Source organism: Micromonospora sp. NPDC050187, assembly GCF_044459745.1.
Classification (GTDB): Bacteria; Actinomycetota; Actinomycetes; order Mycobacteriales; family Micromonosporaceae; genus Micromonospora.
On record NZ_JBITJH010000011.1, the window covers coordinates 1 to 55,863 of the forward strand.

Here is a 55,863-nt window from a genome sequence, read left to right on the forward strand (position 1 = left end):
CCCTGTGCGGGGGGGGGGCCCGCCCGCCGCACCTCCAACCACCCTCCGGGCCCACTGCCGGCGCGGCGGGTAGGTTCCCCACCTCAGCCGGCCCCGGGGGGGGGGGGCCCCCCCCCCCGGGGCCCCCCCGCCGCTCGTCGGCAGGAGATACGACCGGTCTTCCGAACCACCCCCAACACGGTCCGTGGGATGCCGATATCCGTACGCGGGTCAGTTCTGGCCGGGACTTGCCACCGGCAGTCCTGCCTCCTTGGCGCAGTCGAGCAGCCGTCGGTCGTACGTGACGAAGGCGGTGAGTGCCGTCCCGGACTCGTTGGTCAGAACCTGGGCGGTGGCCAGGTGGATGGCGTCGAGGCTGCGTAGCGTCGGCTCAGCGAACGCGGCTGCGGTGGCGCGGATCGTGCTGTCGATCTCCAGCCGGAAGAGCCGTCCGACGGCCGCCGGCACCCCGATCAAGGCTTGCGGAGCCGATCGGCGTAGCCCTCTGGGCACTTCCACCTCGACGAGAGCGGAGGAGACCAGCGGCACATCGTCGTGGCTGTTGAGCCAGGAGACGAGGTCAGCACTGTAAGCCTCCTGCCGGACCAGCTTGACGACGGCGGCGGAATCGAGGTAGATCACCAGCGCTCCTCGTCTCGCATCGCGGAGAGCGTGGCGGCCACGTCCACATCCTCGTCACCGAGCTTCGGCGGAAGCGGAACCGGACCGCCGCCGGTCGGGGCGACGGCCCGCCCCGCAGCTACCAGCTTGGTCAGCGTCGACCTGTCGTCACCTACTGGAACAAGTCGGGCGAAAGGAGACCGTGGACAACGTCCTGAAGGCGCTGATGACCCACGGTCATCGGGTGGCGGGTGGAGACCGGATCGGCAAGACGATCATCTTCGCCCGGAACCAGGACCACGCCGACTTCATCCAGAAGCGGTTCGACGACGCTTACCCGAACCACGCCGGCCACCGCGCCCGGGTCATCACCTACAAGACCGAGTACGCGCAGAGCCTCATCGACGACTTCTCACAGCAGGAGAAGACCCGCACATCGCGATCTCGGTGGACATGCTCGACACCGGCATCGACGTGCCCGAGGTCGTCAACCTGGTCTTCTGCAAGCCCGTACGGTCGAAGTCGAAGTTCCTCCAGATGATCGGCCGGGGCACCAGGCTCTGCCCGGACCTCTACGGCCCCGGCCAGCACAAGAAGGACTTCCTCGTCTTCGACTTCTGCCGGAACTTCGAGTTCTTCAACCAGAACCCGGAGCAGGCGGAGCGGAAGCTCAGCAAATCACTGACCGAGCGGCTGTTCAAGGCCCAGCTCGACCTGATCCACCGCCTCGACCAGCGGATCCCCGCCGACGTCGGGCCGGAGACGACCGCCGACGGGACGCAGAGCGAGGCGGGCCTGCGCTGGGACCTGGCCCGCGACCTGCACGCCCGGGTGGAGAGCATCCACCTCGACAACTTCGCCGTACGCCCCAAGCGGAAGCTGGTGGAGTACTACCTCGACTTCACCCGCTGGCACCGGCTCACCCCGGAAGCCGTGGACGAGATCGGCGGCAACCTCGCCGGCCTGCCCACCGAGCGGACCGACGAGGACGAGGCGGCCAAGCGGTTCGACCTGCTGGTGCTACGCCTTCAGCTCGGCCAGTTCGAGGCCATACCCGATTACGACAAGCTGCGCCAGCAGGTGCAGCTGATCGCCTCGACGCTGCTGGAGCAGACCAGCATCCCGGCCGTCCGCGAGCAGCAGGAACTCCTCCACGAGGTGGCCGGGGACGAGTGGTGGCAGGACGTGACCCTGCCGATGCTGGAGCTGATGCGCCGCCGCATGCGCGGGCTGGTGCGGCTGATCGAGCGGGCCAAGCGGGCCATCGTCTACACCGACTTCAGCGACGAGCTGGGGGAGATCTCGGTCGTGTCGCTGGACGACATCCGGGTCGGCACGAACTTCGAGCGGTTCGAGGCCAAGGCCCGGACGTACCTCCGCGAACACGAGGACCGCCTCGCGTTGCAGAAGCTGCGCCGCAACAAGCAGCTCTCCCCGACCGACCTGGAGGAGCTCGAACGCATGCTGGTGGCCAGCGGTGGCGGCCCGGAGGAGATCGAGCAGGCCCGCCGCTCGGCCAACGGGCTCGGACTCTTCATCCGCTCGCTGGTCGGGCTCGACCGGGAAGCCGCCAACGAGGCGTTCAGCGAGTTCCTGACCGGCCGCACCCTCACCGCGAACCAGATCAGCTTCATCGGCCTGATCATCGCCCACCTGACCCAGAACGGCGTCCTGGCGCCCGAGCGACTCTGGGAATCCCCGTTCAGCGACATCGCGCCCGACCCGGAGTCGATCTTCCCGTCCGCCGACGTGGACCGCCTGGTCGCGATCATCGACTCCGTCCGGGACACCGCCGCCCCGGAAGCCGTGCCGCCCAGGAACCTCCTACCGGGTCGGCCTTAGAGGACGCCCGAGCGAGATGCGGCATCTCGGGGTTTCCGAGCAGGAGAACGGCCCGAGATGCCGCAGCTTGAGTTGATCAAGCTGCCGGGGGGGCTTCAGGCGAGCGAGGCGTACACGTCGATCAGCCGCTTGGTGACCACGTCGGGGTGGAAGGTGCGCTCGTAGCGCAGCCGGGCCGGGGCCGACAGCGCGGCGGCGCCGGCTGCCGCCTGCGGCAGCGCGGCGGCCATGGCGGCCGGGTCGGCGGGCACCACCCAGCCGACGGCGCCGGCCGGGTCGTCCATCCCCACCAGGTACGGAATGCCGCCCAGGTCGGTGCCGAGCACCGGCCGGCCACTCGCCATCGCCTCGATCACCACGGTCGGCAGCACGTCGTGCCAGAGCGAGGCGGCGATCACCACCGCGCTCTGCGCCATCACCGCCCGGACGCCGTCCCGGTCCAGCGAGCCGAGGTAGGTGACGTCGGAGCGCTCGGCGGCGGCCTGCTCGGCCAGGTGGCGCAGTTCGCCGTCCCCGGCGATGCGCAGCGGGCCGAGCGCGCCGTCCGGGTGCCGCCGCCAGGCGTCGAGCAGCAGGCCGAGGCCCTTCTCCGGAGAGAGCCGCCCCAGGTAGAAGAAGCCCTTCCCGAGCGGGGCAGGCTGGCCCGGGTCGGGGATGCCGTTCGGCTTCACCACGATCCGGTCGGCGGGGATGCCGTACTCGCGTAGGTGCTCGGCGATCTGCGAGGTGAGGGCGATGAACCGGTCGACCGAGCGCCAGGTGGGTCGGTGCACGGCGAGGGTGGTCGCCATCAGGGCGCTCTGCACGGTCGAGCCCCGGTAGCAGCGGTTCCTGATCGCCGGCACGCCCAGCGTCCGGCCCTTGCAGTCCTGGCAGATCGCGCCGTCGCGGAAGTAGACCCCGGAGGAGCAGACCTGCCGGTAGTTGTGCACCGTCTGCACCACCGGCACCCCGTGCTTGTGCGCGGTCCGCACCACCCAGGGCGAGAGCAGCGGGTACGGGTTGTGCAGGTGCAACGCGTCCGGTTTGTGCTCGGTGAGCAGCCGGCTCAGCTCCTGCTGGGCGCGGGGAGCGTAGATCGGCGAGATCGGCAGCAGCGCCTTGGCCGTCTTCGGCATGGTGGGGATCTCGTCGGAGCTGCGGATGAACGGCAGCACCTCCACCCCCGCCGCGGTGAGCTGGGCGATCTCCGCGTCGACGATGGTGTTCTCACCAGAGGGCTGGGCCTGGCGGTACCGGTTGTGCGCCACCACGATTTTCACAGGGCCGACCCTTTGTTCGCGATTGCGGGACTCGCAAGCTCATTCCTCACGCTCACGGGCGCCAAGGCTACCTTTGAAGGATGCCGGAGCTACCCGAGGTGGAAGCGCTCGCCGATCACCTGCGCCGACGTGCGGTCGGGCACCGGGTGGAGCGGCTGGAGGTAGCCGCGATCAACGCCCTGAAGACGTACGATCCCGCGCCGGACGCGGTGGCAGGACGTCCGCTCCTCGACGCCGGCCGGCACGGCAAGTTCCTCGACGTCCGGTTCGACGGTGACCTGCACCTGGTGGTGCACCTGGCCCGCGCCGGCTGGCTGCACTACCGCGAGTCGTTCCCGTCCGCCGTCCCGCTGCGTCCCGGCAAGGGCCCGATCGCCCTGCGGGTACGCCTCGACGACGGCTCCGGCTTCGACCTGACCGAGGCGGGCACGCAGAAGAGCCTCGCGGTGTACCTGGTGACCGATCCGGGGCAGGTGCCCGGGGTGGCCCGGCTCGGCCCGGACGCCCTCGACGCCGACCTGGCCACCTTCACCGCACGGCTGCGCAGCCGGCGCGGCCAGGTGAAGGGGGTGCTGACCGACCAGCAGGTGCTGGCCGGGGTCGGCAACGCGTACTCCGACGAGATCCTGCACGCGGCGAAGCTCTCGCCGTTCGCGCTGACCGACCGGCTGACCGACACACAGCTCGCCACCCTGTACGAGGCGACCCGGCGGGTGCTCGGCGAGGCCGTGACCCGCTCGGTCGGGCAGCGGACGGCGGAGCTGAAGGCCGAGAAGCGCTCCGGGCTGGCGGTGCACGCCCGGACGGGCCTGCCCTGCCCGGTCTGCGGGGACACCGTCCGGGAGGTCTCCTTCGCCGACTCCAGCCTCCAGTACTGCCCGCGCTGCCAGACCGGCGGCAAACCACTCGCTGACCGACGGTTGTCCCGTCTCGTACGGTGAGTGACATCGAATCGGACAGCCGTACCAAGATCACCCACCCGGGTCACCACCGTCGGCTGCGTGGCTCTACCCCTGGCCCGATCCATCGGTATAGTGGCTCGGTCCCCGGCTCCCGCTGATCGGAGTCGGCCGGATCCCGGTCCCAGCACCGACGTCATGTCCCCAGGGTCGACGGCGGTGTCGGGACTCACGTGGGAGACTGGTAACGGTGGGCGACCGGGCCCCTCACAATGTGAGCGGCGCGTGTCATGCGGGAGGACACAGTTGAGGTGACGACAAGCCTCCAGCGCCCGGTGACCAACGAAGGCCGGAGCAAACTCGTGCGGCACGTCGACAGCTTCGAGATCCAGCCGCCGACACCGCCGTCGCACAACGGCGTACCCCGGTCGGCCTGGGCGCGGTCCAGCCGCCGGGTGTCCCGGTGGCATCGTCCCTACACCTTCCTCCTTCTGCTGCTCGACTTCGGTGCGGCGGCCCTGGCCAGTTGGATCGCCATCCAGCTCTTCGACCAGGCAGCCGCCGGGTTCACCGACACCGAGAAGGACCCGACCTGGTTCCACACGGTGTCGTACCTGCTGCTTCCGCTCGGCTGGCTGGTCATCCTCTGGAGCAACCGGGCCTACGACCGGCGCTACCTGGGCCTCGGCCCGGACGAGTTCAAGCGGGTCATCCGGGCGTCCGTGACGGTGGCCGCGAGTGTGTCGTTCCTGGCCTTCGCCACCAAGACGGACCTCTCCCGGTACACGGTGGGCACCGCGCTGCTCGGCGCGGCCATGCTGATCCTGTTCGGCCGGATGGTGGGCCGGTTCGCGCTGCACGGGGTCCGGCGGCGCGCCGGGCAGGCGGCGCACCGGATGGTGCTGGTGGGCACCCTGCCGGAGTGTCTGGAGGTGTACGCGGCGGTCACCCGCAACCCGGCTGCCGGCCTGGTGCCGGTCGCCATCCACATCACCGACGGATACGCGGCGGTCCGGGGGATCGAGACCCCGGTGCCGGTCTACGCCGGCCGGGACGTGCTCGCCCTGGTCCGCGAGGTCGGCGGGGACACCATCGCGGTCTGCGGCTCGGCCAGTTCCGAGCCCGGCGAGCTGCGCCGGCTGGCCTGGCAACTGGAGGGCTCCGGGGTCGATCTGGTGGTCGCGCCCCAGCTGACCGACATCGCCGGACCCCGGGTGCACATCCGCCCGATCGAGGGCCTGCCGCTGCTGCACGTCGAGGAGCCGACCCTCTCCGGTCCGGCGCTGCTGGTGAAGAACCTGATGGACCGGGTGGCGGCCGGGCTGGGGCTGCTGGTGCTCGCGCCGGTCTTCCTGGCCATCGCGGTCGCCATCCGGATCTCCGACCCGGGACCGGTCTTCTTCCGGCAGCCCCGGGTGGGGCACGAGGGGCGTACGTTCCGGGTCTGGAAGTTCCGCACCATGTACGTCGACGCCGAGGACCGGCTCGCGAGTCTGGTGGACCAGAACGAGAACGACGGCATGCTCTTCAAGATGAAGGAGGACCCCCGGGTCTTCCCGGTCGGTCGGTTCCTGCGCGCCTCCTCGATGGACGAGCTGCCCCAGTTGATCAACGTGCTCTGGGGCGAGATGTCGCTGGTCGGACCGCGTCCGCTCCCCGCCGACGACGGTGACTTCCTGGGCGACGTGCGGCGCCGGCTGCTGGTCCGGCCCGGAATGACCGGTCTGTGGCAGGTCTCCGGTCGCTCCGACCTCTCCTGGGACGAGGCGGTCCGGCTCGACCTGTACTACGTCGACAACTGGTCGCTCGCGTACGACCTGAGCATCCTCTGGCGGACCGTCGGGGTCGTGCTCGCCCGCAAGGGCGCGTACTGACCGCTGTCGGCCGTAGGGGCTTGGCGGGTGGTGCCCCGACCGGACAGGATCGTCGGGTGAGCGGCAACGTCCCCGCAGTGCTCGCGGTCGTCGCACTGGTGACCGCGCTGGTGGCCGCCCTGCTCGCGGTGGGTCGGCTACGCGCCCGGCGGGGCATCGCCACCGCCAGCCAGCGGGCCACGTACGAGGTGCTGCACACCGCCGGGCTGGCCGCCGCGCCGCTGCGTACCGGGCTGGACGAGGCCAGCGCGGCCAAGGCCGTCCGTCATCTGCGGGCCCTGGTGGGCGCGGTCGGGCTGGCGCTGACCGACCGGGACGACCTGCTCGCCCTCGACGGGCGGGGCGGGCACCACGCGGCCCAGCTCCGCGCGGCGGCCCGGAAGGCGGTGGCCGCCGGCCGCTCGACCGTGCTCGGCGAGGTGGAACTGCGCTGCGACCGGGTCGACTGCCCGGTTCGCGGTGCGGTGGTCGCCCCGCTCAGCGGCCCGGACGGCCGGGTGGTCGGCGCGCTGGTGGCGGTCGCCGACGAGGCGCCCGCCCCGGGGCTGGTGCAGGCCACCCTGGAGACCGCCGACTGGGCCGGCGACCAGCTCGCCCTGGCCGAGCTGGACTCCTCCCGGGAACGGCTGGCCCGAGCCGAGGTCCGGGCGCTGCGGGCGCAGATCAGCCCGCACTTCATCTACAACGCGCTGACCGCCATCGCCTCGTTCGTCCGCACCGACCCGGAGCGGGCCCGGGAGCTGATCCTGGAGTTCGCCGAGTTCACCCGGTACTCCTTCCGGGCCCACGGCGAGTTCACCACGCTGGCCGAGGAGTTGCGCTCGATCGACCGCTACCTGACCATCGAACGGGCCCGGTTCGGCGACCGGCTCCAGGTGCGGCTCCAGATCGCCCCGGAGGTGCTGCCGGTGACGCTGCCCTTCCTCTGTCTGCAACCGCTGGTGGAGAACGCCGTCCGGCACGGGTTGTCCCGCAAGCCCGGCACGGGCATGGTGAGCATCGAGGCCCGGGACGCGGGCGCCGAGTGTCACATCACGGTGGAGGACGACGGCGTGGGAATGGACCCGGCCACCCTGACCGCCGGGATCGCCGAGCTGGCCGGCGAGTCGGACGGCGCGGGGCGTTCCGGCGGGACCGGGCATTCGATCGGGGCCGGTCATTCCGGCGGTCCGGGGGAGGACACCGGCCAGCACGTCGGGCTCTCCAACGTCGACGAGCGGCTCCGGTCGGCCTTCGGCGACCGGTTCGGCCTGGTCGTGGAGACCGGCCTCGGATCGGGTACGAAGGTGAGCATGCGGATCCCGAAGTTCCACCCCGGCGTCCGGGCCGGCTCGTGACCGGCGGATTCCTGCGGGTGCTGGCGGTCGACGACGAGCCTCCGGCGCTGGACGAGTTGGCGTACCACCTGCGCGCCGACCCCCGGGTGGCCCGGCTGCACACCGCGTCGGACGCCACCGAGGCACTGCGGGTGCTCCGCGACGACGACGTGGACGTGGTGTTCCTGGACATCCGGATGCCCGGCCTGGACGGCATGGAGCTGGCCCGGGTGTTGCGCCGCTTCGCCCGTCCGCCGTCGATCGTCTTCGTCACCGCGTACGACGACGGCGCCGCGGACGCCTTCGACCTGGGCGCGACCGACTACGTCCGCAAGCCGGTACGCGCGGAACGGCTGGCCGAGTCACTGCGCCGGGTGATCGGGGCACGGGTGGTGCCGAGCCACCCCGCCGCGCTGGCCCGGACCGAGGACGACCCGACCATCCCGGTCGAGCTGGCCGGGACGACCCGGATGCTGCCCCGCTCGGCGGTGCGCTGGGTGGAGGCACAGGGCGACTACGCGCGGCTGCACACCGCCGACGGGTCGCACCTGGTCCGGGTGTCGCTCTCCACCCTCGCCGACCGCTGGGCGGATGCCGGTTTCGTCCGGATCCACCGCTCGTACCTGGTGCAGTTGCGGCTGATCGCCGAGCTGCGGCTGGTCAACTCGGGCTACGTGGTGGTGATCGACTCCGCCGAGCTGCCGGTGAGCCGCCGGCACACCCGGGAGCTGAAGGACCGCCTGGTCCGCGCCGCCAAGCAGGACTGGACCCGCTGACCTCACCGGACGCCGCCCGCACTGGCCGCCCGGCCGAAAAGTGGAGTTCCCAAAAATAGCCGTTCGCCTATGCTCCCGGTGTCGATCCGGTACGGGGCGCGGGGTCGGTGCGGCGTCGTGCTGCTCGGACGCCCCACCACCCTCACGTTTGGACACACATGCGATTGTCTCTCGCGCGTCGCGCCGCCCTGGTGGGCGTCGCCGTCGCATCCCTCCTGCTGCCCGGGGCGCTCCCGGCCCAGGCGGCCACCGGTACGGTCAGCGGACGGCTGACCACCAGCAGCGGAACCGGGGCGGCCGACGTCACGGTCCATGTCTACGAGCCGAACAACTTCTTCGTCATCGGCCGGACCGACACCGACGCGGACGGCAACTGGTCGGTCACCGGGCTGGCCGCCGGCAGCTACGCCGTGGGCTTCCGCACCGCGAACGGGCCGGAGCAGTTCCATCGGCAGCAGACCACGCCGTGGGATGCCGACCGGATCACCGTCAGTGCGAACGAGACCACCACGGTCGACGAGCAGCTCTTCGCCACCGGCACCATCAGCGGCCAGATCCGGGACGCCGCCGGCAACCCGGTGGGAGACCTTCTGGTGGAGGCGACCAAGGTCGACACCTACGACGTGGTGTACGCCCGGACCGAGTCCGACGGGCGATACCAGATGTCGGCGTGGGTGGGCACCCACCGGATCTCGTTCCGCCCGATCGAGGGGCTGTGGCAGCGCCAGTACGTCCCGGGCAAGCTCGACGAGGAGGAGGCCGCTCAGTACACCGTCACCGCCGGTTCGGAGATCGTCGTCGACGAGACCGTGCTCCCCACCGGCAGCCTCTCCGGAACGCTGACCAGCGCCACGGGCGAGCCGGTCGCGGACGCCTACGTGGCGGCGAACACCGTGGACATGTACGGCGGGGTGGACACGCGCACCGGCGCCGACGGCACCTTCTCCGTCCCGGCGCTGCTCGCCGGGGCCTACAAGATCTCGTTCGACACGGGTGACCGGCAGCAGTTCTACGACGGCAAGCTCACCCACGAGGAGGCCGACGTGGTCACCGTGCAGGGCGGCCAGACCACCACGGTCACCGAGAGCATCCTCGGTACCGGCTCGGTGGAGATCTCCGCCGTCGACTCGGTGACCGGAGCCCCGATCGCCAACTTCTGCACCCACAACGGATGCAGCAACGGCACCGGAAAGGTCACCGTCACCGGGCTGCCCGAAGGCCGGCACGACCTCTACCTCTACACGAACACCGGTCAGTACTTCCCACGGGACCTGCTCGACGTCCGGGTACGGGCCGGCCAGACCACGCGGCTCTCCCCGAAGATGCGTCCAGGCGCGGTGATCACCACCACCGTCGTCGACGCACAGACCGGCGCGGCGCTGCGGGACGTCTGCCTCGCCGCCTTCCTGCCCAAGCGGGCGGCTCTACTGGACGGGTACGGCAACTGCTCCGACCGCCTCGGCCGGATCAACGTCGGTCCGCTCGCCACCGGCACGTACAAGCTCTTCGCCGACCCGATCAACGACACGTACGGCCGGCAGTGGGTCGGCACGGCCGGCGGGACCGGGGACGAGCGGCACGCCGCGACGGTCGGAGCGACCGCCGGCACGGTGGTGACCGGTCCGCAGGTCCGGATGGACCGGGCGGGCACGGTCAGCGGCGTGGTGACCGACACGGCGACCGGCGCTCCCCTGCGCGACGTCTCCGTCTCGGTGCTCACCGGTCACCCCGGCGCCGGGGTGAAGGACACGACCACCGACGAGGACGGCCGCTACACGCTCACGAAGCTCGGCCCGTACGCCTGGCCGGTGGTCTTCGGCTCCCGCCCGTACGGCTACCAGTGGTCAGGGAACGCGGTCAGCCGGTTCACCGCCACTCCGGTGACCGTGACCACCGGCGGCACCGCCACCCACGACATGGCGATGCGGGCCGCCAGCCGGGCCACCGGCGCGGTCACCACCCCGGACGGCACCCCGTTCACCGGTGGTTACGTGATCGCCCGCAGTGCCGACACCGGTGACGTCGCGGCGTCCGGCTGGGTCGAGAACGGTCGGTTCGACGTACCGGTACCTGGCCAGCAGCGGGTCTACTTCACCTACGAGTTGACGCTCGGGGAAGACTTCCACTCCGGCACCTACAAGCTTCCCGACGCCGACGGCGTGCTCCGGGTGGCCCGGTTCACCGTGCCGACCACCGGGACGCTCACCGTCGACCTGGTGGTATCCACAGGCTGACCGGGTTTTCCACAGGCTCCGGGCCGGTTGTCCACAGGTTGTGCACAGCCGGCCCGGCTGCTGCCCGGTCTTGACATTCGGGTGGGGGCGGTGAGACTGCGTCAGTGGCCGCCCCCACCAACCCCGTACCCGCACCCCGGCGACCGGAGCCTGCCCGGACGCGGATCGTGCTCGCCGAGGTGTCGCGGCGGGGTGCCGACCGGACCCGCAGCGAGCTGACCGAGCAGACCCGGGTGGGCGAGGCCCTGGTCCGGGGCCTCGTCCGGGCCCAGCTCGCGCTGGCGCTGCGGCTGGCCGTGGTGGTGCTGGTCGGGCTCGGCGGGCTCCCCTGGCTCTTCGCCATCGCGCCGACGGTCGGCCGGGTCACCGTCGCGGGGGTCAACCTACCGTGGCTGCTGCTCGGGGTCGCCGCCTTCCCGTTCCTGGTCGCGGTCGGCTGGGCGTACGTGCGGCTGGCCGAACGGAACGAGCAGGACTTCACCGACCTCGTCCAGCGGCCGGAGCGCTGAGATGGACAACGGGTACGTGGTCCCGGCGATCGTCGCGGTCACCCTGGCCACGTTCGGGATCGGCTTCTACGGGCTGCGGGTGGCCCGGACCACCTCCGACTTCCTGGTCGCCTCCCGCGCGGTCAGCCCGAACTGGAATGCCGCCGCGATCGGCGGGGAGTACCTCTCCGCCGCGTCCTTCCTGGGCATCGCCGGCCTGATCCTCAAGTACGGCGTCGACGTGCTCTGGTATCCGGTCGGCTTCGCCGCCGGCTACCTGGCGCTGCTGCTGTTCGTGGCCGCCCCGCTACGTCGCTCCGGGGCGTTCACCCTGCCGGACTTCTGCGAGCTGCGGCTGCACTCGCGCCGGCTGCGGGCGCTCGCCACGGTCTTCGTGATCTTCATCGGCTGGCTCTACCTGGTGCCGCAGCTCCAGGGGGCGGGGCTGACGCTGACCACGCTGACCGGCTCGCCGTACCCGGTCGGGGCGCTGGTCGTCGCGGTGGTGGTCATCGCGAACGTGGCGCTCGGCGGGATGCGGGCGATCACCTTCGTCCAGGCGTTCCAGTACTGGCTGAAGCTGACCGCGCTCGCCGTACCGGTGATCTTCCTGGTGTTGCAGTGGCAGGCCGACGGCCGGCCCGAGGTGACCCCGCCCGACGGACCGGCGTTCCGGACCGCGACCACCGTCGTGGTCGACCATCCGGCGACCCTCACGCTCGCCGACGGCACCACCCGCGAGGTACGCCCCGGCGACGAACTGGCCTTCGCGGCCGGCGACCCGGTGCCGGCGGTCTCCGGCGTGGTCACCGACGCCGCCGACTGGCTGCTGCCGAGCACCGGGGACGACGACCAGGGCCTCTTCGCCACCTACTCGCTGATCCTGGCCACCTTCCTCGGCACCATGGGGCTGCCGCACGTGCTGGTGCGCTTCTACACCAACCCGGACGGCGCGGCGGCCCGGCGGACGACCCTGGTGGTGCTGGCCATGGTCGGGGCCTTCTACCTGCTGCCCACCCTGTACGGGGTGCTCGGTCGGGTCTACACCCCGCAACTGCTGGTGACCGGGCAGACCGACGCGGTGGTGGTGCTCCTGCCCGGTGCCGCGCTCGGCGACGGGGTGACCGGACGGCTGCTCGCCGCGCTGGTCGCCGCCGGGGCGTTCGCGGCGTTCCTCTCCACCTCGTCCGGGCTGCTCACCAGCGTCGCCGGAGTGATCTCCACCGACGTCCTCGGGCGCGGATCGGTCCGCGGTTTCCGGCTGGCCACCGTGATCGCCGGGGCGGCACCGGCGCTGCTGGCGCTCAACGTCTCGGGGATGGACGTCTCCCAGGTGGTGGGGCTCGCCTTCGCGGTGGCCGCGTCCAGCTTCTGCCCGCTGCTGGTGCTCGGCATCTGGTGGCGGGGGCTGACCGACGTGGGGGCCGCCGCCGGCATCCTCACCGGTGGCGGGGCGGCGGTCACCGCCGTGCTGCTGACCGTGGTCGGCCCGCCCCTGACCGGCTGGCCGGCGACGCTCATCGCCCAGCCGGCCGCCTGGACGGTGCCGCTCGCGTTCACGGTCATGGTGGCGGTCTCGGTGGCCTCCCGCCGCCGTCTCCCCGTCGACGTCGCCACCACCATGCTGCGCCTGCACACCCCCGAGTCCCTGCACGTGTAGGAGCGTCAGGAGTCGGCCAGGCCGGCCTCGTAGCCGGCGATGACCAGTTGCGCCCGGTCCCGGGCCGCCAGCTTGGCGAGCAGGCTGCCGATGTGGGTCTTGAGGGTGCCTCGGCTGATGTGCAGGGTCGCCCCGATCTCGTCGTTGGACAGGCCCCGCGTGATCAGCGCGAGCACCTCGTGCTCGCGCGGGGTCACCCCGTCCAGCCGGCGCCGGGGCACACGCCGGGGCACGGAGCCGGCGATGAGCCGCCGGGTGACGCTCGGCGCGAGCAGCGACTCTCCGGCCGCCACCGTCTGGATCGCGTTAACCAGCCGGGGTGGGGTGATGTCCTTGAAGACGAAGCCGCTCGCCCCGGCCCGCAACGCCCGGTAGACGTGGTCGTCCAGGTCGAACGCGGTGAGCACCAGGACCCGTGGGGGGTCCGCCACGGCGGTGATCCGGGCGGTGGCCGCGATGCCGTCGAGATCGGGCATGCGCACGTCCATGACGACGACGTCGGGCCGGCGGGAGGCGGCGAGCGCGACCGCCGCCCGGCCGGTGCCGGCCTCGCCGACCACCGTCAGTCCCGGTGTCGCGTCGACCAGCCGGCTCACCGTGCCACGGAACGACGGTTCGTCGTCCGCCAGCAGCACCCGGATCGGATCGCCGGTCATGTCCGGAAGGGCAGGGTCGCACGGACGGCGAAGCCACCATCCGCCTCGGGTCCGGCGGACAGACTGCCGCGGTGCAGGGCGGCGCGTTCGCGCATCCCCAGCAACCCGTACCCGGACGGGTCGGTCCGGTGCGTTGTCGTGCCGTCGTCCACCACGGCGAGGCTGAGGCCGTCGTCGGTCACCGCGACGGTGACCCGGCAACGCGCAGCACGGGCGTGGCGGCGTACGTTCGTCAACGCCTCCTGCACGATCCGGTACGCCGACGTCCGTACCCCGGCCGGTACGCGCGACAGGTCCGCCCGGTCGACGGTGACCGCCACGCCGGCCGCCCGGGTCTCCTCGACCAGCCGGTCCAGGTCGGTCAGGCTCGGTGGGCCACCGTTCTCCCGGGCACCGCCCTGTTCGCGCAGCCCGCCGAGCACCGTCCGGACGTCGTCCAACGCGCTCCTGCCCGCTTGCTCGATCGTGCGCAACGCGGCCTCCCGCCCGGTGCCCAGGTGGTTCGCGACCGCCGCCTGCATCGTGATCAGGCTGAGAGTGTGTCCCACCACGTCGTGCACGTCCCGCGCGATGCGTAGCCGTTCCTCGGCGATCGCCCGCGCGACCCGCAGATCGGTGAGCTGGCCGGTGTGCCGCTGCCGGGTGCGGACCGCCCAGGCCAGGACCCATGAGGCGGCGATGACCGCCGTGCCGTAGCCGGTCACCGTCACCGGTGTGGTCGAGAAGGACTCCACGTTCTCCCGGGCCGGGACGATGGGCAGCCCGGCGACGAACGCGTCGACCAGGCCCGGCACCAGCACGCCGCCGAGCGCGGCGGCGAGGCCCCAGGCGGCGGCCCGGACCGACGACAGCGCCACGGGGTAGAGGGCCACCGCCACCACGTACACGACGATCTCGATGCCGATCCCCACGATCAGCGCGGCGGCCGTGGCCAGCAGCACCACGACGAGGACCGGCACCGGCCACCACCGGCGGACCGCCAGCGGCAGTCCGAGCAGCCCGGCCAGGCACCACACCCACCAGCCCGAGGCGGGTCTCATCAGCACCACCGCGGTCATCACGGCCGCCGCGGCCAGCGCGTCGACCGCGATCCAGGCCCACCGCCAGAGCCGGGGCGAAACGGGCGCGAGGGTCCTGGCCGATGGTGCCACGGGACCCACCGTAGCGACGTCGGTCCGGCATCGCTTCGGACCACGGTCCGATGCGGGACGACCCGACCACGCCCCAGGCTCGGACGGTGCTGATCCGTGCCCTCGCCGCTCTCGTCCTCGCCGTTCCGGCCGCCCCCGTCCACGCACCCGCTCCCCCGGTCGACGCCACCTCGATCGACGCCGTCGTCCGGGCGTACCGCGAAGCGACCGGCATCCCCGGGATGGCTGTCGCCGTGATCCGGGGCCGCGAGGTGGTGCGCACCGCCGGGTACGGGCACACCGCCACCGGGGCTCCCGTCACCGACCGCACACCCATGGCCGTCGCCTCGCTCAGCAAGTCGGTCACCGCGCTCGCCGTGATGCAACTGGTGGACGCCGGGCGGGTCCGGTTGAACGCGCCGGTCCGGGAGCACCTGCCGGAGTTCACCATGGCCGACGACCGCGCCGCCGCGATCACCGTGCGCCATCTGCTCGACCAGACCTCCGGCATGTCCGACACGACGTACCGGCCGTTCAGCGGGCCCACCCGGCTCACTCTCCGGGAGGTGGTCGCGTCGATGCGGACCGCCCGGCTGGCAGCGGACCCCGGCACCCGGTTCGAATACCACAACCCGAACTACCAGGTCGCCGCCCGGCTCGTCGAGGTGGTCAGCGGCCAGCCGTTCGACGACTACCTGCGCCAGCACGTGTTCCGGCCGCTCGGGATGGCCGACAGCCGCACCGGCGCCACCGCCGACGACCTGCCGCCCGGTGCGCGGGGCCATCGGATGGTCGCCGGGAAGGCCGTCGCCCTGCCGGAACCGCCGGCCTTCGGTGCCGGATCGGGCGGGGTGCTCAGCACCGCGCACGACATGGCCGCCTGGCTGATCGCCCAGAACGACCAGGGGCGCGGCCCGGACGGTACACCGGTGGTCTCGGCCGCCGCGCTGGCCGAGACGCACCGCCGGCCCGCGACGGGCTCGTACGGTCTGGGCTGGACCATCGGCGAGACACCGTCCGGCGCGCCGCTGGTCGACCACACGGGTGGCCTGATCACCATTACCGCGTACCAGGCCGTGCTCCCGGCCAGCGGATACGGCATCGTGGTCCTCGCGAACGCCGGAGGCCAGTACGGGGACGCCCCCGATCTCGGCGCGCGCCTCATCGACCTGGTCGAGGGCCGTACGGTGTCACCGGCACCCTCGTCCACCCCGCTGATCCTGATCGACGTCGGGTTGCTCCTGCTCACGATCGGCACCGGGTTCCTGGCCGTCCGGGGCGTCCGGCGGTCCCGGCGCTGGGCGGACCGGCGGCGATCCGGCCCGGCCACCCTCGTCCGGCTGCTGCCGTACCTGCTGCCGTTGCCACTCCTGGTCTGGCTGCACCGGGTGGTGAGTTACCTCTACCGGGGCATGGACATCTCCTGGCTCCAGGCCGTCTACCTGTATCCGATGGTCACGCTGGTGCTGGGCGTTGCGGCGCTGGGCGGCGTCGCGGTGCTCGTCGCACGGATGGTCCGGCTCCGTGCCCCGGCCTGATCACCTGCGGCTCGACGATCGCCGTCGATCATCAGGGTCAGCCGCCCGGATGAGGGTGGTCCCCTGAGGTGGAGGCCGAGATCGTCCCTGAGCAGGAGAGTCGGATGGCATCCGCCGGATAGTTTCGGGTCATGACTTCTGCGCACCCGGCCCTCCAGCTGCGTGGGCTGGCCAAACGGTTCGACAGCAAGGTCGCGGTGGCGGGCGTCGACCTCGACGTCCCGGCCGGGTCGTTCTACGGGCTGCTCGGCCCGAACGGCGCCGGAAAGACGACCACCCTGTCGATGGCCGTCGGCCTGCTTCGGCCGGACGCCGGTGGCGCCTGGGTGCTCGGCCAGGACGTCTGGGGTGACCCGGTCCGTGCCAAGCAACTGCTCGGGGTGATGCCCGACGGCGTACGCCTCTTCGACCGGCTCAGCGGCGCGGAGCTGTTGGCGTACCACGGCCTGCTGCGCGGCATGGACCCGGCGGTGGTCGACCAGCGCGCGGCGGAGCTGCTCGACGTGCTCGCCCTGGGTGACGCCGGCCGGACCATGGTGGTCGACTACTCGGCCGGGATGAAGAAGAAGATCGGGCTGGCCTGCGCGTTGCTGCACGGCCCCCGGCTGCTGGTGCTGGACGAGCCGTTCGAGGCGGTCGACCCGGTCTCGGCGGCGTTGATCCGCGACATCCTGCACCGGTACGTCGTCGGAGGCGGGACGGTGGTCTTCTCCAGCCACGTCATGGAGGTCGTGGAGCGGCTCTGCTCGCACGTGGCCATCCTCGCCGAGGGGACGATCAAGCGGGTCGGCACCCTCGACGAGGTGCGCGGGGAGCGCTCGCTGGAGCAGGTCTTCGTGGAGGTGGTCGGCGGACGTACCGCGACCGGCGAGGAGCTGTCGTGGCTGTCGCGGTGACGGAGCCCGCCGAGCGGGTCCGTCCCGTCTCGGCCCGCCACTTCGTCCGGCTCAAGCTGCGGGTGATGGGCAACAACTTCCGGGGGCAGGGCTGGCGCGTCGCCCTCTTCGTCGGCGGCGTGATCGCCGGTCTCTGGTTCGCCGGCACCGGGTTCTTCCTGCTCGCCGCCCCCGGGCTGGCCGACGAGTCCCGGTACGCGCTGATGGTCGCCGCGTTCGGCGGGGGCCTGCTGGTGCTCGGCTGGCTGCTGCTGCCGCTGGTCTTCTTCGGCGTGGACGAGACGCTCGACCCGGCCCGGTTCGCGCTGCTGCCGCTGTCCCGGCGCACCCTGGTCACCGGGCTGTTCGCCGCCGCCCTGGTCAGTGTGCCGGCGGTGGCGACACTGCTCGCCATGACCGGGCTGGTGGTCACCTCAGGGGCGCTCGGTGGTGCGGCGGCGGCCGTGGCCGCCGCCGTCGGGGTGGTCGCCGGGCTGTTACTCTGCGTGGCGGCCAGCCGGGCGATCACCAGCGCCTTCGCCACCATGCTGCGGTCCCGGCGGGTCCGCGACCTGGCGGCCGTGCTGCTCGCGGCGCTCGCCGCGCTGCTCGGTCCGTTGCAGCTGGTGGTGCTCGCCGCCGTGCAGGACGCCGACTGGGACCGGCTGGCCGGGGTGGCCCGGGTGGTCGGCTGGACCCCGTTCGGCGCTCCGTGGACGGTCGGCATCGACGTGGCCGAGGGGCGGGCGTGGGCGGTCCCGGTGAAGCTGCTGATCACCGTGGCGGCCATCGGCGCGCTGCTGGTGTGGTGGTCCCGGTCGTTGGAGTCGGCGATGGTCGGGGCGGCCAGCTCCGGTCCGGCCAAGACCCGCAGCGGTCCGGTCGGCGGGGCGGTCGCGCAGCTCTTCCCGCGTGCGGTGGGCTGGGCCCGACGGGACCGGTTCGGCGCGCTGGTGGCCCGGGAGTGCCGCTACTGGTGGCGGGACGCCCGACGGCGGGCGAACCTGATCACGATCGCGGTGGTCGGACTCTTCGTGCCCGTCATGGTCAACTTCGGCGGGGCGAGCTTCACCGCCGGGGACGGCGTGGAACTGGCCACCCCCGACTCCTCCCCGGTGACGGTCAGCGTCTCGATGGTCTTCGTCGGCCTGCTCGCCGCGGTCACGCTGGCCAACCAGTTCGGTTTCGACGGCAGCGCGTACGCGGCCAACGTGGTGGCCGGGGTCCCCGGTCGGCTGGAGCTGCAGGCCCGGATGGCCGCGTTCTCGGTGTACGTGCTGCCGATGCTCGCCGTCGTCGCGGTCGTCCTGACCGTGCTGCTGGGCCGGCCGGCTTGGCTGGGCGTGATGGTGGGCAGCCTGCTCGCCACGTACGGGGCGGGGCTGGCGATCAACTCGTTCGTCTCGGTGCTGGCGGCGTACTCGCTGCCGGAGACGAGCAACCCCTTCGCGCTGAACAGCGGGGCCGGGATCGCCAAGGGTCTGCTCACCCTGGTGTCGATGCTCGGCTCAGCGGCCGCGGCGGTGCCGATGGTGGTCGCGGCGGCGCTGCTCGGCGACGCCTGGCTCTGGCTGGCCGCGCCACTGGGGCTCGGGTACGGGCTGGGTGCGGCGCTGCTCGGCGCGTACCTCGCCGGTGACGTACTGGACAACCGGGCTCCGGAGCTGCTGACGGCGGTGACCCCGCGCCGTTGACCGGTCGCGTTCCTGCGCCGCCTCCGGTCAGCGGCGGCGCAGGAACGCGTAGAAGAGGTGGCCGCCGGTGCCGGGGGTGATGTTGACCAGCTCCCACCCGTACTGGCACAGGTACTCGACGGCCTCGAGCAACTGGGTGAGATTGCTGTTCATCAGTCGCGGACGGCCGATGACCGCGAGGTGGCGGTGCGGGTAGCCCCGGAAGTCCACCTCGTTGCGGAGCACGGCGTCGCTGGCGACGATCCGGGTTTGGGCGAGCTGCTGCGGCGTCACGGAGACCATGCCCGCACGATAGAGGCCCTCCGCACACCCCGCTGGGGTCGCGCGGCCCGTCGGCGGCGTGCCGCGTGTGCCACGGCGCGGCACAATGGGCCGATGCCCGTTGTCGAGGCGGTTGCCACCGTCCCCGTACCGCCTGAGCTGGCGTTCGCCGTGTCGCAGACCGTGGGGTCGGTGCGCTACCGGTGGGACCCGTTCGTCCGGGACCAGCACTTCGCCGACGGGGCGACCCGACCCGGCAAGGGGGTGCGCACGGTCACCCGCTCCCGACACGGCCTGCTCATGGTCAGCGAGTACGTCTCGTACGCGCCACCGAGTCACGTCGGGATGAAGATGGTCCGGGGTCCCTGGTTCTTCGAGGTGTTCGCCGGCGGCTGGCGGTTCGCCCCCGGGCCCGAGGCGGATACGACGGTCGCCACCTGGCGGTACAACTTCCGGTGCCGCCCGGCGCTCCTGCGTCCGGTGGCGGAGCGGATCGGGACGTGGCTGCTCGGCCGGGACATCCGCCGCCGGATCGCCGGCTTCGCGGCCGGCTGCGCCGACCCCGAGGTGGTGGCCGCCGCCCGGTCGGATGATGGGCGGTGAGGCCCGCCGGTCCGCTCGCCGGGTCACAATGTTTCACGTGAATCATCAACCGGGCGCGGAGATCCACCACGTCGACCCGTTCGCCACGCCGGCCGGGCAACGGTCACCGGCCCGACGGCTACGGGGGCGGTTGGCGTCCCCGGTGACCCTCTGGACCGCTCCCGGGCCGGCCGGGCTGACCGTATCGTCGACCCTGGTCGCCGAGGGGGAACCGGACCGGCTGCTCGGGCTGGTGGACCCGGAGGCGGACCTGTGGGCGGCGGTCGAGGAGACGGGTCGGTTCGCCGTCGCCGTACTCGGCCCCGCACATCGCCAGCTCGCCGACCGCTTCGCCGGGCTGTTCCCCTCTCCCGGCGGCCTCTTCGCGCTCGACGAGTGGCTCGAGTCCCCGTACGGGCCGGTGCCGGTCGACGCCGGGGGTTGGGTCGGCTGCCGCCTCGACGGCAGCCGCGAGTGCGGCTGGGGACTGCTGGTCGAGGGGATCGTCGAGACGGTCAGCCTGGCCGCCGAGGCCGAGCCGCTGCTGCACCACCGGGGCCGTTACCGCACGCTGACGGGCTGAGCCGGAACCCGGCCGCTTCCCACCCATCCCCTCGACGGCGACCGGCCGCGTCCCCATCGCCCAGGGCCGAAGGCATCCGGGTCCTGGACGTTGCCCGTGCGGGGCATCGGGCGGGCCGTGCTGCCCGGCCCATCCGGGGGTGACCGTGCGTTGCGCAACCCGACGCGAGCCGCAACATCTCCGGCAATCAGTAATTAACATTGATGCCGACGGCCACAGAAGCCGATAGGTAAACAACCATTCAACGTGCAGTTCAGCACGCCCACCCAAGATCACGGCGTAGTTATGTAACAATCATCTGCCATCGACCGGCGTCACTTACAGATGAAGCAATAGATAAAACGTTCGACGCGGTTGACAGCAGCCATCGATGCTGTTTGAATTACCCCCGCCACTGGGTTGTACGCTCTTGCCCACAATCGCCGAGCACGCGCCAATCAACCCGATCCGCCGCAATGCTTTTCCTCATTGGAGGATCGATGTCCACGCGCGCGGCCCGCGAGGCGACCACCGCATTCTTCACCACGGAACTGAGCGAGACCGACCCTCTGATGCGGGGCGCGATCGAGCGCGAGGAGCACCGCCAGCAACGCCAGCTGGAGCTGCTCGCACCCAAAAACTACACGAGTCGGGCAACTCGGGAGGCATTTCGCTCCATCGTTTCATTTACCACGATCGAGGGCTATCCGGGGAAGCGGTACCACGCCGGAATGGACAATCTCGACGTTATCGAGAACCTCGCCCGCGATCGGGCAAAAGAGCTGTTCAAGTGTCGGTACGCGAATGTCCAGCCGCATTCCGGAACCCAGGCGAACCAGGCCGTGTTCTTCGCGCTACTCCAACCGGGCGACACCGTCCTGAGCATGTCCCTCGACGCGGGTGGGCATCTCAGCCACGGTCTGCGCTCGAATTTCTCCGGCCGCTACTTCACCGTCGTGTCATACGGCATCGACCCGGAGACCGGACTGATCGACTACGACCAGCTCACCGACCTGGCCCGCCAGCACCGACCGAAGCTGGTGATCACCGGCGGCTCGTCGTACCCGAGGGCGGTCGACTTCGCGCGGCTCCGCGCGGTCTGCGACGAGATCGGGGCGTACCTGCTCGCCGATATCGCCCACTTCGCCGGACTGGTGGCGGCCGGGGTCCACCCTTCCCCCTTTCCCCACACCCACGTGGTGACCAGCACGACCAACAAGAACCTGCGCGGCCCGCGCGGCGGACTCATCCTCACCGACGATCCCGAGCTGGGCCGCAAACTCGACTCCGCGATCTTCCCGGGGGTGCAGGGCGGTCCGCTCCCCGAGTTCATCGCCGCACGGGCGGTCGCCTTCGGCGAGGCGCTCGAACCCGCCTTCACCGAGTACGCGCAGGCGGTGCTGGACAACGCCCGGCGGCTGGGCTCGGTGCTCCAGAAGCGCGGCTACGACATCGTCACCGGCGGAACGGACACCCCGATCGTGATGGTGGACCTGCGTCGACACGGCCTCACCGGCGACCTCGCCGAACGCAGCCTGGAGAACGCGGGAATCCCCTGCAACAAGAACCTCGTCCCCGGCGACCCGCAGAAGCCGTCGGTCACCTCCGGGCTCCGCTTCGGCACCTCCGCGGTGACCACCCGGGGACTGCGCGACCCGGAGCTGCGGATCCTGGCCGGACTCGTCGCCGACGTCCTTGACGGCCTGATCCACCAACCCAACCACGTCACGAAGATCGAGGCCGAGGTCCGGACCCAGGTCGAGGAACTCGCCAGCCGATTCCCCATCTACCAGCACTGACGTAACGCGGAAGGCGAATCGATGGCACACGTTCTCTTCGTCGACTCCAACGTGCCCGGAATGGATGCGATGCGGCGGGCCATGGCGGCCGGGCACCGGGTCACGTTGATCACCTCGACCACCTACCGGATGTACCCCGACAACGCCGACACCGCAGCCGTCCTCGCGGCCGTGCACCGGCTGCGTCCGATCGAGATGGCCAGTGACGTCGAGGCGCTGACCGCAGTGGTACGGGAGGTCCTGGCCGAGGAACCCGTCGACGCGGTGATCACGCAGAACGAGTTCTGCGTGGAGGCCACCGCGCTGATGGCCCGCCGGCTCGGTCTGCCCTTCACCGACACCGACGCGGTGGTCACCGCCCGGCACAAGGGCCGTACGCGCGAGCGGCTCGCCGCCGCCGGGCTGGCCTCGGCCCGGTACGCGGTGTCGGCCACCGTCGAGGAGGCGGTCCGGGCGGCCGACGCGATCGGCCTGCCGGTCATCGTCAAGCCGCCGAGCGGCGCGGACAGCATCCTCGCGTTCCGCGCCGACACCCCCGCCGAGGTCGAACAGGCCGCCCGCCGGGTACTCGACGAGGTCGCCCGCCTCCCCCGGCTCATGCACGACCAGTTCACCCGGGGTGTCCTGATCGAGCAGTACCTCCTCGGGGAGCTGGTCTCCGCCGAGTTGGGCGCCGGGAACGGTCGGTTCCACCGGTTCATGCTCTCCGGGCGGCCCCGGGCGATCAGCAACGAGTGCGTCGAGATGGGCGCGTTCATGCCCGCCGACGTGTCGCCGGAGACGGCGGGGCAGTGCTTCGCGTACGCCGAGGACGTCTGCCGGGCGCTCGGGCTGGACCTGGGCATCTTCCACATCGAGTTGATGGTCACGGCGGACGGGCCGGTCCTGGTGGAGGCGAACCCCCGGCTGATGGGCGGCGTCATGCCGAGCCTCTACCAGCACGTGACCGGCCTGAACATCCACGACAGCCTGATCCGGATCCACCTGGGGCAGGAGATCGAGGAACCGCTGCCGGCGGCACACTCCAGCGTGACCACCCGGAAACTCATGCCGCTGCGGGCGGGCCGGCTGGCCGACGAGATCGAGCTGGACTGGCTCGACCACTACCGCGACCGGGTGATCGCCTTCGACCCGTACCGGCTGACGCCGGGGGCGCAGGTCGGGGAGCTGGAGATTCTCGCCCGGTACCAGGTGTGGGCGGAGGGCCTGGCCGAAGCGAGCCGGGAGGCGGACGTGCTGCTGGACCTGTTCGAGAAGAGCATCGGCGTTCCGCTGATCCGGTGACGGACCGGCCGACCGAGGAAGGCGTCGCCATGGAAGCCGCCGGCAGCAGTCTCCGTACGCTGGCCCGGTCCCGGCCGTTCGTCGCGCTGTGGAGCAGCATGTTCGTCAGCACGGTCGGCACCGGCCTGCTGCTCGTCGCGCTCTCCGTGGCGTACTACCAGCGCAGCGGTCAGGCCCTCGCCGCCGGGCTGGTCTTTGCCGCGCAGTACCTGCCGCTCATCGTCCTGATGCCGATCGCCACCCGACTCTGTGACCGGCTACCCACCCGGCAACTCCTGGTCCGGCTCGACCTGGTCTCGGTAGTGGTGTCGATCGGCGTCGGGGTGGCCTTCGGGCACGCCTTCTGGGCGGTGTTCCTGCTGCTCGTGGCTCGGGGCTTCCTGGAGATGACGACGAAGTCGGCGCGCGGGGTCGCCATCAAGACGTACCTGCCGGCGGAGCTGGTGGAGCGGGGTAACACCCTGCTGAACAGCGCGTACTTTCTCGGCTCGGCGGCGGGTGGCCTGATCGGCGGTGTGGTGATCGGCCAGGTCCCGGTGGTGGTGGTGGCCGGGCTGGCCTCGGTCGGCTTCGCGGTCTCGGCGGCCTGCTGCCGGGCCCTGCCGCTCGCACCGGCTCCGGCCAGCGCCCCTGCCGAGGGCGCCACGACGACCGGCGTGTGGCGACGCTCGCTGACCGTGATCGGCCGGGACCCGGAGCTGGCCCGCGCGCTCAGCTACCTGGTCGCGACCGTGGTGCTGTTCCAGGGGGTGAACCAGATCGCCCGGGTCTGGTTGCCGTTGACCTGGCTGGGCATGCCGGCCAACGGGGCGGCCTGGCTGGAGGCGGTGAGCGTATCCGGGATCGTCGCCGGGATGGTCCTGGTGATGCTGGGGTTGCCGGGTCGCTGGCGGCTGCCGGTCCGGGTCCTGTTCGTGCTGACCGCAGGGCTGATGCTGGTGCCCTTCGCCACCCACTCGACGGTGCCGGCCTTCGCCAGCTACTTCGTCTACACGATGGTCTTCGAGATCGTCTATCTGATGTCCTTCGGGGTGGTGCTCAGCCGCACCGCCCAGCCCGATCTGCCCGCCGTCATGGTCCTCTTCTACGGCGTGGCGTTCTCCGGGATGACCGTCACCGTCCTCCTCGTGGGCGCGCTCACCGACCGGTACGGATTGCCCACCATGCTCCTGGTGGTGGCGGCGCTGGCCCTGGCCATGGTGGTGGCGACCGAGCGTCGTGCCCGTCGGCACGTCCCCGATCCGCATGTTTCCGCAGGCCAACTCCGCCCCACCGGGCGGAAGCCAGACCTGACGGCCGTGTCGGGTGCCGCCGTCCGTGTCGTGGCTCCGGCCTCCACGCGTTCCGGGGACACCGCCGTCCCGAGGACTCCCGCCTCTCCTGAACAGGTAGGACGTTGAACATCCGCTTCGTCAAGCTGCGCAGCGGCTCCACCGACCACGTCGTCGTCAACGCGGTCGACGTACCCGCCCGGCAGTGGCCCGGTCTGGCCCGCAGGCTGTGCCAGGCCGCGCAGGGTGCCGGCGCGGACGCCCTGATCGGGCTGGCCCACGCCGGCCGGGGCCGGTTCGATCTCACCTGCCTCGACGGCGACGGCACGGCGGTACCGGCGACGGTGTGGACGGCTGCGGCAGCCGCAGTGGCGGTCCGGCGTCGCTACGGATACCAGACGGTACGGCTCGCCGCCGACCACGGATTCTTCGAGGCCGCGGCCCAGGGGCAGCAGGTACGGATCCGGCTCGGTGGACACCAGTCCGCGCCGGACCACCCGGACGGCTGGCTGGTCACCGTCCGGTATGCGTTCGACGGGGAGATCGTCCACCACGCCTCGGCCAGCGGCCTCTTCGCCAACTGAACCGGAGTACGGCCACCTGACCGCTGGGCGAAGTGACCCAGGTCACTCGGCGCAGCCAACTGCCCGTTCAGCGCAGCCAGCGACCGGCACCGATCTGCGCCTTTCCCGGCAGCGAGCACCGTCCCTACCGTGCGCGGAACACCCCACGCCCGCGAAAGGTGGTGATCTACAGATGTCGACGGACACACCCACCCCCGCCCCGACGAACAGCGAGCGGTACCTCGCCGTACAGCGGTCGGACGAGTTCGCCGGTCTCCGCCGTGCGCTGCGCGGCTTCGTCTTCCCGATGACCGTGGCCTTCTTCCTGTGGTACGCGCTCTACGTGATCCTCTCCGCGTACGCGCGGGACTTCATGGGCACGAAGCTCTTCGGCAGCAACGTCAACGTGGCACTCGTGTTCGGGCTGCTCCAGTTCGTCTCGACGTTCCTGATCGCCTGGCTCTACGCCCGGTACGCCGACCGGAAGATCGATCCGGTCGCCGACCGGATCCGCGCCGAGATCGGGGAGGTGAACCATGAGGATGGTCCTCGCGGCTGAGGCGGGCGACACCACCGCCCGGAACCTGACCATCACCCTGTTCCTGGTCTTCGTGGCGGCCACCCTCGCCATCACCATCTGGGCCAGCCGGCAGACCAAGACGGCCACCGACTTCTACGCCGGCGGCCGGTCCTTCTCCGGTTTCCAGAACGGCATGGCGATCGGCGGCGACTACATGTCGGCGGCCTCGTTCCTGGGCATCGCCGGGATCATCGCCCTGTACGGCTACGACGGCTTCCTCTACTCGATCGGATTCCTGGTCGCCTGGCTGGTGGCCCTGCTGCTCGTCGCCGAACTGCTGCGCAACTCCGGCCGGTACACGATGGCCGACGTACTGGCCTTCCGGATGCGTCAGCGGCCGGTCCGGACCGCCGCCGCGGCCTCCACCATCACCGTGTCGATCTTCTACCTGCTGGCCCAGATGGTCGGCGCGGGCGCCCTGGTGGCGCTCCTGCTCGGCATCCGGCCGGGGACGACCTTCCTCGGCATGGACGCGGACACCGCCAAGGTAGCCACCATCATCCTGGTCGGCGCGCTCATGATCATCTACGTCACGGTCGGCGGGATGAAGGGCACCACGTACGTGCAGATCGTCAAGGCGTTCCTGCTCATGGGCGGCGCGCTGGTGATGACGCTGCTGGTGTTGGCGAAGTACAAGTTCAACCTGTCGTCGCTGCTCGGCGACGCCGCCGCCTCCTCGGGCAAGGGCAACGCCTTCCTCGAACCGGGGCTGCGGTACGGCGTCGAGGTGGCCGGGAACGCCACCCAGACGTTCTACAACAAGATGGACCTGCTCTCGCTCGGCATCGCCCTGGTGCTCGGCACGGCGGGCCTGCCGCACATCCTGATCCGCTTCTACACGGTGCCGACCGCGAAGGCGGCCCGCAAGAGCGTGCTCTGGGCGATCGGCATCATCGGCACCTTCTACCTGCTCACCCTGGCCCTCGGCTTCGGGGCGGCGGCCCTGGTCGGCGGTGAGGCGATCACCGCCCAGGACAAGGCGGGCAACACGGCCGCACCACAGCTCGCCGAGGTGCTCGGCGTCGACTTCCTCGGCGGCGACCTGGGCGGTGCGGCCCTGCTGGCGATCATCGCGGCGGTGGCCTTCGCCACCATCCTGGCGGTGGTGGCCGGGTTGACCCTGGCCTCCTCGTCGAGCATCGCGCACGACTTCTACGCCAACGTCATCAAGAACGGCCAGACCTCCGAACGGCAGGAGGTCCGGGTGGCCCGGCTCTCCGCCCTGGTCATCGGCGCGGTCTCCATCCTGCTCTCGATCTACGCGCAGAACCTGAACGTGGCGTTCCTGGTGGCGCTGGCCTTCGCGGTCGCCGCCTCGGGCAACCTGCCGGCGATCCTCTACAGCCTGTTCTGGAGACGGTTCAACACCTCCGGGGCGGTCTGGGCAATCTACGGCGGCCTGCTCTCGGCGGTCCTGCTGGTCTTCTTCTCGCCGGTGGTCTCCGGACAGCCGACGTCGATGTTCCCCGATCACGACTGGCAGTGGTTCCCGCTGTCCAACCCGGGGCTGCTCTCCATCCCGTTCGGATTCCTCTGCGGCTGGCTGGGCACCGTGATCTCGAAGGAGAGCGACGAGGAGAAGTACGCCGAACTGGAGGTCCGTGCCCTGACCGGGGCCGGCGCCCACTGACAGGTCGTCCACTCGTCCACCGACCGCTCCGGCGGTTGCAGGGGTCCCCTCCTCATCAGCTGCGGTAGGAGGGGACCCCTGCAACCACACCAGCCCAACCCCGGCGTGCGGCACGGCGCGGACCGGCACCGCTGAGTAGGCTGGCCGGCATGAAGGTAGCTCCCCGTTTCGGTGCCGGTCACCGCATTCTTGTCACCGGCGGTGCCGGTTTCGTCCCGTCGCACCTGGTCGACGTGCTGCTCGACCGCGGTTGCACGGTGGTCGCGGTGGACAACTTCATCACCGGATCCAAGGAGAACGTCGCCCATCTCGCCGAGCGCCCCACCTTCACGCTGGTCGAGGCGGACATCTCGGACGGCCTGCCGACCCACCACCCGGCACTGGCGGAACGCTTCGACGCGATCCTGCACATGGCGTCCCCGGCCAGTCCGACCGACTTCGCCGCCATCCCGATCGAGATCCTCCGGGTCGGCTCGGTCGCCACGCTGCACCTGCTCGACCGGGCGGTCGCCGACGGGGCCCGGTTCCTGCTGGCCTCCACCTCCGAGGCGTACGGCGACCCGAAGGAGCACCCGCAGCGGGAGACGTACTGGGGCAACGTCAACCCGATCGGCGTCCGCAGTGTCTACGACGAGGCCAAGCGGTTCTCGGAGGCGGCCACGATGGCCTACCACCGGCGCCACGGCCTGGACGTCGCCATCGTGCGGATCTTCAACACGTACGGCCCCCGGATGCGGCCGGACGACGGTCGGGCCATCCCCACCTTCATCGCCCAGGCACTGCGGGACAAGCCGATCACCGTGCACGGCACCGGGGCGCAGACCCGTTCCATCTGCTACGTCGACGACCTGGTACGCGGCATCCTCCTGCTGCTCGACTCGACCGAGACCGGGCCGATCAACTGCGGCACCGAGCACGAGATGTCGATGCGGCAGCTCGCCGAACTGATCGTGTCGCTCTCCGACAGCACGTCCGAGGTGACCTACGTCACCCGCGCCGCCGACGACCCGGAGATGCGGCGGCCCGACCTGACCCGGGCCCGGGACCTGCTCGGGTACGAGCCCCGGGTCGCGCCCGAGGACGGCCTCCGACGCACGATCGACCACTTCCGGAAGCGGTTGGGCTGATTTCCCCACCGGAGTTCGGCGGTTGGCTGAGCTTCACCTGAAGGCGTGACTGGCTCCGGGTCCGTACCCTGAGTTACATGTCAGCGACCTCGTCAGCCGGTCTCCCGCTCCTGTACCTGCACCGGGGCTCCGCCGGGCGCGCCTCGGTCCCGGGCTCCGGCCCGGGCCGACGGTCCCGTCCGGCCCCGCCGGCCGGCGAGCGGCACCGGGCCGGTGCCGGACCCGCACCGGCCGACGACGGATCACTCGGTCCGACCGGTCCGACCGGTCCAACCGGTCCGGGTGGCCCCGGGCGCTCCGGCCGGCCGGGTCCCCGGCCCCGCTGGGGCCGGATCGCGCTGGTCGCCGGGGTCGCCGTGCTGGTGCTGGCGCTCCTCGGTGGCGTGGGCGCCTGGGTCTACGCCCGGGGTCTGGACGAGGACCTGGCCCGCACCGACCCGTTCTCCGAGATCACCGGCGGGCGGCCGGCCAAGGCGGTCGACGGCGCGCTCAACATCCTGATGGTCGGCAGCGACTCGCGGGACCCGGACGCGCCCGTCGACCAGTCCAGCAAGTGGCGCGCGGACACCATCATCGTGATGCACATCCCGTCGAGCCACGCCGAGGCCTACCTGGTCTCCATCCCCCGCGACCTCTACGTGCCGATCCCCGAGAGCGCGAACGCGGAGTGCGGGTCCGGCCAGCGCGGAAAGATCAACGCGGCGTTCGCCTTCGGTGGCCTGCCGTTGGCGGTACGGACGGTGGAGTGCTTCACCGACGTGCACCTGGATCACGTGATGGCGGTCGACTTCGCCGGGTTCAAGCAGGTCACCGACGCGCTCGGCGGGGTGGACCTGCCGGTGGAACGGACCGTCACCTCGATCCACAAGCCGTACCGGACCTTCACCAAGGGCATCAACCACATGAACGGGGCCGAGGCGCTGGACTGGATCCGGCAGCGTAAGCAGTTCCCGGACGGCGACTTCGCCCGGATGCGGCACCAGCAGGAGTTCCTCCGGGCCCTGATGGACAAGGCGGCCAGCAGCGGAACGCTGGGCAACCCGGGTAAACTCAACGCCTTCCTCAAGTCGGTGACCGCCGCGGTGACCGTGGACGAGGGGTTCTCGCTGGTCGACATGGGGCTGCAGTTCCGGAAGCTGCGCGGCGAGAACCTCACCTTCGTGACCAGCCCGCACCTGGGCAGCGAGACCATCGACGGCGAGTCGGTGGTGGTCTCCGACCGGGAGAAGGCGCTGGCGATGTACCGGGCCATGGCCGGGGACCGGATGACCGAATGGGTCAAGGCGAACCAGCCCGCCAAATCCAACGGCGGTTAATGCTTCGACAGACGTCAGCACCGATCGGCGGTCGGGGCGCCCTTTACCGGCGCACCGGCCGCCGATCGGTTTCTGTAAATCAGCCGTTCGGCCAGCAATCGGCGGTGACGGCCGGCGAACCGGAAAATAACTACGGGATGAACTCGCCAGATCGGGGGCGGATCCGTAAAGTGATCCCGCCCCCGATATCGAGCTGGAGCACGCATGCCGGTTCAGGCCCGCCGTCGCCCTCCGTCGCGGGAATCCGCCCCCGCAGGCCGGGCTTCCGCCTCCGTCGTTCCGCCGCCCCGCCGTGGTGGCGGTCGTGGTACAGACACACCCCCGAAGCGGAAACGGCGCAAGGACCCGCTCTGGGCCCGGATCACCGTGGTCGTCGGCGCGATGCTGATGATGACCAGCGGTGCCGCGATCGTGGGCAGCAAGGCGCTCATCGGTCAGGCCACGGGGAACATCTCCCAGCAGAATCTGCTCGGCGACGCCGGCAAGAGCGACGCCGAGGGTGGCGACACCCTTGAGGGCCCGATCGACATGCTGCTGCTCGGCGTGGACGCCCGGGCGAGCTGGGCGGCCGACGACGTCCGGGCGGACAGCATCATCATCCTGCACATCCCGGCGACGCACGACCAGGCGTACCTGATCTCGATTCCCCGGGACACCGAGGCGCAGATCCCGGCCTTCAAGAAGACGGGCTTCTCCGGCACCACCGACAAGATCAATGCCGCGTTCCAGTACGGGGCGCGCAACGGTGGCGGCTGGGCCGGAGGCGCCCAGTTGATGGCGCAGACGATCAAGAAGATGACCGGGGTGAGCTTCGACGGCGCGGCGATCATCAACTTCGGCGGGTTCAAGAAGGTGATCGACGCCCTGGGCAGCGTGCGCATCTGCGTCAGCCAGGAGGTCGAGTCGATCCACATGTCGTACGTCGACGGCAAGCCGATGTGGAACGCCGACGCCAAGAAGACCGGCAAGGAGCGGACCCCGGTGGTGCACAAGAAGGGCTGCCGGGAGATGGAGGGCTGGGAGGCCCTGGACTACTCCCGCCAACGGAAGAGCCTGAAGAACGGCGACTACGACCGCCAGCAGAACCAGCAGCAGCTGATCAAGGCGATGGCGAAGAAGGCGATCAGCGACGGGGGGATGACCAACCCGCTGAAGCTGAAGGCGCTGCTGGACGCCGCCGGGGACACGCTGATCCTGGACACCGGCCGGGCGGAGATCGCGGACCTGGTCTTCACCATGCGCGGGGTCACCGACAACGAGCTGACCATGCTGCGGACGAACAACGGCACCTTCCACGTCAACGAGCACGGCCGCGAGGCGCTCAGCCCGTTGACCATGGACATGTTCACGGCGGTCAAGGAGGACCGGCTCGCCGAGTTCGTCTTCGCCAACCCGGGCGTCCTCTCCACCAGGAAGTGACCCCCGGGCCCGGGCAGCCCGGACCAGATCCACCGAATCGGGCAAAGGCCACTCGTAACGCGAAATGGCCTCGTAGCCTGAGGTGAGCAGAGCTCGTCTCAGGCTACGGGGGAGGCGTCACGTCCAGGTCAGCGCGGACCGGGTCGGGGCCGGTGGGCACCGGTGCGCCGCGCTGGGCCCGGATCCTGGTCGGCGTCGGTCTCACCCTGGCCCTGGTCGCGGTGGCGGCGGTGGTCGGGGTACGAGTGCTCACCGAACGGTACGACCGCGCGGTGGCCCGGGGGCACCTGCTCGACGACGACGCACGCCGGGGCCGGACCGATCCGGACGGGCCACTGAACTACCTGCTCGTCGGCTCCGACCGGTTCCGGGGCGCCGACGACGCCGACCAGCGCTCGGACACCATCCTGATCGTGCACCTGCCCGCCGGGCTACGCCGGGCGTACCTGATCTCCGTCCCCCGTGACCTGCTGGTCGCCATCCCACCCGCCGCCAACGGGTACGGCGGCGGACGGGACAAGATCAACGCTGCGTACGACCTCGGGGGTGGGGGCGACGGCGGTGCCCGGCTGCTCTCGGCCACCCTGCACCGGCTCACCGGCCTGGAGTTCGACGGTGCCGCCGTGGTCGACTTCACCGGGCTCCGCCGGGTGGTCGACCTGCTCGGCGGCGTCCGGATGTGTGTCGACACCCCGGTCCGGTCGGTACACACCGGCACCGTCTTCGCCCCCGGCTGCCGGCAGATGGACGGGGCCGCCGCGCTGGACTACGTCCGGCAGCGCTACGACCTGCCCGGGGGCGACTACGACCGACAGCGACACCAGCAGCAGCTGCTCCGGGCGATGCTCGACCGGGCCGGCCAGACCGACCTGCTCGGCGACCCGCTGAAGCTGGACTCGCTGATCCGGGCGGTGGGCGACTCGCTGACCGTGGACACCAACGGCGTACCCCTGGAGGACCTGGTCCTGGCGCTGCGCGCACTTCCCGCCGAGGGGCTGGTCGGCGTCCGGGTGCCCTCGTCGCCGCAGCTCATCGACCAGGTGTCGTACGTCGTCCTGGACGGCGACGGCACCGAACTCTTCGGGGCCGTCCGGGGCGCGCGGATGGCACGCTGGGCCGCCGCGAATCCGCAGTGGGTGAACTCACTCTGAAGCGGCCCGAGGGTCTAGTCTTGGTACCCGTGTTCGGACCCGAGATTCCCACCGTGACCGTGAACGACATCACCGACGCCACCTACCTGCTGGACGTGCGGGAGGACGGCGAGTGGGCGGCGGGGCACGCGCCCGGCGCGCACCACGTGCCCATGATGGAACTGCCCGCCCGGCTCGCCGAGGTGCCCACCGACGTCGACGTCGCGGTGATCTGCCGGTCCGGCGGTCGCTCGGCGCACGTCGTCGCGCACCTGACGCAGAACGGGTGGAACCGGGTCCGCAACGTCGAGGGCGGGATGCAGCAGTGGGCTGCCGCCGGTCGGCCGGTGACCACCGACAGCGGAGCCCCCGGTCAGGTCGTCTAGGCCGACGGAGATGAGGGGGCCACTGGTCTTCGCCCACCGCGGTTCCTCCGCCGCGTTGCCCGAACACACCCTCGCGGCGTACCTGCGGGCACTCGAGGAGGGCGCCGACGGACTGGAGTGCGACGTCCGGCTGACCCGGGACGGGCACCTGGTCTGCGTGCACGACCGGCGGCTGGACCGGACGAGCAACGGGCGGGGCCGGGTCAGCACCCGTACCCTCGCCGAGTTGGACGCGCTCGACTTCGGCTCGTGGCACCCGGGCTGCGGCCCGCTCGACGCCGACGAGCCGGTCGACCCCACCCGGACCCGGCTGCTCACCCTGGAGCGGCTGCTCGACGCGGTATGCAAGGCCAACCGCCCGGTCCGGTTGCTGGTCGAGACCAAGCACCCCACCCGGTACGGCGGGAACGTGGAACGGCGGCTGGTCGAGCTGCTGCGCCGGTACGGCCTCACCGAGCCCGGACCGGACGACCCGGTGCGGGTCACCGTGATGTCGTTCTCGCCGCTGGCGGTGCGGCGTACCCGGGAACTCGCCCCGGCGCTGCCGACCGTGCTGCTGCTGGACACGCTGCCGGGTTGGCTGCGACCGGGCAGACTGCCCTTCGGCGCCCGGATCGCCGGGCCGGGCATCGCCCTGATCCGGGCCCGGCCACGGCTTCTTCCGGCGCTGCGGTCGGCCGGCCACCAGGTGTACGTCTGGACGGTCAACGAGCCGGACGACCTCGACCTGGTCCTCTCGGCCGGGGTGGACGGCATCATCACCGACCGGCCGGCCCTGGCCCTGGCCCGACGTGGCTGACCCGCGCCCCGGGACCGACCCGCACGGCGCGACCCACCGGCACGGCCTGACCGACCGTAGCGATGCGACCGACCGGCACGGCCGGACCGAACCGGGTCTGGGGTGTCGGGAATCCGTTCGGGAAGGCACACTCTGGGGCATGCCGGAGCGACCCGACTACGCCGCTCTCGTCGCCGGCCACACCGTCGTCGTCGAGAGGATCAACTCGGGTGACAGCGGGCTGCCCGTCCTCACCCAACTGCTCCGGGTGGCCCAGCCCGCCCTGGGCGCGGCGGGGATGGCGTTCGTGGAGTTCACCCCGAACGGTGGCCGGGTGATCGCGGCGACCGGCGCCGCCGAGTGGGCGGTCGGCCGTCCGCTGCCCCCCTCCGACCCGGCCACCGCCTGTCTGATGCACGGTCCCCGGGTGCAGCGGGTCCGGGCCGACCGGTTCACCGGCAACCTGGCCGAGGAGCTGACCCGACGGGGGCTCTGCTGGCTGGTCGCGGCGCGTGCCGAGATCGCCGGCCGGCCGGTCGGCAGCCTGCACGCCCTCCACCAGACGGCGGACGGGGAGGCCACCGGCGAGAGCGCGGTGATCGGCTACCTCGCCTCCTGCATCGCCCACATGTACGGCGACCAGACCGGGTTACCGGTGCACGGCGACGGGCCGGTGGTGGCCGCGCTCGCCGACGGGTTGGCCGTGGTCGACGGGGACGGCTACGTGCGGCTGTGGAATCCGGCCGCCGCCCAGATGACCGGCCGCAGCGCCGGGCAGGCCCTCGGCCAGCCGTTACCGTTCCCGCTGCCGCCGCCCGGCCAGGTGCTCGACCACCGGTTGCCGGACGGCCGCTGGCTCCGGATCGCCTCCGGTGAGCTGCCCGGGCCGGGCGCCCTGCGGGTGGCGACCTTCCGCGACATCACCAACCAGCAACACCGCGACCAGGAACGGGACCTCTTCGTCGCGGTGACCAGCCACGAGTTGCGCACGCCGGTCACCGTCATCAAGGGATACGCGAACACGCTCACCGACCACTGGGACTCCCTGACCGACGCGGACCGCCGGAAGGCGGCCCGGGTGATCGGTCAACGGGCCAACGAGCTGGCCCGCCTGGTCGATCGGCTGCTCTCCTCCGCCACCGACCTCGGACCGGGCGCGGACACCCCGCCGACCGCGCTGGACCTCGTCGAGGCGCTCCGGACGGCGGTCACCGGCCTCCCCACCGAGCTACGGCAGCGGATCGTCCTCGATCTGCCCGCCGACCTGCCCCCGGCGCTCGGTGACCGGGCCGATCTGGCGACCGTCCTGACCGAGTTGACCACCAACGCCGACAAGTACTCCCCACCCGGCTCCCCGATCGGGATCAGCGCCGACGCCGACGAGCGGACCGTCGCGTTCCGGGTCGTCGACCGGGGCATCGGCATCCGGCCGGAGCACGTGGAACGTGCCTTCGAGCGGTTCTGGCAGGGTGAGTCGGGGGACCGGCGGCGCTATCCCGGTGCGGGGCTCGGTCTCTACCTCGTCCGCCGGATCGTGGAGCGGCGGAACGGGTGGGTATCGCTCCGACCAGGGGCGGGTGGGGGTACCGTCGCAGAGGTGCGGCTGCCGCGCGGGTGAAATCCCACCGGCACGAGGTATGCGGCAAGGAGGCACGGGCGTGTCGGCGAGGTCGGCGGAGCGGTCCTGGTGCGTGGTGGTGCCCCACCACGCGAGTGGCGCGCGCCTGGCCCGGCACCGGCTGGCCGCCGTGCTCGCCGACGAGGTGCCGCCGATCCTGCTGACCGATCTGGTGGCGGTCCTCGCCGAGCTGGTCGGCAACGCGGTCCGGCACGCCGACCCTCTTCCCGGTGGAGTGGTCCGGGTGGCCTGGCGGTTGCGCCCCGAGGGCGACGGGCAGCACGTCCGGGTCCGGGTCACCGACGGCGGGGCGGCGTCGACGCCCCGGATGCGGGCTGCGGGCCTGGACGCGGCCGACGGGCGCGGGCTGCACATCGTCGCCGGTCTGGCGAGCCGGTGGGGCGTCGACCGTGACGGTCTCGGGCAGAGCGTCTGGGCCGACTTCGACCCGGCCGAGGTGGGCCGGGGCCGGGTCGACCTGGTGGCCGCCGGCTGACCTGCGGCCACCTGACCGTTCCGCTGTTGCCCGCACCGCCCTGCGGCGGTCCGGGGCGGGTGGTCGGGACGCGCCGACGGGCGTCGGACGCACCGGACCCCACATCCGTCCCGCCCGGCCCTTAGGCTGTCTCGCCGTGAGCAAGCGTCGAAAGAACCAGCGGGCCGCCGAAGACACCCCGAAGCGGGAGAAGGTGCGGGACATCTTCGTCCCCCGCCCCTTCGAGGGACTGACCGACGAGCCGGAGTGGATTGCCCTGCGCGAGCTGGTGCCGGCCGCGTCCGCGCCGCTGCGCCTGACGCCCGCCCTGGTCGAGGAGTACGGCGACCGCCCGGTGACCCTGGCGACGGTGCTGCCGATGGCGACCCCGGCCATGACCAAGCCGGACGGGCGGATCTTCATCGGGCTCCAGCGGCATCTCCAGTCCGGTGACGTCTCCCGCGACCTGGCGGAGGCGCTGCTCTGCGCACTGCGTACCGAGCCGGGCCGGTCGGTGCCGGTGCCCCCGCTGCCCGGCCCGGGTCCCCGTCTCCAGGACGTCCTGGTCGACGGGCCGCTCGAGGTCACCATGCACGACGGGTTCGACTTCTGGCTGGACCCCGGCGCGGGCGACGACCCGAACGTGCAGGCGTCGTTGGAGCGTGCCAACGCCGCGGTCTACCCGACCGTCAAGCTCACCGCCGCCCGCGCCGCCTACTGGTGCCAGGTGCCGGAGAAGGCGCACGTGCGCTGGGTCCTCCCGGACGACGAGGACGCCGCCCTGGACACGTTGGCGCGACTCGGTGCCGCCGGCACGCTGACGCTGGGCGAGCAGACCCGCTTCGCTGGCATGTTCCGGGCGCACGGCCGGCTGGTGCCGGTCTGGGACCTGCCCGAGGAGCCGCCCGCCGCCGAGTGGGAGGAGCCGCTGGCGCAGTTCGCCAAGCGGTACGCCGAGGCGCTCACCGACCGGACCCCGCTCGACGCGGCCGGCCGCCGCGCCCGTCAGGGCCTGCTCGGCCGCCAGCTGACGCTCCGCTGAGTCCGAGCTGACACTTCCCCCTGCAAACACCTCAGCCGGGCACCTCAGCCGGGGACAGGGGGTCGCGGACCAGGGGGCAGGACATGCAGCGCGGGCCGCCCCGGCCCGAACCCAGCTCGGATCCGGCGATCGGGATCACCTCGATGCCGGCCCGTTCGAGCTGGGCGTTGGTCTCGACGTTGCGCTCGTAGCCGACGCAGAGCCGGGGGGCCAGGGCGAGGGTGTTGTTGCCGTCGTCCCACTGTTCGCGCTCGGCGGTCACCGGGTCCAGCCCGGTGTCGATTACCCGCAGCGCGTCGAGGTCCATCGCGTCGGCCGCCGCGCGCAGGAACGGTGCCGGACCGTCGACCTGCGGCTCGCCGTCCGGCCCCGCCACCACGGTGTACGCCGACAGCGTGTCGGCGACGTTCGGGTACATCAGCACGGCGTCGACGTCGACCATGGTGCAGACGGTGTCCAGGTGCATGGTGGCCCGCTCCTGCGCGATCGGCACCACCAGGATGGTGTGGGCCAGTCCGGCGGCGAACACCCGCCGGGCGAGGCGTTCCGCGCCGGCGGGCGTGGTCCGTTCGCCCACGCCCACCGCCAGCACTCCGGGAGCGAGCAGGAGCACGTCGCCGCCCTCGAGGTGTTCCAGCCCCGGCTCGTAGACGGACCGGGAGTCGGCGAAGCGGGGATGGTGCCGGTAGATCGCCTCGGTCAGCGACGTCTCCCGACGCCGGGCCGGCATGGCGAGACTGGTCACCCCGACCCGGTCGCGGATCCACAGTGACGAGTCGCGGGTGAAGAGCAGGTTGGGTAGCGGGTCGATGACGAAGTCGTGCCGGTCCATGAGCGTGTAGACCAGCCCGCCGGGGCGGTCCGGACTGGTCCGCAGTTCCTCGTGGGCCAGGCCGGCGACGAACACGTCGGCGAGGGCGGCCGGGTCGAGGTACGCGAGGTGGTCGGCGACCCGCCGGCGCAGTGTGTCACCGAGGCGCCGGTCCCGTAACACCTGGTCGGTCAGCTCCGCGCGGGCTTCCGCGACGGCCAGTGTCTCGGCCAGTAGGGTGGCGAGGTACAGCACCTCCACCCCGCGCTCGCGTAGGGCGGCGGCGAAGGCGTCATGCTCCTCCTGTGCCCTACCCACCCATGGGATAGCGTCGAACAGAAGTGAGTCGTTGTTGCGGGGGGTGAGTCGCGCGAGTTCGGGGCCGGGCCGGTGCAGGAGCACGGTGCGGAGCCGGCCGACCTCACTGTCCACGTAGTGGGTCACCCACGCAGCCTAGGCCAGTGGTTGACGGCATCCGGGAAAAGAGTTGGGCATGAATGTGGCATTCATCCGCACTCACTCCGGTGCTTCGACTTGCCGACACACCGGTCTAGCCACGTAGGGTAGTGAGGACATAACTTCGAGGGACCTTTTGCCGGAGGTCGCGATGTCTGTCTTTCCCGCACGTCGAGCCGTATCCACCAGCCGGGCACTGCCGCCCAGGGGGGGTCCACAGTCCCACGTCGAGGCTTCCGGCCTCCCCGCCCCGGTCCGGCCCTCGCCGTTCGGGTGGGCGCGCCGACGGCGCGCCGAGAAGGGCGCCCGCCGCCTGGAGGCTGCGGGAGCCCGCGCCCTCGGCCAGCTCGACACCCTCGGGCCGGCCTGGCATGTGATCGAGTGGCCGCGGGCGGATCTGGCCGACACGCTGCTCGACCCGGTCCAGGACGACCGCGCCGGATTCCTCGCCATCGGCCCCAGCGGGCTCTTCGCGATCAGCATCGTCGACCACGGCCGCACCCGCGTGCTCGTCGCCGGGGACGTCGTCCAGATCAACGGCAAGCGCCCGCCGTACGTGGCGGACGCCCGGCGGGACGCCAAGCGGGCCAGCAAGGCGCTCACCAAGGCCGTTGGCAAGACCATCCCGGTGACGCCGGTGCTCGCCTTCGTCGGCTCCGGCGACATCAGCGTCTATGGCCTGCCCAAGGACATCCTCATGGCCACCCACCGCGAACTCGACCGGTTGCTCATCGCCGGTGGCGCGCGGATCAGCCCGGCCACCGCCGAGAAACTCGCGCAGGTCGCCCAACATCCCGGTACCTGGGCCAACGGCACGTACCGTCCAACTGCCGACTACCGGTGGTACTAGGAAAGCCGAATGGCCGCTGACAAGCGGGCCAACCACCGGTAACGTCACCGGCGACGCTACGCGGCCGGAGGTTCACCTCAGGTCCGCGCCGTCGCCGGTCAACCGCTGACGGGCACCCGCCCCACCTGCGGTCCGGTGACTTCCGCAGGTCGCCGGTGAGCGGGCGGCCGGCCAGCATGGACAGCCCGGCGGTGCACAGAGGAGGCTCGGTGGCCCACGTCGAACTCTCGCTTTCGGACGTGTTCGCGCCGGCGGCGCGGACCCCGACAGAGCCCGGGTTCGGCAACTTCGAACAATGGTCCGCCACCGTCTCCCGGGCCCTGGAGCCCTGTCTGCTCATCGACCTGGAGACCAAGGTCGCCGCCGTGTCGGCGTCCGGCTGCGAACTGCTCTGCCTGGGCGCCCCGGACGAGCTGATCGGGCTGCCGTTGCTCGACGGCCGGCTGCGCCTGCTCGACTTCACCGCCAACCGGGGCGAGCTGACCGAGCAGGAGGTCGACAAGATCCCTCCGCTACTGGCCCTCTCCTCCGGTCGGCTCGCCCGCGGCCTGCTGCGGGTGCAGGGCTCCGCCGCGGACACGCCGGACGCCACGGTCGACGCCATCTCCACGCCGGTGCTCGCCGACGGCGTCGTCGCCGGCTCCCTCACCTTCTTCTCCGAGGTCTGACCTCCGGCAACGCGGCGGAACGGCGTATGCCGGGACCTCCCCGACGCCGTAAGGTGCCCTCATGCTGGATGTCGCTCTGCTGCCGGGCGAGTACGCTGTGTGCCGGCTGGCCGCCGGAGCCGCCCTCCCACCCGCGCTCTGGAGCGACCTCGGCACCGGGCAGGTCGTCTCGGTGAGCTGGGCCGCCGACGGCGTCTCCCTGATCTGCCCGATGGGCCGGGTGCCCGGCGGCCTCGCGGTGGAGACGGCCTGGCGGTGCCTGCGCGTCGTCGGCCCGCTGGACCTGGCGGTGACCGGGACACTCGCCGCCCTGGTCGGTCCGCTCGCCGAGGCCAGGGTCAACGCGGTGGCCTTCTCCACCTACGACACCGACCACCTGCTGGTGCCGGCGGTACGCCTGACCGAGGCGACGGCCGCCCTGCGTGGGGCCGGACACCGGATCGCCGACTGACTTCACCCCGGGCCTGTCGCGTCCTACCATGGGCAAGGCCCCCCGTCGGAACGACGTCCACCTATGCCAAGGACCGGTTCGTGCCCACCACGCTCTCCCGGCTGCTGGCGCTCAGCCTGCTGACCGTCGTCCTCGTCGGATGCGGGGCTCCCCCGGAGCTGGAGCAGCACTCGGCCCGGCCGACGCCCACCGCCACCGCCGCCCCGTCCGCCACCGCCTCCCCCGGCCCGCCCACCGGCCTACCGCTCCCGCCGCCGACAGCGCTGCCCACCACCCCCGGCTCCTCCGGCGCGGTCGCCGTCGCCTGCAACGCCGGTCCTTCCCGGGAGCAGGTCCTCCGGCTGGTACGCGGCTCGTCCGGGGTGCTGCCCGGCGGCACCGGGGTCAGCGTGCGCAGCGGTCCGCTCTGCGCGGACGACTGGCAGCACACGGTGCTCGCGGTCTCCGGCTACGAGGACCTGACCGTGGTCACCCGGGGACGGCCGGGGTCGCTGCGGCTGGTGACCGCCGGCACGGACGTCTGCACCATCGAGGTGCGCACCGCCGCGCCGACCGGAATCCGGACCCTCGCCTGTGACGGCACGGGCGGTCTGCCCGGTGCGTAGGCTGGTCGGCATGCCGGGAACACCGCCGACGCGTTTCATCTACCTCGGCCCCGAGGGCACCTTCGCCGAGCAGGCGCTGCGCACCGTCCCCGCCGCCGAGCGCGGCACCCGTACGCCCGCGCGCAGTGTCGGGGAGGCGCTGGACAGCGTACGGACGGGGGAGGCCGACGCTGCCCTGGTGCCCCTGGAGAACTCGATCGGCGGCGCGGTCGGCGTGACCCTCGACGAGATGGCCGAGGGGGAGCCGCTGGTGATCACCCGGGAGGTGGTCCTGCCGGTGGAGTTCGTCCTCGGAGCCCGCCCCGGCACCGCGCTCGAGAACGTCCGGAGCGTGGCGGCGCACCCGCAGGCCTCCACCCAGTGCCGGAACTGGCTGCGGGGTCACCTGCCGGACGCGGTGGTGGTGGACGTCCTCTCCAACGGGGCCGCCGCCGGCGGGGCCGCCTCCGGCGAGTACGACGCGGCGGTCTGCGCCCCGATCGGCGCCGCCCGGCACCGGCTGGCGGTGCTCGCTGACAAGATCGCCGACCACCCGGACGCGGTGACCAGGTTCGCGCTGGTCTCCCGGCCGGGCCCGCCACCTCCGCCGACCGGCGACGACCTCACCTCGCTGGCCGTCTACATCGCCCACGACCGGGTCGGGGCCCTGTTGTCGGTGCTCATGGAGCTGGCGGTGCGCGGGGTGAACCTGACCCGGATCGAGTCCCGCCCGACCGGCGAGGCACTCGGCCGGTACGTCTTCTTCCTGGACTGCACCGGCCACGTCGCCGACGTCCGGCTCGGGGAGGCGTTGCAGGGACTCCGTCGGGTCTGCGCCGACGTCCGCTTCCTGGGGTCGTACCCCCGGCACCGCTTCGATGGCACGGCGGGTGACCGGCCGGTCCCCGCCCCCGCCGGTCTCTCCGACGCCGACTACGCCGACGCGGCGGCCTGGCTGGCTCGCATCCGCGCCGGCACCCAATCCTGAACCGCGTCCCGCCGCCCGGGTGGGGCACCGGAAAGGGCACCTTCCTCGCCAGGCGGGAGGAGGGTGCCCCGACGGACCGGTGGGTGGATCAGCTGAGCAGGTTGCCGAGCAGTCCGCCCTGTTGCTGCTGCTGGGTGCCGCTGCCCTGGACGGGGGGCTCCTCGGAGGGCTGCACCACCACGAAGCCCTGACCGGCGAAGCTCATCGTGAACGCCTCGCCGGTGGTCCGGCCGAGCAGGGTGCCCAGGCCGAGCTGCTCGGCCCGGTGGTAGCCGGTCTGGAGGCTCGCCGACCAGCAGACGGCGGCCTGCGGGTCGACGTAGGTCGGGGCGTCGACGTTGAGCACCACCGGGCTGCCCTTGGTGGTGATGGCGATCCGGCCGTGGCCGCTGAAGACGCAGTTGAACAGGCCGGACGCGGCCATCCCGGTGCCGCCGACCATCTTGATGTCGTACTGGAGGCTCGAGTCGAAGGCCAGCACGCTCGAACCGTTGATGGACAGGGCGTCGCCGGGTTCGAGGTCGATGATGTGCACGTCCTTGGCGAAGTCGGCGAGGAAGACGTCGCCCCGGCCGGTGAGCTTCATCAGCGGGACGCCCTCGCCGGTGAGCTTCTGCTTGAGGAACTTGCCGAGGCCACCGGAGCCGAGAGCCTGGAACTGCACCTGCCCCTGGTAGGCGACCATCGAGCCGACGCGGGCCATCGCCTCGCCGTTCAGCTCGATCTTGAGCATCTTGGAGTTCTGCAGCCGCATGCCGGGCTGAGCGGACTCCTTCTCGAGGTTCTCCGCGGAGAACAGCGCGCTGCGCATGGGTCTTCCTCCTGAATCGCCGGTGTCGTGCTGGAGGGTAGGGGACCACCGCAACCGGCCCGCCGGCCAGTGACGGGCCCGCCCGGCCCCGGTCAGCCCCAGCCCAGCTCGTGCAGCCGGTCGTCGTCGATGCCGAAGTGGTGGGCGATCTCGTGCACCACGGTCACCGCGACCTCGTCGACGACGTCCTCGTCGCTGTCGCAGATGCGCAGGATCGGCCGGCGGTAGATGAGGATGCGGTCCGGCAGGACGCCGGAGTAGTCCCAGCCGCGCTCGGTCAGCGCGTGCCCCTCGTAGAGGCCGAGCAGCTCCGGGTCGCCCGGGGGCGAATCGTCCTCGACCAGGATCACCACGTTGCTCATCAGGGCGAGCAGTTCCTCGGGCACCTCGTCGAGGGCGTCGCCGACCAGCTCCTCGAAGCGCTCGCGACTCATCTCGACCGGCACGTCGCCCATTCTGCCGCAGTCGGTGGGGTCGGCGACGCCCACGTCCCGGCACCGACGGCAGAGCCGTCTCCCGGCACCGGTGCACGCGCACGCGCGGCGGTGGTGGGCTCAGGACGCCAGTCGGGCGGTGAGGCTGATCTCGGCGCCCGGGGAGAGCAGCCGGGAGATCGGGCAGTTGCGCTTGGCGGCCTCGGCCAGCTCGACGAACTTCGCCTCGTCGATGCCGGGGACCTGCCCGGTGGTGTCCAGGTCGATCCGGGTCACCGTCATGCCGGCGTCGGTCTTGTCCAGGTGCACCTTGGCGGTGGTCTCCACGGAGGTGCCCGGCGTGCCCGCGTCGGCGAGCGCCTTCGAGAGGGCCATCGAGAAGCAGGCCGCGTGCGCCGCGCCGACCAGTTCCTCCGGGTTGGTCCCCTCGCCCTCCTCGAAGCGTGACTTGAACGAGTAGTTCCCCTCGTACCCTCCCTGACCGGTGCGGAGCGTGCCGGAACCCTCGGTCAGGTTGCCCTGCCAGCGGGCGGATGCGTTTCGGATAGGCATGGGCACGACGCTATCCGACCGACCGTCACCCGGCGACCGGTTGCGCCGGCCGTGCCCCGATCGCGCCGCCCGGGTTCCGGGCCGGACCGGGTGGTTGCAGGGGTCCCCTCCTACCTGAGGAGGGGACCCCTGCAACCACCCGGAGTGCAACCACCGGAGTGCCACAGCCGGCCGCACCCCGCGCGCCCGGCCGTTCCCAGTCGGCTGTGTCATTATTCGCACAGACCCGCGCGCTGCAGCTCGGACCCGCGACCGCGGAAGGGTGGCCGATGTCCCAGGATCTTCCCATTCCCCGCCAGGGCAGCCGGTCCGACGGAGCGGCCGTCCTGGAGTGGGGCCCGACCGGTCCCGCGCCGGAAGGCCTCACCCGTACGGTGGCCGGGCTCGGCCGGGACCCCCGGCTCCCGGTCGTCCTGGTCGGCCTGGGCGGTGCCGCCGCACTCGCCTCGCTGATGGGCGAGTGGCTGGTGATGACGGTGCCGGAGAACGGCCCGGAGGGCAGCGGTAGTCTCCGCGTCCCCGGTGGGGTCTCCGAGGTGGGCGGCTTCGGGGTCGGCTACCTCGTCGGGTTGCTCGGCCTGACCGGTGCGGCGGCACTCGCACTCGGCGGCACCCGGGACGCCCGGCGCAACGCCCGGGTGCTCGGCTCGGGCCTCGCGGTGGCGCTGCTCGCGCTCCTCTCCGCCGCCGCCGTCTCGCTCGGCGACTCCACCCGGAGGTCCCTCTTCTACAGCGCCGACAGCGGCTTCCAGGTCGAGTACGGGCGGGGACTGGTGATGGCCTTCGCGGGCGTGGCGCTGCTCGGGGCGGCGCTGCGACTGAGTGGGTCGGCCGACCGCCGGCCGAAGCCGGGGGACGGGTCTCCCGAGAACGAGGCGGCGGACCGGGACGGGGCGGGTTCCGCGTACTCCGCCGGGCCGGAGCCGGAGGGCTCGACGGCGGGATCGACCGACCGCCCGTGGTGGCCGAGGCGGCGGGGCCGGGCGGTGGAGGACGAGCCGCCCGCGCCGGAGGGGTTGACCGTGGAGCCCTCCGCCCCGTTCGCCCGTCCCGAGCCACCCGCCGACCGCTGACCACGGGCGCCGGGTCGGCGACCGCTCACGTCCGGCTCCGCACCGCCGAGGACCGACCGCCGGCCCCGACCACCGGCCGGGGCCGGCGGGTAGCCGAACCGACACCGGGGGTTGGTGGTCGATTCGCCGTGAAGCCATGGTCGCGGGTGGTCGGGCGAGGTACGGTTGCTGCCCGCCGTCACGCACGGCGAGGCTCCGACGACCAGTTCGGCTGGCGCGGCGGCGGCGGGCGAAGGAGGAGCGATGACCCGCCCGGGACTGCCGAAGATGATCGCCACCGACCTCGACGGAACGCTCGTCCGCAGTGACGAGACGGTCTCCGCGTTCACCCACGGGGTGCTCGACCGGATCCGGGCCGCCGGCATCCCGGTCGTGGGCGCGACCGGCCGGGGGCCACGACTGACCGAACTGACCCGCAACGACATCCGGGCCGCCGACTACCTGGTGATGGCCGGCGGCGGCCGGGTGGTGGACCAGAGCGACCCGGCCGGACCGGTGGTGCTCCGCGACGAGCGGCTCTCCGCGACGGCGCTGGCCGAGATCGTCGCCGACCTGGAGGCGGCGGTCGGCCCACTGACCGTGATGGTCGAGGCGCTGGACGACCCGGGTGCCCCGCTCTGGGGCGACTATCACCCGAGCTGGCCCTACCAGGACCTGTTCGAGGCGCGTACCCGCGCGGAGTGCCTCACCCACGACGTGATCAAGGCGTTCGCGCGTGCCCAGGACCACCATGTGGACGAGCTGCTGGAGGCGGCGCGGGCCATCGTGCCGGCGGACGTGGCCACGCTCACCCAGGCCGGGCTCGGCTTCGTCGAGATCTGCCCGGCCGGAGTGGACAAGTCGACCGGTCTCACCGTGGTCGCCGAGGCGCTCGGCGTGGATCCGGCGGACGTGCTGGTCTTCGGCGACATGCCCAACGACCTGCCGATGTTCGAGTGGGCCGGCTGGGCGCGGGTGGCGGTCGCGAACGCCCATCCGGCGGTGCGGGCCGTCGCCGACGAGGTGACCCTGCGCAACGACGACGACGGTGTGGCGGTGTACCTGGACCGGCTACTCTCCGGCTGATGGACCCGACCCCTCCACCCACCCCCATCCGTCCCGTCCCCCGACTCGTCGCCACCGACATCGACGGCACCCTGCTCGGCCCGGACCGGACGCTGAGTCCGTACACCGCTCGGGTGCTGGAGCGGATCAGCACGCAGGGCACGCCGGTCGTGCTGGTCACCGGTCGTCCGATCCGCTGGCTGCGCGTGGTGTACGAGCAGCTCCACGCGCCACTGCCGGCGATCTGCGCGAACGGGGCGGTGGTCTACGACCCGGCCGCCGACGAGGTGCTGCGCGCCGATCCGCTCGCCCCGGAACTGCTGGCCGAGGTGGCCCGGCGGCTGCGGGCGGCGGTGCCGGGGGTGAGCCTCGCGGTGGAGGTCGTCGACAGCCGCCAGATGCGGCACGAGGCGCACTTCCCGCTGTACTGGGACGCCGACCCGACGGTGATCCGGGCCGTCGAGACGCCGGAGGAACTGCTCGCCGCTCCGGCGGTCAAGCTGCTGGTGCGGGCCGGGGTCCAGGATCCGGACCGGTTCACGTCGGTGGTGGCGGAGGCACTGGCCGGGCTGGCCGAGGCCACCCACTCGTCGCGCTCCGGACTGGTGGAGATCTCCGCCTCCGGGGTGACCAAGGCCGCCGGGCTGGCCTGGTACTGCGCCCGGCTGGGGCTGTCCGCCCGGGACGTGCTGGCCTTCGGCGACATGCCGAACGACGTACCGATGCTGACCTGGGCCGGACGGGCGGTGGCGGTGGGCAACGCGCACCACGCCGTCCTGGCGATCGCCGACGAGGTGACCGCGGCGAACGGCGAGGACGGCGTGGCGGCGTACCTGGACCGGGTCTTCGGTCCGAGTTGAGCCCTGGTCAGAGGTACTGGCCGGTACTGTGCCCCTCTCCCGGCGGCTGGGGCATCCCCGGCATGCCGGGGATGACGGCGCCCGGACCGCTGGGCAGCGCCTGCCGGCCGCCGGACCGCATCTGCTCGAGCTGCACCCGGGCGGCCATCTGCTGGGCGACCAGCGCCGCCTGGATGCCGTGGAAGAGACCCTCCAGCCAGCCGACGAGCTGGGCGTGGGCGATCCGCAGCTCCCCCTCGCTCGGGGCCTTCTCCTCGGTGAAGGGCAGCGAGATCCGCTCCAGCTCGTCGCGGAGCTCCGGGGCGAGGCCCTCCTTCAGCTCGACGATCGACCGCTCGTGGATCTCCCGCATCCGGTGCCGGCTGGCGTCGTCCAGCGGGGCGGCCTTGACCTCCTCCAGCAGCTGCTTGATCATGCTTCCGATCCGCATCACCTTGGCCGGCTGCTCGACCAGACGGGCCGGGTCCTCCTGGTGCGCCTCGTCGGTCTGCACCGTGCCCACCGGTCGGCCGTCCGGGCCGACCACCACCACGGTGCCGGAGTGCCCGGTGCCGTCCCGGCCCGGCTCGTCTCTCTGTGCAGCGGAACGTCCTTCGGTCATGGCACCCATCTTTACCCAGGCCGGGGTGCCACCGCTCGCCGGGACGCCGTTCCGGCGACCGGGAGGGCCGCGCGGGGGCGTACGCGCCGGTTCAGTAGCCGACGAGGCGGTGCAGCCGGAGGAAGGTCTCGGTGAAGCCGAGCGCCGGCCAGGCACGCGAGGAGAGCAGGTTGGTCACCCGCCAGTCGGTGACCACGCTGTCGAATCCGCTGTCGGTGGCCCAGTCGACCACCGCCGTCCCGAGGGCCCGGCCGGCCCCGACGCCACGGGCCTGCGGGAAGACCGCGGCGAACGCGAGGAACCCGGCGTTCTCCGGGCGGGCCGGACCGGAATGGGTACTCGACCGCTCCAGCGCGCACCCCACCGCGGAGCCGACCACCTCGCCGTCGAGTTCGACCACGAACGTCGCGTAGGCGGGGTCGTCGATGTCGTCCGTCCACTCGGCGAGGCTCTCCTCGACCGTGGTGACCGCGCCGGCGGAGAACGTCGGGGACCGGCCCTGGTGCAGCGGCAGTTCGACGTCGAGTCGGGCGAGCACCGGGACGTCCGCCCGGGTGGCCCGACGTACCGACAGCCGTGGAGCCGGGGGCGCCACCGGTCCGGACGCCGGCCGGATGGCGTGCGCGTGCTGCTGGCCGAAACCCAGGCGGAACCAGGCGTACACCAACTCGGTGTCGTGCGCCGGCACGAGGACGTAGTGCGCCGAACGGCCCTCGTCGACCCAGCGGGCAGCGGCGACCGCGTACAGGTTCCGCATCACCTCGGCGTCGGTGACCGCCTGCCCGGCCGCCTCGACCCAGACGTTCGGTCCCCACAGCGGCGACGGCTTCGGGGCACCGAGCAGGAAGCCGACCGGCACGCCGGCGCGGAACGCGACCGCACCGGACGCCTCCGCCGTCCCCAGGGCGGCGGTCAGCTCCGCGACCGCGGCGTCGGCCTCCTCGAACCGGGGGGACAGCAACGGCTGGGCGGCGCGGTGACGACGGTGCCGGGCGGCCAGCAACGCGCCGCACTCGGCCAGGTCGGCAGCCTCGAACGGCCGCACCTCCAGGTCAGACATGGCCGGCACGGTACACACGAGCGGCCCGGCCGGCATCCGCTTTCCAGGCGGGCCCACCCGCTCCCGCCGGGGCGCGGGGGCCGCCCTCGCCGTCGGCCCCCGCGACCCCTCGCCCCGGGGTGGGGGCGCTAGCGTCACGGTATGTCCACCGACCCCCGCGCGGTGCTGACCCGCCCCGCTCCCGCCCCGGACGTCACGGTCGCCTACGGCGAACTGCCGGACCAGGTGGCCGACCTGCGCCGTCCGGTGGGGGCCGGACCGCCCCGGCCGCTGGTCGTGGTGGTGCACGGCGGCTTCTGGCGGGCGGAGTACGACCGCACGCACACCGGCCCGCTGGCGGTCGGCCTGGCCGGACTCGGACACCCGGTGGCCCAGGTGGAGTACCGGCGCACCGGGCAGCCGGGCGGCGGCTGGCCGGGAACGCTGGCCGATGTCCGGAACGCGGTGGCCGCCCTGCCCGGCCTGGCGGCACGTGCGCTGCCCGACCGGGTGGCCCCGGGGCCGCCGCTGCTGGTGGGTCACTCCGCCGGTGGGCAGCTCGCGCTGTACGTGGCCGCCACCGCTCCGGAGACGGTGGCCGGGGTGTTGGCGCTGGCCCCGGTGGCGGACCTGGTCGAGGCGTACCGGCGGGACCTGGACGGCGGGGCGGTGGCCGCGCTGCTCGGCGGCGGCCCGACGGAGGTGCCCGACCGGTACGCGCACGCCGACCCGTCGATCGCGGTCCCGTGGCGGACACCGACGGTGGTCGTGCACGGTGCCCGCGACGAGCATGTGCCGATCGCCCTGAGTCGGACATTCGTGTCGAAGGCCAGCGCTGCCGGGGCATCCACGACGCTCGTCGAACTACCCAACTGTGAGCACTTCGCGCTTATCGATCCGACCTCGTCGGCATGGCCCGACGTGGCCGATGCGCTGGGATCATTACAACAAGATCAATGACCATTGACGCAGCGTCGAGGAGGGAGTAGAACGCCGAGGGGACCGCGACTGGCCAGGCACCACCTCCCGGAAGGAACTCGGTGTAGCAGATGAACCGCAGGCGGGTGCTCCAACTGTTGGCCGCGACGGTCGGAACGACGGGGCTGACCGCCGCGTGCGGCACCGACGCGGGCGACGACACGCCGGCCGCCGGCAGCCCCATCAAGATCGGGTTGATCGCGCCCCGGACCGGCGGCTACAAGCCGATCGGCGACGAGCTCCTGAACGGTTTCCAGCTCTTCCTGGACCTCAACGACCAGCACCTCGGCAACCGACCGGTCACCCTGGTCACCGCCGACGAGGGGGAGAACGCCACCACCGGCAAGGCGGCCGTCGACAACCTGCTCCAGCAGGGGGTGCTCGCCCTGACCGGGGTGGTCAACTCCTCGGTCATGGTCGGCATCCGGGACACCGTCGAGCAGGCCCGCGTGCCGCTGGTCGGCTCGGACGCCTCCCCCGCCACCCTGCAGAGTGTCGTCTACATCTGGCGGACGTCGTACGTGCTCGACGAGCCGGGTCGGGCCCTGGGCCGCTACCTCAAGCAGCGGATGCCGGCGAGGAGCCGGGTGGTGATCATCGCCCCGGAGAATGTCGGCAGCCTCGACGTGGTCAAGGGATTCACCCAGGAGTTCGGGGCGTCCGACTCCCGGCTGATCGGCGAGCCGATCTGGACCCGCTTCTCCACCGACCCGGACGGCGACTTCTTCGCCGCCGACATCGGGCAGGCGTTGGCCCGCGACCCGGACGCGATCTTCTGCTTCTACGCCGGCTCGGCGGCGGTGCAGTTCATCCGCCAGCTACGCGGGGCCGGCTACCGGGGCCCGGTCTACGCCCCCGGCTTCCTCACCGAGGGTTCGGTGCTCAGCGAGATCAAACCGGCCGAGGCCGCGAACATCATGACTTCGCTGAACTACTCCGCCGACCTGAACAACGCGGCGAACCGACGGTTCGCGGCGGCGTACCGGAAGAAGCACAACGCCTCGCCGACCACGTACGCGATGGCGTCGTACGACGCGGCGCAGGTGCTGGACAAGGCGATCCGGCTCGCCGGCCCGGACGCCAACTCGCAGCAGGTGAACCTGGCCCTCGGCAAGGTCGGTCAGATCGACAGCCCACGCGGGCCCTGGCAGTTCAACCAGCCCCGCACGCCGCAGCAGCGGTGGTACCTGCGCCGGGTGCAGCTCGACGGCCAGGTGCTGGCGAACATGCTGGTCACCGAACTGGCCACGCTGGGCTGAGGGACGGGCACGGGGTCGGCGACCGGCGTCCGGGTGCCGACCCCGTGGGGGGTCGACCGCGGTCAGTGCCGCAACTCGGCGATGCAGCACTTCACGCTGCCGCCGCCCTTCTTCAGCTCGGTCAGCTCGACCGGCACCGGGGTGTACCCGGCGGCCTTCAGCTTCTCGGCCAGGCGGGTGGCCTCGCTGTTGAGCACCACGTTCGCCCCGTCGCTGACCAGGTTGAGCCCGAAGGCGAGGGCGTCGGTGTCGTCCGCGACCACCGCGTCCGGGAAGAGCTGGGCCAGCACCCGCTGGCTGGCGTGCGAGAACGCGCCGGGGAAGTAGATGATGTTGGTGTCGTCGATCGCGGCGAGCGCCACGTCCAGGTGGTAGAAGCGCGGGTCGACCAGGTGCAGCGAGATCACCGGCCGGCCGAGCGCCTCCTGCGCCTCCGCGTGGGCGGCCGGGTCGGTGCGGAAGCCGTACCCGGCGAGGACCAGACCGCCGTGCGCCTCCGGCACGTACGCGAAGTCGCCCTCGCCCTCGTTGGTCTCGTTCGGGGCGATGAACCGCCAGCCCTGCTCCTCGTAGAAGGCGCGGTGCGCGGCGGCCTCGGCGGCGCGCTGCTCGTGCTTGAAGCGCGCGCCGTAGACGATGCCGTCGACCACGAACGCGCCGTTGGCGGCGTAGACCATGTCCGGCAGGCCCACCTGGGGTTCCAGCAGGTGCACGGTGTGGCCGAGCTTGACCAGGGTCTCCCGCAGCCGGTCCCACTGCTTGACGGCCAGGGCGGCGTCGACCGGCGTGGCGACGTCCATCCACGGGTTGATCGCGTACTCGACCGCGAAGTGCTCGGGCGAGCACATGAGATATGTCCGCTTTCGCGGCACTCGCTGCTGGTTCACGATGACCAAGATTAGGTACGGTAGACCGTCGTCAACAGCCACAAGCATTGCTTCCGAGAGGCGAAACGTTGCAGATCGACGCCGTAGACCAGCGAATCATTGCGTTGCTCGTCGCGGACGCCCGCGCCTCGTATGCGGAGATCGGTACGCGGGTCTCGCTCTCCGCCCCGGCGGTCAAGCGGCGGGTCGACCGGCTGCGCGCCACCGGGGTGATCCGGGGATTCACCGCGGTCGTCGATCCGGCCGCCGTCGGCTGGACCACCGAGGCGTTCGTCGAGCTGTTCTGCGCCGGCCGGACCACCCCGGCCCAGATCGGGGCGGTCGCCCGCCGGAACCCGGAGGTGGTCGGCGCCTACACCGTCTCCGGCGAGGCGGACGCCCTGGTGCACCTGCGGGCCGCCGACATGAACCACCTCGAACAGGCGCTGGAACGGCTCCGCGCGGAACCCTTCGTCACCTCGACCAAGAGCGCGATCGTGCTGTCCCGCCTGGTCGAGTCGCCCGGAGTCGGCCCCTCCACCCGCTGAGCGCCCCCCTTCCTGAAACAGCTTGGGAACCGGTTCGGCCCGCGCTGCGTCGGATCGGCCATGAAGCGGGGAATCGTCGCTCTCACCGGACTCGCCCTGGTGGCCGGCTGCACGGCCGGTACGCCGGAGCCGGACCGCACCGATCGTCCCGACGTCACCCTGCGGCTGGTCGCCTTCGACTCCTGCCCGGACGCACTGACCGACCTGCGCGCCGCCGCACGGAAGTCGGTCGGCCCATGGGGCCTCGGCCCCGAAAGGGCCGTGCTCTTCGGGGACGCGCCCGGTGACCGGGCCGCTGCCGGGAGTTCGGCCGGTGGCAGGGGCCCCGCCACCGCACCGCAACAGCACTCGGCCACCAACAACCACGAGGCCGCCGCCGACGAACCCGACGTGGTCAAGACCGACGGCACCCGAATCGTCTCGATCGTCGGGAGCAAACTGCTCGTCGTCGACCCCAACCGCCGTGTCCAGACCAGTGAGCTCCAGCTGGGCCGGGCCGCCGGGGCCGGTCACTGGTGGTTGAGCAAGCTGCTGCTGCACGGGGACCGGGCGATCGTCCTGGCCGCCGCCGCGTACGACCCACCAGCCGGCGTCGTCCGGCCGAGCGTCGGACTTCCCACTGACACCCGGGCACTCCTGATCGACCTGGCCGGCGCCCCCCGGCTGCTCGGCTCGTACCGGATCGACGGGGAGCTGGTCGACGCTCGCAAGATCAACGACACCGTCCGGGTGGTGGTCCGGTCCCGCCCGCGGATCTCCTTCCCCCCGTACGCGAAAGACGCCACCGACGCCGAACGGGTCGCGGCGAACCAAGCGGCGATCGACCGGGCCCCGGTGGAGGACTGGCTGCCCCGCTACGAGTGGACCGAGGGCAATGAGCGACGGACCGGTCAGCTCCCCTGCAACCGGCTGTCCCGGCCGACCGGGCACACCGGCAGCGGACTGCTGAACCTGCTCAGCTTCGACCTCGGCACTGGACGGCTGGGCGACGGCGACCCGATCGGCGTGGTGGCGGAGGGGGAAACCGTCTACGGCACCGCCGACAGCCTCTACGTCGCCGACCACCGGGGAGGCCGCCTGGTCACCACCCGGCGGGGCGGCTCCGGCGCGCCGTCGGAGGTGTCCACCGGGCTTCACCGGTTCGACCTGACCTCACCCGGCCGGCCACGCTACGTCGCCTCCGGGTCCGTCCCCGGTCACCTGCTCAACCAGTACGCGCTCTCCGAGTGGAAGGGTCACCTGCGGGTCGCCACCACCACCGACCCGGACGGTCGGTCCCGCACCGGCGGGTCCAGTTCCGCCGTGTACGTGCTGCGTACCGACGGGGACGAACTGCGCCGGGTCGGCATGGTCGACGGGCTCGGCCGGGGTGAACGGATCTACTCGGTGCGCTACCTCGGCGACACCGGATACGTGGTCACCTTCCGGGAGACCGACCCGCTCTACTCGCTCGACCTGCGCGACCCCACCGCGCCCCGGGTCACCGGGGAACTGAAGATCACCGGCTACTCGGGGCACCTGCAACCGGTGGGTGACGGTCGGCTGCTCGGGGTCGGCCAGGAGGCCGACCAACGGGGTGCCCGCCAGGGCCTGCTGGTCTCCCTCTTCGACGTGGCCGACCCGGCGAAGCCGACCCGGCTCGCGCACTACCACCGGCCGGGGACGTACTCGCCGGCCGAGCACGATCCGCACGCTCTGCTGTTCTGGCCGGCGAGCGGACTGGTGGTGCTGCCGGTGTCCGGGCGCCAGCACGTCGGGCAGGAGGCGCTGGTGCTGCGGACCGACGGGTCACGGCTGACCGAGGTCGGTCGGATCGCGCACCCCGGCGTTGATCACCGGGCCGGGATCATCCGCTCCCTGATGGTCGGCGACACCCTCTGGACCCTCTCCGACGTCGGGCTCCAGGCCACCGACCCGACCAACCTCGCCGGGCGGAGGTGGATCCCGGCGACCTGATCCTTCCTCCCCTCAACGGGTGGGGCCCGGCTCTCGGGGTTTGCCGGGCCCCACCCGCCTCCCCGTCACCTGTGCTGCGACCAGCAGGGGTACCGGGTTCCGAGGATCGAAGCCCCGTACCCCCGTCGTGACACGTCAGAGGTACATGCCGGTCCGGTGCTCGCCCGACTCCTCCTGCTCGCGCCGGCTGGGCTTGTCGCCCTCCCCGAAGAACCGTTTGCCGCCGAACTCGCCGTGCAGCCGGTCGTCCAGTTCGTCCGCCAGCCCCGTCATCACCTGCACGGCCAGCATGAGGTGGGTGGCCTGGAAGTTCCGGCCGAAGACCGGGATGGAGGCCCACACCGTGTCCTCGGCGCAGTAGAGCCGCCCGATCGGCATCCGGTTGGTCAGTTCGGAGAGCTTGACGTACAGCCGCTCGGTCGGCTGCACCTCGGTGAGCACCGGGGAGAAGACGTCGACCAGGGGCGGGTTGTCACGGACCCGGACGAAGACCATCGCCGAGCCGGCCCGGATGTTGATGTCGCCGTCCGAGTCGACCTGGAGCTTGTCCGAGTCCGACTTGAGCATGCTGGAGACGACCGTCCGGACCTGCTCAGCCAGCTCCAGGACGTCGTTCGTCCCGGTCTGGGTGGCCGCGGCGGCGAGTGCCTCGTCGAGGTCCGCCTCGACGTCGCGGTCCGGGCCGAACTCGCTGCGGGCGGTTCCGATCGGGCCCGTCGGGAGCGGCTCTCCCTCGACGTCGTGCACCAGGTAGACCAGGAACGCCGGGTGCGGCGCCCCGTAGACGTCCCGGAGGGTGCGGGAGACGACCGCCGCCAGACGGGTCGCCCCGTCGGCGGAGCCGATCAGGCCGAAGTACTCGCCGGAACCCTCCACCACCCCGGGCGGCGACCAGCCGAGCGCGATCATGTCGGCCACCGCCGTACGGTTCAGCCGGTACCCCTCCGGCAGGGTGGTGTTGCCGACCGCGCGGGCGACGAGCCTCCTCTCGTCGTCGACGTCCACGCTGATCGAGTAGACGGCGTCGCCGGTGCCGGAGGCGGTGGGGTCGAGGGTGACCGCCAGATGCGCGCCCACCGGCAGGTCGCCGAGCCGCGCGGCGAGCGCACGGGCGAACTCCCGCCACGCCTCGGTCACCTTGGCTCGCAGGTCGGCAGTGGTCGGCTCATCGAGAAGAATTGACTCATGGTGATCCGGCATGGCGCCGGCCGCGCCATCGACCGGCGTCGAGGGGTGGTCTGCCGTCATGATCGCCTCCGTCCGTCAGGGCCACCCTACCCACGGCACCGGTCGGACGAATCAACCCGCGGTGCCCTCACCGCCCAACTCCACCGGCCAGGAGCGGGCCAGCCCGCCGAGCCGCGCCGCGGTCGCCGCCGGGTCCGCGCCCCGGGCGACCGCCAGCCCCAGCAGGTACGCGGTGACCGGGGCACCCGGGCGCAGCACGTTGTGGGCGACGTCCCGGGCGAGGTCGAGCACCTCCGGCACCGGCACCCCGGTCGGGTCGAGGTCCAGCTCCGCACAGGCCGCCGCCACCCAGTCGTCCATCCGCGTCATCGCGTCCACTCCTCCGCCCGGCGTACGTCGTCGTCAGTGTCGCAGTCGAACCAGGGCGGCGGGCCCTCCCCGGACCAGCGCAGCTCGGCCACGGTCAGCCCGGCCAGGAGCGCCCGGACCGACGCCCCGGTGAGCCCGCCCCGGTCGGCGGTGAGCCGTTCGACGGCAGCCCGCAGTGGAGTCACCCGCCAGAGGCCGCAGAGCGACTGTCGCCGTCCATCCGCGTCGACGTGGCAGACCCCGTCGGCGGTCGGTTCGGCGCCGAGCGCCCGGCGCAGCTCGCCCACTGCCGTGGCGGTGAGCAGCGGCAGGTCACCGGCGAGCAACGCGACCGTGGTCGTACCCGGTGGCAGCAGGGCCAGTCCGGCGGCGACGGCCGCGACCGGCCCGCCCCCGGCGGGTTCCTCCCGGGTCAGCCGGACGTCGGCGGGGACGGGGCTGGTGTCCGGACCGACCACGATCCGGGGCGCCGCGTCGGCGACCGCCGCCAGGACCCGGTCCCGCATCGGGCGACCCCCGATCGGGAGGCCGGGCTTGTCGACCCCGCCCAGCCGACGCGCCGCGCCACCGGTCAACACCACCGCCGCGTAGCCGGACACCCGACCACGGTAGCCCCGTCGGGGACACGCCGACCCACCCGCCGGGTACCCGGTCCGCCTCCCGGGACGCGCTGCCTCACCCGCCCGGTACGAGCCCCACCCGCCGGGACGTGCCGCCCACCGAGCGGTACGCGGGTCCGCTCTTCCGGACGCGCCCCGCCGACGCCGGGGGGGTGCGCGGTCCACCTGTCGGCGGGGGCGGTCCGCCGTC

The 55,863-nt window shown here is 72.1% G+C and carries 54 protein-coding genes and 1 pseudogene; 40 read left to right on the plus strand and 15 right to left on the minus strand.

Going from position 1 to position 55,863, the window contains the following annotated elements; genetic code table 11:
• Positions 1 to 210: 210 nt before the first annotated feature.
• Entirely contained in the window at positions 211 to 621 is a 411-nt protein-coding gene (locus ACIBJE_RS18185; protein ID WP_396749697.1) for a type II toxin-antitoxin system VapC family toxin, read from the minus strand.
• A 432-nt stretch (positions 622 to 1,053) separates the two neighbouring features.
• On the opposite strand from ACIBJE_RS18185, the gene ACIBJE_RS18190 reads away from it, so the two are divergent.
• The gene (locus tag ACIBJE_RS18190) at positions 1,054 to 2,442 is read left to right on the plus strand and encodes a type I restriction-modification enzyme R subunit C-terminal domain-containing protein (protein WP_396750088.1); all 1,389 of its coding nucleotides are present in this window, start codon (positions 1,054 to 1,056) and stop codon (positions 2,440 to 2,442) included.
• Between the two features lie 95 nt (positions 2,443 to 2,537).
• Here the strand turns inward: ACIBJE_RS18190 and ACIBJE_RS18195 are convergent, their stop codons facing one another.
• Entirely contained in the window at positions 2,538 to 3,704 is a 1,167-nt protein-coding gene (locus ACIBJE_RS18195; protein ID WP_396749700.1) for a glycosyltransferase family 4 protein, read from the minus strand.
• Between the two features lie 80 nt (positions 3,705 to 3,784).
• Here ACIBJE_RS18195 and ACIBJE_RS18200 point away from each other — a divergent pair, with 80 nt between their 5' ends.
• The 7 genes from ACIBJE_RS18200 (at position 3,785) to ACIBJE_RS18230 (ending at position 12,951) form a co-directional block, all read left to right on the plus strand.
• Positions 3,785 to 4,645, plus strand: coding sequence for an Fpg/Nei family DNA glycosylase (locus ACIBJE_RS18200; RefSeq protein WP_396749702.1), 861 nt, complete (start codon positions 3,785 to 3,787; stop codon positions 4,643 to 4,645).
• Positions 4,646 to 4,965: 320 nt separating this feature from the next.
• Complete coding sequence (locus ACIBJE_RS18205; protein WP_396750090.1) at positions 4,966 to 6,477, plus strand: sugar transferase; 1,512 nt, start codon at positions 4,966 to 4,968, stop codon at positions 6,475 to 6,477.
• 56 nt (positions 6,478 to 6,533) lie between these two features.
• On the plus strand, positions 6,534 to 7,814 hold the full coding sequence (locus tag ACIBJE_RS18210; RefSeq protein WP_396749705.1) for a sensor histidine kinase: 1,281 nt from the start codon (positions 6,534 to 6,536) through the stop codon (positions 7,812 to 7,814).
• A complete protein-coding gene (locus tag ACIBJE_RS18215; RefSeq protein WP_396749708.1) occupies positions 7,811 to 8,569 on the plus strand; it encodes a LytR/AlgR family response regulator transcription factor in 759 nt (252 codons plus the stop codon). The genes ACIBJE_RS18210 and ACIBJE_RS18215 overlap by 4 nt, the downstream gene beginning before the upstream one ends.
• A 158-nt stretch (positions 8,570 to 8,727) precedes the next feature.
• Positions 8,728 to 10,803: a carboxypeptidase regulatory-like domain-containing protein gene (locus tag ACIBJE_RS18220; RefSeq protein ID WP_396749711.1), complete on the plus strand. Its 2,076-nt coding sequence runs from the start codon at positions 8,728 to 8,730 to the stop codon at positions 10,801 to 10,803.
• Between the two features lie 104 nt (positions 10,804 to 10,907).
• Positions 10,908 to 11,312, plus strand: coding sequence for a hypothetical protein (locus tag ACIBJE_RS18225; protein ID WP_396749714.1), 405 nt, complete (start codon positions 10,908 to 10,910; stop codon positions 11,310 to 11,312).
• 1 nt (position 11,313) lies between these two features.
• Positions 11,314 to 12,951 (plus strand): cation acetate symporter, encoded by a 1,638-nt coding sequence (locus ACIBJE_RS18230; protein ID WP_396749716.1) that lies wholly within the window; start codon positions 11,314 to 11,316, stop codon positions 12,949 to 12,951.
• Positions 12,952 to 12,956: 5 nt separating this feature from the next.
• Here the strand turns inward: ACIBJE_RS18230 and ACIBJE_RS18235 are convergent, their stop codons facing one another.
• Both ACIBJE_RS18235 and ACIBJE_RS18240 read right to left on the minus strand, forming a co-directional pair.
• Positions 12,957 to 13,607: a response regulator gene (locus tag ACIBJE_RS18235; protein WP_396749718.1), complete on the minus strand. Its 651-nt coding sequence runs from the start codon at positions 13,605 to 13,607 to the stop codon at positions 12,957 to 12,959.
• The gene (locus ACIBJE_RS18240; RefSeq protein ID WP_396749720.1) at positions 13,604 to 14,758 is read right to left on the minus strand and encodes a sensor histidine kinase; all 1,155 of its coding nucleotides are present in this window, start codon (positions 14,756 to 14,758) and stop codon (positions 13,604 to 13,606) included. Before ACIBJE_RS18240 ends, ACIBJE_RS18235 begins: the two co-directional genes overlap by 4 nt.
• Positions 14,759 to 14,808: 50 nt before the next feature.
• On the opposite strand from ACIBJE_RS18240, the gene ACIBJE_RS18245 reads away from it, so the two are divergent.
• The 3 genes from ACIBJE_RS18245 to ACIBJE_RS18255 all read left to right on the plus strand — a co-directional run bounded on the left by ACIBJE_RS18245 (position 14,809) and on the right by ACIBJE_RS18255 (position 18,844).
• Positions 14,809 to 16,275 carry a serine hydrolase domain-containing protein gene (locus ACIBJE_RS18245; RefSeq protein WP_396749722.1) on the plus strand — a complete coding sequence of 489 codons (1,467 nt, stop codon included), beginning with the start codon at positions 14,809 to 14,811 and terminating at the stop codon, positions 16,273 to 16,275.
• 131 nt (positions 16,276 to 16,406) lie between these two features.
• Positions 16,407 to 17,171: an ABC transporter ATP-binding protein gene (locus ACIBJE_RS18250; protein WP_396749725.1), complete on the plus strand. Its 765-nt coding sequence runs from the start codon at positions 16,407 to 16,409 to the stop codon at positions 17,169 to 17,171.
• On the plus strand, positions 17,156 to 18,844 hold the full coding sequence (locus ACIBJE_RS18255; protein WP_396749727.1) for an ABC transporter permease: 1,689 nt from the start codon (positions 17,156 to 17,158) through the stop codon (positions 18,842 to 18,844). Before ACIBJE_RS18250 ends, ACIBJE_RS18255 begins: the two co-directional genes overlap by 16 nt.
• Before the next feature lie 27 nt (positions 18,845 to 18,871).
• Here ACIBJE_RS18255 and ACIBJE_RS18260 read toward each other — a convergent pair whose 3' ends face one another.
• Positions 18,872 to 19,126, minus strand: coding sequence for a hypothetical protein (locus tag ACIBJE_RS18260; RefSeq protein WP_396749729.1), 255 nt, complete (start codon positions 19,124 to 19,126; stop codon positions 18,872 to 18,874).
• 93 nt (positions 19,127 to 19,219) lie between these two features.
• Here ACIBJE_RS18260 and ACIBJE_RS18265 point away from each other — a divergent pair, with 93 nt between their 5' ends.
• The 17 genes and pseudogenes from ACIBJE_RS18265 (at position 19,220) to ACIBJE_RS18345 (ending at position 36,667) form a co-directional block, all read left to right on the plus strand.
• Entirely contained in the window at positions 19,220 to 19,708 is a 489-nt protein-coding gene (locus ACIBJE_RS18265; RefSeq protein WP_396749731.1) for an SRPBCC family protein, read from the plus strand.
• 28 nt (positions 19,709 to 19,736) lie between these two features.
• Positions 19,737 to 20,270 (plus strand): annotated as a pseudogene (locus ACIBJE_RS18270) (flavin reductase family protein); the annotation flags it as partial.
• Positions 20,271 to 20,749: 479 nt separating this feature from the next.
• Positions 20,750 to 22,048, plus strand: coding sequence for a serine hydroxymethyltransferase (gene glyA, locus ACIBJE_RS18275; RefSeq protein ID WP_396749734.1), 1,299 nt, complete (start codon positions 20,750 to 20,752; stop codon positions 22,046 to 22,048).
• A 21-nt stretch (positions 22,049 to 22,069) separates the two neighbouring features.
• Positions 22,070 to 23,332 (plus strand): ATP-grasp domain-containing protein, encoded by a 1,263-nt coding sequence (locus ACIBJE_RS18280; protein ID WP_396749736.1) that lies wholly within the window; start codon positions 22,070 to 22,072, stop codon positions 23,330 to 23,332.
• Positions 23,329 to 24,732: an MFS transporter gene (locus ACIBJE_RS18285; RefSeq protein ID WP_396749739.1), complete on the plus strand. Its 1,404-nt coding sequence runs from the start codon at positions 23,329 to 23,331 to the stop codon at positions 24,730 to 24,732. The genes ACIBJE_RS18280 and ACIBJE_RS18285 overlap by 4 nt, the downstream gene beginning before the upstream one ends.
• Entirely contained in the window at positions 24,729 to 25,187 is a 459-nt protein-coding gene (locus ACIBJE_RS18290; protein ID WP_396749741.1) for a hypothetical protein, read from the plus strand. The genes ACIBJE_RS18285 and ACIBJE_RS18290 overlap by 4 nt, the downstream gene beginning before the upstream one ends.
• Before the next feature lie 172 nt (positions 25,188 to 25,359).
• Positions 25,360 to 25,725, plus strand: a complete 366-nt coding sequence (locus ACIBJE_RS18295; RefSeq protein WP_396749744.1) for a DUF485 domain-containing protein — start codon at positions 25,360 to 25,362, stop codon at positions 25,723 to 25,725.
• Entirely contained in the window at positions 25,703 to 27,376 is a 1,674-nt protein-coding gene (locus ACIBJE_RS18300) for a cation acetate symporter (protein ID WP_396749746.1), read from the plus strand. Before ACIBJE_RS18295 ends, ACIBJE_RS18300 begins: the two co-directional genes overlap by 23 nt.
• 149 nt (positions 27,377 to 27,525) lie before the next feature.
• A complete protein-coding gene (locus tag ACIBJE_RS18305; RefSeq protein ID WP_396749749.1) occupies positions 27,526 to 28,503 on the plus strand; it encodes an NAD-dependent epimerase/dehydratase family protein in 978 nt (325 codons plus the stop codon).
• A gap of 77 nt (positions 28,504 to 28,580) precedes the next feature.
• Entirely contained in the window at positions 28,581 to 29,819 is a 1,239-nt protein-coding gene (locus tag ACIBJE_RS18310; RefSeq protein WP_396749751.1) for an LCP family protein, read from the plus strand.
• A 204-nt stretch (positions 29,820 to 30,023) separates the two neighbouring features.
• Entirely contained in the window at positions 30,024 to 31,238 is a 1,215-nt protein-coding gene (locus ACIBJE_RS18315; protein ID WP_396749754.1) for an LCP family protein, read from the plus strand.
• Between the two features lie 212 nt (positions 31,239 to 31,450).
• Positions 31,451 to 32,389: an LCP family protein gene (locus tag ACIBJE_RS18320; RefSeq protein ID WP_396750092.1), complete on the plus strand. Its 939-nt coding sequence runs from the start codon at positions 31,451 to 31,453 to the stop codon at positions 32,387 to 32,389.
• Between the two features lie 29 nt (positions 32,390 to 32,418).
• Positions 32,419 to 32,754, plus strand: a complete 336-nt coding sequence (locus ACIBJE_RS18325; RefSeq protein WP_396749755.1) for a rhodanese-like domain-containing protein — start codon at positions 32,419 to 32,421, stop codon at positions 32,752 to 32,754.
• Between the two features lie 10 nt (positions 32,755 to 32,764).
• On the plus strand, positions 32,765 to 33,553 hold the full coding sequence (locus tag ACIBJE_RS18330; RefSeq protein WP_396749757.1) for a glycerophosphodiester phosphodiesterase: 789 nt from the start codon (positions 32,765 to 32,767) through the stop codon (positions 33,551 to 33,553).
• A 139-nt stretch (positions 33,554 to 33,692) separates the two neighbouring features.
• Positions 33,693 to 35,150, plus strand: a complete 1,458-nt coding sequence (locus tag ACIBJE_RS18335; protein WP_396749759.1) for an ATP-binding protein — start codon at positions 33,693 to 33,695, stop codon at positions 35,148 to 35,150.
• A gap of 19 nt (positions 35,151 to 35,169) precedes the next feature.
• The gene (locus tag ACIBJE_RS18340) at positions 35,170 to 35,646 is read left to right on the plus strand and encodes an ATP-binding protein (RefSeq protein WP_396749762.1); all 477 of its coding nucleotides are present in this window, start codon (positions 35,170 to 35,172) and stop codon (positions 35,644 to 35,646) included.
• 136 nt (positions 35,647 to 35,782) lie between these two features.
• Complete coding sequence (locus ACIBJE_RS18345; RefSeq protein WP_396749764.1) at positions 35,783 to 36,667, plus strand: DUF5926 family protein; 885 nt, start codon at positions 35,783 to 35,785, stop codon at positions 36,665 to 36,667.
• A gap of 31 nt (positions 36,668 to 36,698) precedes the next feature.
• Here ACIBJE_RS18345 and ACIBJE_RS18350 read toward each other — a convergent pair whose 3' ends face one another.
• On the minus strand, positions 36,699 to 37,922 hold the full coding sequence (locus tag ACIBJE_RS18350) for an arginine deiminase (protein WP_396749766.1): 1,224 nt from the start codon (positions 37,920 to 37,922) through the stop codon (positions 36,699 to 36,701).
• A 163-nt stretch (positions 37,923 to 38,085) separates the two neighbouring features.
• On the opposite strand from ACIBJE_RS18350, the gene ACIBJE_RS18355 reads away from it, so the two are divergent.
• From ACIBJE_RS18355 to pheA, 5 genes are all read left to right on the plus strand, one after another.
• Positions 38,086 to 38,784 (plus strand): hypothetical protein, encoded by a 699-nt coding sequence (locus tag ACIBJE_RS18355; protein ID WP_396749768.1) that lies wholly within the window; start codon positions 38,086 to 38,088, stop codon positions 38,782 to 38,784.
• A 209-nt stretch (positions 38,785 to 38,993) separates the two neighbouring features.
• Positions 38,994 to 39,452, plus strand: a complete 459-nt coding sequence (locus ACIBJE_RS18360; protein ID WP_396749770.1) for a hypothetical protein — start codon at positions 38,994 to 38,996, stop codon at positions 39,450 to 39,452.
• Positions 39,453 to 39,513: 61 nt separating this feature from the next.
• Positions 39,514 to 39,903 (plus strand): ACT domain-containing protein, encoded by a 390-nt coding sequence (locus ACIBJE_RS18365; protein WP_396749772.1) that lies wholly within the window; start codon positions 39,514 to 39,516, stop codon positions 39,901 to 39,903.
• 80 nt (positions 39,904 to 39,983) lie between these two features.
• Complete coding sequence (locus ACIBJE_RS18370) at positions 39,984 to 40,508, plus strand: hypothetical protein (protein WP_396749774.1); 525 nt, start codon at positions 39,984 to 39,986, stop codon at positions 40,506 to 40,508.
• 10 nt (positions 40,509 to 40,518) lie between these two features.
• Positions 40,519 to 41,475, plus strand: a complete 957-nt coding sequence (pheA, locus tag ACIBJE_RS18375; protein WP_396749776.1) for a prephenate dehydratase — start codon at positions 40,519 to 40,521, stop codon at positions 41,473 to 41,475.
• An 88-nt stretch (positions 41,476 to 41,563) separates the two neighbouring features.
• On the opposite strand, the gene ACIBJE_RS18380 is transcribed toward pheA, so the two are convergent.
• From ACIBJE_RS18380 to ACIBJE_RS18390, 3 genes are all read right to left on the minus strand, one after another.
• The gene (locus ACIBJE_RS18380; RefSeq protein WP_396749778.1) at positions 41,564 to 42,286 is read right to left on the minus strand and encodes an AIM24 family protein; all 723 of its coding nucleotides are present in this window, start codon (positions 42,284 to 42,286) and stop codon (positions 41,564 to 41,566) included.
• 92 nt (positions 42,287 to 42,378) lie between these two features.
• The gene (locus ACIBJE_RS18385; protein ID WP_396750094.1) at positions 42,379 to 42,741 is read right to left on the minus strand and encodes a metallopeptidase family protein; all 363 of its coding nucleotides are present in this window, start codon (positions 42,739 to 42,741) and stop codon (positions 42,379 to 42,381) included.
• A gap of 99 nt (positions 42,742 to 42,840) precedes the next feature.
• The gene (locus ACIBJE_RS18390) at positions 42,841 to 43,272 is read right to left on the minus strand and encodes an OsmC family protein (RefSeq protein WP_145834792.1); all 432 of its coding nucleotides are present in this window, start codon (positions 43,270 to 43,272) and stop codon (positions 42,841 to 42,843) included.
• 269 nt (positions 43,273 to 43,541) lie between these two features.
• Between ACIBJE_RS18390 and ACIBJE_RS18395 the strand changes: the two genes are divergently transcribed.
• From ACIBJE_RS18395 to ACIBJE_RS18405, 3 genes are all read left to right on the plus strand, one after another.
• On the plus strand, positions 43,542 to 44,345 hold the full coding sequence (locus ACIBJE_RS18395) for a hypothetical protein (RefSeq protein ID WP_396749780.1): 804 nt from the start codon (positions 43,542 to 43,544) through the stop codon (positions 44,343 to 44,345).
• A gap of 243 nt (positions 44,346 to 44,588) precedes the next feature.
• Positions 44,589 to 45,410, plus strand: a complete 822-nt coding sequence (locus tag ACIBJE_RS18400) for an HAD family hydrolase (RefSeq protein WP_396749782.1) — start codon at positions 44,589 to 44,591, stop codon at positions 45,408 to 45,410.
• A complete protein-coding gene (locus ACIBJE_RS18405; protein ID WP_396749784.1) occupies positions 45,410 to 46,249 on the plus strand; it encodes an HAD family hydrolase in 840 nt (279 codons plus the stop codon). Before ACIBJE_RS18400 ends, ACIBJE_RS18405 begins: the two co-directional genes overlap by 1 nt.
• A 7-nt stretch (positions 46,250 to 46,256) precedes the next feature.
• Here ACIBJE_RS18405 and ACIBJE_RS18410 read toward each other — a convergent pair whose 3' ends face one another.
• Both ACIBJE_RS18410 and ACIBJE_RS18415 read right to left on the minus strand, forming a co-directional pair.
• Positions 46,257 to 46,859: a bacterial proteasome activator family protein gene (locus tag ACIBJE_RS18410; RefSeq protein WP_396749786.1), complete on the minus strand. Its 603-nt coding sequence runs from the start codon at positions 46,857 to 46,859 to the stop codon at positions 46,257 to 46,259.
• Positions 46,860 to 46,941: 82 nt separating this feature from the next.
• Positions 46,942 to 47,910 (minus strand): GNAT family N-acetyltransferase, encoded by a 969-nt coding sequence (locus tag ACIBJE_RS18415; protein WP_396749788.1) that lies wholly within the window; start codon positions 47,908 to 47,910, stop codon positions 46,942 to 46,944.
• Between the two features lie 141 nt (positions 47,911 to 48,051).
• Between ACIBJE_RS18415 and ACIBJE_RS18420 the strand changes: the two genes are divergently transcribed.
• Together ACIBJE_RS18420 and ACIBJE_RS18425 are read left to right on the plus strand one after the other, a co-directional pair.
• Entirely contained in the window at positions 48,052 to 48,849 is a 798-nt protein-coding gene (locus ACIBJE_RS18420; RefSeq protein WP_396749790.1) for an alpha/beta hydrolase family protein, read from the plus strand.
• 89 nt (positions 48,850 to 48,938) lie between these two features.
• Positions 48,939 to 50,126, plus strand: a complete 1,188-nt coding sequence (locus ACIBJE_RS18425; RefSeq protein ID WP_396749792.1) for an ABC transporter substrate-binding protein — start codon at positions 48,939 to 48,941, stop codon at positions 50,124 to 50,126.
• 62 nt (positions 50,127 to 50,188) lie between these two features.
• Here ACIBJE_RS18425 and ddaH read toward each other — a convergent pair whose 3' ends face one another.
• Entirely contained in the window at positions 50,189 to 51,022 is an 834-nt protein-coding gene (gene ddaH / locus ACIBJE_RS18430) for a dimethylargininase (protein ID WP_396749794.1), read from the minus strand.
• 59 nt (positions 51,023 to 51,081) lie between these two features.
• Between ddaH and ACIBJE_RS18435 the strand changes: the two genes are divergently transcribed.
• Positions 51,082 to 51,540: an Lrp/AsnC family transcriptional regulator gene (locus ACIBJE_RS18435; protein WP_396749796.1), complete on the plus strand. Its 459-nt coding sequence runs from the start codon at positions 51,082 to 51,084 to the stop codon at positions 51,538 to 51,540.
• Between the two features lie 60 nt (positions 51,541 to 51,600).
• Positions 51,601 to 53,496: a beta-propeller domain-containing protein gene (locus ACIBJE_RS18440; protein ID WP_396749798.1), complete on the plus strand. Its 1,896-nt coding sequence runs from the start codon at positions 51,601 to 51,603 to the stop codon at positions 53,494 to 53,496.
• 135 nt (positions 53,497 to 53,631) lie between these two features.
• Here the strand turns inward: ACIBJE_RS18440 and ACIBJE_RS18445 are convergent, their stop codons facing one another.
• Genes ACIBJE_RS18445 through ACIBJE_RS18455 form a run of 3 tightly spaced genes read right to left on the minus strand, consistent with a single transcriptional unit; the run spans position 53,632 to position 55,652 of the window.
• Positions 53,632 to 54,744 (minus strand): T3SS (YopN, CesT) and YbjN peptide-binding chaperone 1, encoded by a 1,113-nt coding sequence (locus tag ACIBJE_RS18445; protein WP_396749800.1) that lies wholly within the window; start codon positions 54,742 to 54,744, stop codon positions 53,632 to 53,634.
• 51 nt (positions 54,745 to 54,795) lie between these two features.
• Positions 54,796 to 55,053 (minus strand): DUF6457 domain-containing protein, encoded by a 258-nt coding sequence (locus ACIBJE_RS18450; protein WP_396749802.1) that lies wholly within the window; start codon positions 55,051 to 55,053, stop codon positions 54,796 to 54,798.
• Positions 55,050 to 55,652 (minus strand): molybdenum cofactor guanylyltransferase, encoded by a 603-nt coding sequence (locus ACIBJE_RS18455; protein WP_396749804.1) that lies wholly within the window; start codon positions 55,650 to 55,652, stop codon positions 55,050 to 55,052. The genes ACIBJE_RS18450 and ACIBJE_RS18455 overlap by 4 nt, the downstream gene beginning before the upstream one ends.
• Positions 55,653 to 55,863: the final 211 nt, after the last annotated feature.

What these genes read in the sequence shown, in the direction of transcription:
- ACIBJE_RS18190 (WP_396750088.1), top strand. Translation starts at nt 1,054, where the DNA reads ATGCTCGACACCGGCATCGACGTGCCCGAGGTCGTCAACCTGGTCTTC.
- ACIBJE_RS18200 (WP_396749702.1), top strand. Translation starts at nt 3,785, where the DNA reads ATGCCGGAGCTACCCGAGGTGGAAGCGCTCGCCGATCACCTGCGCCGA.
- ACIBJE_RS18220 (WP_396749711.1), top strand. Translation starts at nt 8,728, where the DNA reads ATGCGATTGTCTCTCGCGCGTCGCGCCGCCCTGGTGGGCGTCGCCGTC.
- ACIBJE_RS18230 (WP_396749716.1), top strand. Translation starts at nt 11,314, where the DNA reads ATGGACAACGGGTACGTGGTCCCGGCGATCGTCGCGGTCACCCTGGCC.
- ACIBJE_RS18235 (WP_396749718.1), bottom strand. Translation starts at nt 13,607, where the DNA reads ATGACCGGCGATCCGATCCGGGTGCTGCTGGCGGACGACGAACCGTCG.
- ACIBJE_RS18245 (WP_396749722.1), top strand. Translation starts at nt 14,809, where the DNA reads ATGCGGGACGACCCGACCACGCCCCAGGCTCGGACGGTGCTGATCCGT.
- ACIBJE_RS18250 (WP_396749725.1), top strand. Translation starts at nt 16,407, where the DNA reads ATGACTTCTGCGCACCCGGCCCTCCAGCTGCGTGGGCTGGCCAAACGG.
- ACIBJE_RS18260 (WP_396749729.1), bottom strand. Translation starts at nt 19,126, where the DNA reads ATGGTCTCCGTGACGCCGCAGCAGCTCGCCCAAACCCGGATCGTCGCC.
- ACIBJE_RS18265 (WP_396749731.1), top strand. Translation starts at nt 19,220, where the DNA reads ATGCCCGTTGTCGAGGCGGTTGCCACCGTCCCCGTACCGCCTGAGCTG.
- glyA (WP_396749734.1), top strand. Translation starts at nt 20,750, where the DNA reads ATGTCCACGCGCGCGGCCCGCGAGGCGACCACCGCATTCTTCACCACG.
- ACIBJE_RS18280 (WP_396749736.1), top strand. Translation starts at nt 22,070, where the DNA reads ATGGCACACGTTCTCTTCGTCGACTCCAACGTGCCCGGAATGGATGCG.
- ACIBJE_RS18295 (WP_396749744.1), top strand. Translation starts at nt 25,360, where the DNA reads ATGTCGACGGACACACCCACCCCCGCCCCGACGAACAGCGAGCGGTAC.
- ACIBJE_RS18300 (WP_396749746.1), top strand. Translation starts at nt 25,703, where the DNA reads ATGAGGATGGTCCTCGCGGCTGAGGCGGGCGACACCACCGCCCGGAAC.
- ACIBJE_RS18305 (WP_396749749.1), top strand. Translation starts at nt 27,526, where the DNA reads ATGAAGGTAGCTCCCCGTTTCGGTGCCGGTCACCGCATTCTTGTCACC.
- ACIBJE_RS18310 (WP_396749751.1), top strand. Translation starts at nt 28,581, where the DNA reads ATGTCAGCGACCTCGTCAGCCGGTCTCCCGCTCCTGTACCTGCACCGG.
- ACIBJE_RS18315 (WP_396749754.1), top strand. Translation starts at nt 30,024, where the DNA reads ATGCCGGTTCAGGCCCGCCGTCGCCCTCCGTCGCGGGAATCCGCCCCC.
- ACIBJE_RS18330 (WP_396749757.1), top strand. Translation starts at nt 32,765, where the DNA reads ATGAGGGGGCCACTGGTCTTCGCCCACCGCGGTTCCTCCGCCGCGTTG.
- ACIBJE_RS18335 (WP_396749759.1), top strand. Translation starts at nt 33,693, where the DNA reads ATGCCGGAGCGACCCGACTACGCCGCTCTCGTCGCCGGCCACACCGTC.
- ACIBJE_RS18340 (WP_396749762.1), top strand. Translation starts at nt 35,170, where the DNA reads ATGCGGCAAGGAGGCACGGGCGTGTCGGCGAGGTCGGCGGAGCGGTCC.
- ACIBJE_RS18355 (WP_396749768.1), top strand. Translation starts at nt 38,086, where the DNA reads ATGTCTGTCTTTCCCGCACGTCGAGCCGTATCCACCAGCCGGGCACTG.
- ACIBJE_RS18365 (WP_396749772.1), top strand. Translation starts at nt 39,514, where the DNA reads ATGCTGGATGTCGCTCTGCTGCCGGGCGAGTACGCTGTGTGCCGGCTG.
- pheA (WP_396749776.1), top strand. Translation starts at nt 40,519, where the DNA reads ATGCCGGGAACACCGCCGACGCGTTTCATCTACCTCGGCCCCGAGGGC.
- ACIBJE_RS18380 (WP_396749778.1), bottom strand. Translation starts at nt 42,286, where the DNA reads ATGCGCAGCGCGCTGTTCTCCGCGGAGAACCTCGAGAAGGAGTCCGCT.
- ACIBJE_RS18385 (WP_396750094.1), bottom strand. Translation starts at nt 42,741, where the DNA reads ATGGGCGACGTGCCGGTCGAGATGAGTCGCGAGCGCTTCGAGGAGCTG.
- ACIBJE_RS18390 (WP_145834792.1), bottom strand. Translation starts at nt 43,272, where the DNA reads ATGCCTATCCGAAACGCATCCGCCCGCTGGCAGGGCAACCTGACCGAG.
- ACIBJE_RS18395 (WP_396749780.1), top strand. Translation starts at nt 43,542, where the DNA reads ATGTCCCAGGATCTTCCCATTCCCCGCCAGGGCAGCCGGTCCGACGGA.
- ACIBJE_RS18400 (WP_396749782.1), top strand. Translation starts at nt 44,589, where the DNA reads ATGACCCGCCCGGGACTGCCGAAGATGATCGCCACCGACCTCGACGGA.
- ACIBJE_RS18405 (WP_396749784.1), top strand. Translation starts at nt 45,410, where the DNA reads ATGGACCCGACCCCTCCACCCACCCCCATCCGTCCCGTCCCCCGACTC.
- ACIBJE_RS18410 (WP_396749786.1), bottom strand. Translation starts at nt 46,859, where the DNA reads ATGGGTGCCATGACCGAAGGACGTTCCGCTGCACAGAGAGACGAGCCG.
- ACIBJE_RS18415 (WP_396749788.1), bottom strand. Translation starts at nt 47,910, where the DNA reads ATGTCTGACCTGGAGGTGCGGCCGTTCGAGGCTGCCGACCTGGCCGAG.
- ACIBJE_RS18420 (WP_396749790.1), top strand. Translation starts at nt 48,052, where the DNA reads ATGTCCACCGACCCCCGCGCGGTGCTGACCCGCCCCGCTCCCGCCCCG.
- ACIBJE_RS18425 (WP_396749792.1), top strand. Translation starts at nt 48,939, where the DNA reads ATGAACCGCAGGCGGGTGCTCCAACTGTTGGCCGCGACGGTCGGAACG.
- ACIBJE_RS18440 (WP_396749798.1), top strand. Translation starts at nt 51,601, where the DNA reads ATGAAGCGGGGAATCGTCGCTCTCACCGGACTCGCCCTGGTGGCCGGC.
- ACIBJE_RS18445 (WP_396749800.1), bottom strand. Translation starts at nt 54,744, where the DNA reads ATGACGGCAGACCACCCCTCGACGCCGGTCGATGGCGCGGCCGGCGCC.
- ACIBJE_RS18450 (WP_396749802.1), bottom strand. Translation starts at nt 55,053, where the DNA reads ATGACGCGGATGGACGACTGGGTGGCGGCGGCCTGTGCGGAGCTGGAC.